Below are 57,671 nucleotides of genomic sequence, written 5' to 3' on the forward strand. Positions count from 1 at the left end.
GTGCCTTGCGATAGTCGGCTATGCTCATACGGTAGAGATTACAATCCTTGGCATATACCACCGACTGTCCGTCAGGAGAGACAGACGCCCAATCCAACTTCTTTGGTTCTTTTTCCTTGTCTGCCAGATGGGTAAGTTTCTTTGAAGGGAAATCGTATGAAAAATAGAATACCTTCTTTTCTGATTTCTTGTCCTTATCATTTTTTTCATCCTGAGATGACACTACTTCGAAAGTAAAAGTACGTCCGTCAGCTTCAGCCTTAAGGTTCTTTACAGGAAGCTGCCTTGCCTCAAACGGGTCTTTCACTATTTCTGTAAGTTGTGCAGCCAACTTATCACGGTCGAACAGCAGTTCTTTCTTCTTCTGGGAAGGAGTTACAACATACCAGAAAGTTCCTTCGGATGTTTTATATTCGTACCAGAATCCCTTGCCATTCTGAAACCAGTGAGGGTCCACCATGGTAGAAAACAACATATTCTTAAGCTTACTTTCCGTAAACTTCTCGGCCTGCAAATATTCCGGAAGTCTTTCCTGTGCCACAGATACTACAGACGAAAACATCATACTTCCCAATATTGCAGAAAACAAAATTCTCTTCATATTTCGATATTTAATTATAACAAGAATCTAAGTACATCGTTGAAATTAGCCCAAATAAGCAAAGCAAAAAGCAGGAACATACCAACCATTTGTGCATATTCCAGGAACTTGTCGCTAGGTTTGCGGCGAGCCACAATCTCATAGATTAGGAACAGCACATGTCCACCGTCGAGTGCAGGAATTGGCAGGATGTTCATAAATGCCAATATAATAGACAGGAATGCGGTCATTGACCAGAAACGTTGCCAGTCCCATACCTTAGGGAAAATACTTCCTATAGTACCGAAACCACCCACACTCTTGGCTCCTTCCTTAGTGAATACATATTTTAGGTCGTTCACATATCCTTTCAGTGTATTTACCCCAAGAGTAACTCCGGCAGGGAATGATTCAAAGAAACCAAATGAACGCACTGTAGGAGTATAGTTGATCATTCCACCTATAGCTGCCACTTTGAACTGCTCGTCTGTAGTCACATTTACGGTATCTCTTACTCCTGCACGTGAATATACCAAAGTGAATTCAGCTGTAGTCTTTTCCGCAACCTCGGCTCTAAGTTTCAAATCAGCAATCTGATTCTGAAAATCATTCCATGAGTTAAGAGTTTTTCCGTTGACTGCTATAAGTGAATCGCCTTTCTGTATTCCGGCATTCGCAAATCCACCTCCGGCAAGTACTGAATCAACTACATTAGGATGAAATACATCAACAAACATAGGATCCTGCTGCGCAACATCTATAAGACTCAATTCAGGCATGGCAATACTGACAGTCTCACCATTACGCAGAACCTTCACTTCCTTAGCCTCAACAACATCGCGTATCATATCCATACCGAAACGTTCAAGTTCTTTTCCATCGGCACTGAGAAGTATGTCACCATCACGGAATCCTATATTCTGTGCAGTTTCATTAAACTTCAATCCATAACTCATATCCTTGAGTGCGATATACTTGTCGCCCCATGTAAACAGAATCATTGAATAAATGAACAAAGCCAGAATAAAATTCATCATCACTCCTCCTATCATCACAAGCAGTCTTTGCCATGCAGGTTTTGAACGGAATTCCCATGGTTGTGCCGGTTGTTTCATCTGCTCGGTATCCATAGATTCGTCTATCATACCAGAGATTTTACAATATCCTCCAAGCGGCAACCATCCAACACCGTATTCTGTATCTGAATTCTTAGGCTTGAATTTGAATAAAGAGAACCACGGGTCAAAAAAGATATAGAACTTCTCTACCCTGATTTTGAATAAACGCGCAAAAAAGAAGTGTCCTCCTTCGTGTACTATAACCAAAATAGACAAACTTAGTACCAACTGAAGGGCACGGATAAAAAATGTCTCCATCTGTTTTTTCTTACTTTTTAGATAATTTAGATTAATAATCAAAAGCCTGAGTTTATGACATACTCGGCTGCTATACGACGGGCGATAGCATCTGTCTCTACATAATCATGATATGTAGGATTACTGATGAACGCCACCTTATTCATAGTCTTTTCTATTACATCACTCATACCCAGGAAAGATATCTGGTCCTTAAGGAAAGCTGCCACCACAACTTCGTTGGCGGCATTAAGTATGCAAGCCATATTTCCTCCACGATTCATTGCCTCGTAGGCAAAAGCCAGATTCCTGAAACGTTTTGTATCAGGAGCCTCGAATGTAAGAGTATTACACTTCATGAAATCCAAACGTTCACCGGAAAGACTTTCACGTTTAGGATAAGAGAAGGCATACTGTATGGGCAGACGCATATCAGGCACACCAAGCTGGGCCTTTACAGCGCCATCCTTGAATTCTACCATTGAATGAATGACAGACTGTGGATGAACCACAACCTCTATCTGTTCGGGCTTTACTCCGAAAAGCCATTTGGCCTCTATAACTTCAAATCCCTTGTTCATCATTGATGCGGAATCAATTGTGATTTTCGCTCCCATACTCCAGTTGGGATGTTTCAACGCTTGTTCCTTTGTCACTGTGGATAGCTGTTCCATACTGAAAGTACGGAAAGGACCTCCTGATGCAGTAAGAATCACCTTACTTATCGGATTATTCATTTCGAGACACTGGAATATTGCAGAATGCTCAGAATCAACAGGCAATATAGGTGTTCTGTACTGTTGTGCCAGTTCGGTAATAAGTTCACCAGCAACAACCAAAGTCTCTTTGTTTGCCAAAGCTATAGTCTTACCGGCCTTTATGGCATTGATTGTCGGTCTCAATCCGGCATATCCTACCATGGCTGTCAATACTATATTAACCGGTCCGGATTCTACAATTTCACACAATGCTTCCGCACCGGCATAAACCTTTATAGGTAAATCGGCCAGTGCATCTTTAAGTTGCTGATATTTGTCCTCATTAGCGATGACTACAGCTTCAGGCTGGAACTTTCTGGCTTGTTCTATAAGTTTGTCTACCCTATTATTTGCTGTAAGGGCATAAACTTCATAAAGGTCAGGATGTTCCTCTATCACTTGTAAAGCCTGGGTTCCTATAGAACCCGTAGACCCTAAAATAGCTATCTGTTTTTTCATAACCTTAGAATACTACATAATTTCCCGGATTTATTGGTACTCCCCTGCGCCAAAGTTCAAAGTGAAGATAAGGTTTATTGTGTTCACCATTTTTATTGCCTACCAAAGCAATTACATCTCCTCCCTTCACCTTGTCGCCAGGTTCTTTCATCAACGAACCGCAGTTTTTATATATACTTATAAAATTTTGCGAATGCTGGACTTGTATTACATAACCGTCATTCACAGTATATGTGGCCATAATAACCGTACCTTCCAATACAGCTACAACATTCTCATTGCCGGAAGTCATTATGTCAATTCCGTAATGTTTCTTTTCAGGATCAAAATTCACTTCCTTAACACCGTTCACAGGCTTAAAGAATATAAGCCCTGAAACAGCATTACTATTATCAATAGCACGCAGATTATATCTTTCCTTTTCTTCGTATTGCTGACGGAATTCTTCTTCTTCCTTTGTTCTCTCCATAAGCTGTTCCGCACGAAGGTTCGTCAAGGAATCAATAGACTGGACAGTATCCGCTTCTACCTTACCACTGAAAATATCCTGAATATTCATTATGTACCTGTTCTGCTTCTCCAATGCCATACGTAATGAGTCCGCACGGAGAGCATTCGAAACGACCATCTCGCGTACCTCAGAATTCATATATCCGGGCAAATAATTTCGCAATGGCGTAAAAGCTATTATGGAAGCTGCAATAATGAATATTATGGTACAAGCAAACAAAAGTACCGAAAGACCGTTGAGCTTGGACACATGAATTCCAACTACCTCTTCTAGTGTATTCTCGTTGATGACAGTAAGCTTATATTTAAACTTTATATTATGCCAAAATGCTTTACGACCTTTCTTCCTCATACTTCATCTGTATTTATTCCTTATTCCAACAATCCTTCAGGAATGTCTACTTTCACACGTTTCTTTTTATGATCAATATCCAGAATGAACTCTTCGTGTGCCGGAAGCAATATCTCTCCACCATCTTCCTTTTCAATAACAAACAGAACGTTCATTGTAGCATCGTCAACATCTGATATAACTCCAAGTGTGCCATGGTTCACATCATCAACAGCAAATCCTACAAAATAGTTCCAAGAAGTAACCTCGTCCTGCTCTTCTACATATTTCACAGGAAAAAAGACCTCTACATTAGTAAACATTCTTGCCTTTTCAGCCGTATCAATATCTTCGAACTTCACTAATGCAGCATTATCCGAACGGAAACGGTATTCTTCTATAAAGAACGGAACCAATATACCGTCCATAAGCAATATAAGGTAATCGCAATCCACACGATCGAAAATATCATCAGTAAAGGTAAACGAAACTTCACCTTTCACTCCGTGCGGTTTGTTTATTACTCCTATTTTATATACTTCCTCTTTTCTTATCATGTCCGTTAAATTCTTGTTATACGTGCACCAAGCGCTGTCAGACGTTGTTCGATATTCTGATATCCTCTGTCTATCTGTTCGATATTATGTATTCGGCTTGTACCTTCGGCACCCATGGCTGCAATAAGCAATGCTATACCGGCACGGATATCAGGCGATGTCATATTCCCTCCTCTCAGGCTGAAATTATGGTCATGACCTATAACAACTGCCCTGTGAGGATCGCAAAGTATAATCTGTGCCCCCATATCTATCAGTTTGTCAACAAAAAACAGTCTGCTTTCAAACATTTTCTGATGAATAAGTACACTACCCTTAGCCTGAGTAGCCACTACCAACATAACGCTAAGCAAGTCAGGAGTAAGCCCCGGCCACGGTGCATCGGCTATTGTCATTATAGAACCATCCATGAATGATTCTATTTCATAATGATCCTGTTGCGGAATAAATATGTCATCGTTTCTCTGCTCAAGCGTAATGCCCAGACGTCTAAAACTTTCAGGAATAATACCAAGATTATCATAAGATACGTTCTTTATGGTAATCTCACTTCCTGTCATTGCAGCCATCCCGATGAAGCTTCCTACTTCAATCATATCCGGCAACACCGTATGCGTACATCCTTTAAGTTCCTTCACACCTTCTATTGTAAGCAAATTCGATGCTATTCCTGATATCTTTGCTCCCATACGATTAAGCATCCTGCACAATTGCTGAAGATAAGGTTCGCATGCGGCATTATATATAGTCGTAACACCTTCGGCAAGAACAGCTGCCATTATAATATTTGCAGTACCTGTGACTGATGCTTCATCAAGCAACATATATGTTCCCTTGAGCTTTTCCGCAGTCAAAGTATATGCTCCACGCACCGAATCATGCTCAAATGAAGCCCCTAATTTTAATACTCCAATAAAATGAGTATCCAGACGACGACGTCCAATCTTATCGCCACCCGGTTTTGAAATCATAGCCTTACCAAAACGCGAAAGCAAAGGACCTATGAGCATTACAGAACCACGCAATTTGGAACATCTTTGCAGAAATTCATCACTCTCAAGATATGACAGATTCACATTATCAGCCTTGAATGAGTAAGTATCTGCACTCAATTTCGAGACCTTAACTCCCATATCACTAATAAGCTGGATGAGGTTGTTCACATCAAGAATATTAGGTATATTGTGTATGGTAACTTCCTCTGACGTAAGCAAAGTAGCACACAATATCTGCAACACCTCATTCTTTGCCCCCTGAGGTGTTATCTCTCCATGAAGTTTATGTCCGCCTTCAATTACAAATGAGCTCATACGTTTTAGCTTTTAGTTTTAAACCAACAATCACTTATCATTGTTGTTCTTACGTTTCTGTTGGTTATTGTTATTATTATTTGTTTGTCTACGGCGCTGTGTAAACACACGATGTTCAAACATTTTCACATCATCAACAGTTATTTTTATTTTTCCGTCTGAAAGTTCACATAAATCATCTATTATTCTCTGATTATCAACGCCGTCCTTGTTCCAGTTCTGATAATCCTTTTTCATCTGATTAGCTATGAGATTGATAAGCTGTCTTTTCTCCTCACCTTCCTCATATCCGGCCGCAACGTTAATCATATCCTGTACAAAGCGTCCGTAATGTTTATAACGCAATTTTGACTGAGGATAAGGGACCCTGTCAGGCTTCACATTCAGGCTTTCTTTCTTTACAATCTCTACAGGATAATCTATATCAAGTTTAAAATCTGACATTATAGCTAAATGATCCCAAAGTTTCTGGTTCAACTCAGCATTATCCTTAAACTGTGGGAACATCCCTTTCATTATTTTTATTATTGTATTTGCACAGATTTGTCTTTCTTCACGATCCTCTATCGTAAGAGCATGGTCTACCATATTCTGTACGCTTCGCCCATACTCAGGAAGCGGAAGTCGGCGTTGCTGGGTATTATATTCCATATATTCACAAATTAAATTGTCAAAGTAATTTTTTGGGAGTAGAAGCTACAAATTCTTTCAAATAGAACGGCTCAAAATAAGCCACATCCTTATAATCCTCTTTAGCTACAGCCTTTTCAGCTAATGGAAACATCCATTTGGCCAACGGATAAACCTCATCAATGAAATGTGCATTGGGATGAGTAATCTTTTCACGGCACTTTGCAGCACCGTTTCCAAAGAAATAAACCGGATGTTTGTCCAAAAATTCCTTATAAGAGTTTTCGTCTATAATATCTGCACCTATTTCACGGCAAGCCTTGAGCGAACGGTCATATATAGCAGCATAAACTTCCATACGGCGTGCGTCTATCATAGGACAAAGCAAAGCATCGTCCGGCAAATCATGTTCAAGAAGCACAGGCACACACATAATCTCCGGAGTAGGAATACCTATTAAAGGTATATTTCTTCCATAGCATATACCCTTTGCCATGGAAACACCGATACGCAACCCGGTATATGAACCCGGTCCACAACTCACGGCTACGGCATCAAGCGGGATTGCATGATTATCAACAAATGACAAAGCTTCGTCAACATACACACCAAGTACTGTGGCATGTGACGGTCCGTTAAAATCCTCTTTTGTAAAAATAGAAGCTCCGTCCTGACTTACTGATACGGAACAAACTTCTGTAGACGTTTCAATATGTAAAATGCACGACATAGTTTACTTTAAATACATTTATGTCCGCAAATATACACTTTTTATCCCACTCTCTTTCTATAAATTCCTCACTTTTCCTTACTTTTGCAAAAAAATAGAATTTGTTATGATACAATCAATGACCGGTTACGGAAAATCAACCGTTATTTACAACGATAAGAAGATTATCGTAGAAATAAAATCACTCAACAGCAAGGCACTTGACGTATCTGCCAGAATAGCCCCATTGTACAGAGAAAAAGAAATGGAAATCAGAAACATGATTTCCAAAAGTCTTGAACGCGGAAAAGTTGACTTCAGTCTGTGGATAGAAAAAGAAGTATCAGACGCAGCAACTCCAATCAACGCCGCATTGCTCCAGAATTACTACACACAAATAAAAAATATATCAGAAACATGCAACATACCATTACCTTCTGACTGGTTTGCAACACTGCTACGTATGCCAGATGTGCTGACCAAAGTTGACATACAGACACTGGAAGACGAGGAATGGGAAGTGGCAAAAGGTGCAGTGGAAGAAGCCATAAATGCCCTCGTAAACTTCCGTAAACAGGAAGGAGCTGCTCTTGAAAAGAAGTTCAACGAAAAGATTGATAATATCGAACGACTGCTTGCATCCATCGAACCGTTTGAGAAAGAAAGAGTTGCACGTATAAGAGAAAAAATCACCGATGCACTTGAGAAGACAATCAGTGTGGACTACGACAAGAACCGCCTGGAACAGGAACTGATATATTATATCGAAAAGCTCGACATAAACGAAGAAAAACAACGCCTTGCCAATCATCTGAAATATTTTCGCGAGACTATGGCAGGCGGACATGGTCAAGGTAAAAAGCTTGGATTCATAGCTCAGGAAATGGGACGTGAAATCAACACTACAGGCAGTAAGTCAAATCATGCCGAAATGCAAAATATTGTAGTGCAGATGAAAGACGAACTGGAACAAATCAAGGAACAGGTATTAAACGTAATGTAAAACAGTTTTTAGCTACTGTTTAAACAGTTTTTAAACGCTATTTAATCATGGGAAAACTTATAATATTTTCAGCCCCATCAGGTTCAGGCAAATCAACAATAATAAACTATCTGCTGAAACAGAACCTGAATCTGGCCTTTTCAATCTCGGCAACAAGCCGTCCGCCACGCGGAACGGAGCAGAACGGAGTGGAATATTTCTTCCTTACTCCGGATGAATTCAGACAGAAAATAGCAAACGGAGAGTTTCTTGAATACGAAGAAGTCTATACCGACCGTTTCTATGGAACACTGAAATCACAGGTGGAAAAACAACTATTAGAAGGCCAGAACGTAATATTTGATGTTGACGTAGTAGGTGGATGTAACATAAAGAAATTCTATGGCGAACGTGCCCTTTCCGTGTTTATCCAGCCACCATCAGTGGAAGAACTGCGTAAACGATTGAATGGACGCGGTACAGACTCCCCTGAAGTAATAGAAAGCCGTATAGCAAAAGCAGAATTCGAACTAAGCTATGCCGACAAGTTCGATGTAGTGATAGTGAATGATGTACTGGAAAAAGCACAGGCAGAGGCACTCGAAACTATCAGTAATTTCCTGAAAAAATAATATGGCAAAAAATCCACAAAAGATAATGCGACTGATGACGATTTTAACAATCGTCATCGGTTTTGCAGCTTTGGCTGTAGGAATTGTAGCAATAGCTAAAGAAGAATATATAATAGCCACAGCAATGATACTTGTTGCGGCATGGCAGGTGGTCAATTACAGATTATGGAAGAAAAAAAGTTGAGAACAGGTATTTTCGGTGGTTCTTTCAACCCTATCCACATAGGTCATCTGGCTTTGGCAAACTATCTGTGTGAAAACGGATACATAGACGAAATATGGTTTCTGGTATCTCCACAAAATCCGTTCAAACAAAACCAGTCATTGCTTGACGACCGTTTACGTTTGAAATTGGTACAAGCAGCAATAAAAGGATATCCACACTTTCATGCATCCGATTTTGAGTTCCATCTGCCTAAACCGTCGTACACTGCAAATACACTCAACAAATTGTCCGAAGCATACCCTGACAGAAATTTCTATTTAATAATAGGTGCCGACAACTGGGAAGCATTCGACCGTTGGAAGTCACCGGAAGAAATAATTGCACGACATAATATTCTGGTATATCCACGATTGGGTTATGATATAAATCCTGATTCTTTACCGCCAAATGTAAAAGCTGTTGACAGTCCTATAATCGAGGTAAGTTCAACCTTTATTCGTGAAAGCATATCGAGAGGAAAGGATGTTCGATATTTTTTACATCCTTCCGTATATGATATCATAGAAAAAGAGAAACTATACAAGCAATCAGCCTCAATCCAATAATAGAATCAATTGGATTGAGGCTGACGGTTGGTAAGTTCTATATTGTATAAGCCGGCATCAAGTTTTATCTCGTCCGATTCACCACTAAAAATTCTTCCATTTATAACGATCCTTTCATATTCGTATGGCATGGAAAACAAGGCCTTTGTTCCGTAAGGAACCTCAAGTCGGATTTTACATGACACATTATCCTTATGTAAAGAAAAGATTATTTCCCTATCATTACTTAAAGGAACAACTGTTTTGATAAAATTCAAAGATGCCGGATTAGGTTTTACCCTGAAAGTTTCAAATGCAGGTGTTACCGTTTCGATACCTGCAATATATTGACTCATAATAGTGAGTGGTCCTCCGCTCCACGCATGGTTATATGTTCCACCTCCAAAACCTTTAGATCCGATTCCCCAACCTTCCCATAAAGTAGTAAGCGGGCTATGTATCATCTCGGAATACCTGAATTTTATTCTATTTATAGCATCCTGATGATAGTTCATCATACAAAGTGCCTGTAAGACATACTTCTCCATATAAGGACTGGCATGATAATACTTTTCAAAGAAAGGCCTTATAACGGGATAAAGCTCTTTTGGCAATGTACCGGATACTACGGCCAAAGCCTGTGATCTGTCGTCAGGTACTCCTTTATAATTTGGAGATATATAGTAGCTTCCATTCCAATATTTTTCGTGGAACGCCTTTTTTAATGTCAAGGCTGCAGTTTCTGCCCACTCAGCCTCATTATAATCTCCAACAAGATTTGCCATCTTTGCATATCCCTGCAATGCTATCAAGTACCATTGGTTGAAAAGTAGTTCCATATCTTTATTATCACCCCAGTCTCCCCATGTCCAACCACCTTTACGCGGAATCACCAGACCATCTGACTTTGTCTTCCAGACATGAATATATTTTTTCACTTTAGGAAAAACATATTGTATGGTTGCACTGTCGCCCGTACCCATATAATATGTCCAAAATCCATAATAACTCACACTTGCCAACATCTGCATAGGCAGTTCAGAATCGTAATTTCCAGCCGGAACAGGTGCAAATATAGTACTATCAGCACGCTGCCAGTCCATAAGTTCCATAATACCCTTTCTGGTAAGGAGATGCGCTTTCTCATCAAGTGCATAAAAAGCCTCACCCAGTTCATTGACTACATCACCCCACCACTGGGCTCTTTCTCTGTCAGGACAGTCCATATACGTATCACGCATAGTGATATACAATGTACGTTGAGCCTTGTTCCACAACGTATTAAGAGCCTGGTCATCACATAAGAAACTTCCTGCAAATGATGTATCATAACCTGTTTCACGATATTTAAGTTCCTTGACTTCTACGTCAGACGGAATATTATAAATAACGTAGTGACCGTTCATCCAACCATAACATTCAAACTCTTGTTCACCTTTCTTTGTAATATACTCGGCATAAACATTTGGTTGAGATCCTCCCATATAATTATCTGTCTGTATATGTATTTTCTTTCCTTTTTCAGAAACTAATTTCATAAAAGGAGTTATCTGAGCATTATATGGAAGATAAGCATGATATATGGTATCATTTATTTTCTTGACCATAGAATAGTCTTTCAACCCATAATCCTTCCAGAAAGGAATAGGCCTGTCAACCAATTTATTCCAACCAGCCTTTTCAAGAGAAATTACACGTGCTGATTTCCAATCACTATCGTCATAGTCAGGAGAATAAAAACCTATTTCTTCATTAGAATCATATCCGATATTAGACTCAGCAAGTCTGAAATTTGGCTTTTCACCTTCAGGTACATAGAATGCACTATTCTCGCACACTTTCCATTTTCTGTCTTCAGAGACTTGTTTCCCGTTCACATTCAGACTGAAAGTAATACCAGGCGTTCCAGAATTTCTATGACTAAATCCGTTTTTACCAAAATACCACACCAAAACTGCTATAGTATTCTTTCCCTGTTTCATGGCAGGCAGAGATTTTATAACGTCACAATATGAATCATAAGGATTAGGACCTCTTTTAAGACCTCCTTCCCTGACTTGCAGTTCTCCATTAACCCATAACCAATATTTGGTGTCGGCTGCAATAGACAATGACAAATCCTTTATTTCGTTGTCTACAGTTACAGTATTTCTAAAGCAAAACCATGTGCCAGGCTGAAAATCCTTATCAGATTTCATTGTAATGACCTGAGCTTTTGCATTACATAAAATGCATAAACAACAAACTGCAATAACTAAAAACTTTTTCATTTTCTCTCTAGATTTTCAATTCTGAAAGGTAAAACCGGCATCATATCATTACTCCTCAAACTACCTATAACAGAATCATTAAAACAGTAATAAACTTTCATTGGAGACTTAAGTCCTCGCACAGGAATAATAAGTTGTTTATCCTTAATTTTACATTTTATATTTTCATGCGCTCCATTATCATCTACAACGCTTATTCCAATTATATTTTTTGAAACAGAAATCAGTTTCTCAAAATTTCCACCAAAATTTATAATTATATTCCTTCCTTTCAAACAAGCATCCTTAACGAACGGACTTTCATAAGGTTTTGTAAACTTGCCATATACTCTATCCAGCACCATGAATGCAAGACGTTCACCAATATCCTTTTTGTTCCTTGGATGAATATCTTTTACATCATCCACAAGGTCTGAGATATTTATCATACCTGAATTTTCCACTTTATCAAGCATCAGCTGCTGCTGTTCTCTTAATAAAGCCGGAGTATTGTTTTTTGATTTATACGTATGAGGAGCAATCTGAACATAATAGAATGGGAAATCCTGACTAAACCTCTTTCTCCATTCGTCAACCAACTTAGTCATAAGAAGAGAATAAGAAGTTGCATTCTCATGATTAGACTCTCCCTGATACCATATACATCCAGCCAACCGGTATGGAATAATCGGATTTATCATTTGATTAAAAAGAACTCCAGGCTTAATCGGCCACCATGGGTACTCTTTGTATTTGTTTCTTGATAATACCGTATCATTCATTACTACTTCCTCAGGCGTCCAGACTTCTGCAGGTGTACCACCCCATGCAGCAACAATGATTCCTACAGGTACATTTAATTCTTGAGTCAAACATCTGGCAAAGAAATATGCTGTAGCACTTGTTTTTCTCATAGATTCTGGAGACGATACTTCCCAACGGGTAGATACATTTACCTGTGGAGAAGAAGCTCCCTGCTTAGGTATATGCAGAATTCTGATGTTATTACAATCTGCATTTCTTACAGACTCCTCACCATTGTAAATACCACTATTGACAGACCACTCCATATTTGACTGTCCGCTGCACAACCAGACCTCACCAAGCATAACATTGTTAATATGCTTTACTTCATTTCTACCAAGGATTTGAATCTCGTATGGTCCACCAGCCTGAGAAGTCGGTAAAAAAAGCTCCCACTGTCCCTGATTATTTACAGTTGTCCTAATGGTATCACTCTTGTTCCATGATCCTACCACACACATTTTCTCCGATGGATTTCCCCAACCCCATATTTTAACATTAGAGTTTCTCTGTAATACCATACCATCTGTAAAGATGGCAGGCAAAACAATTTGTGCACTTGAGCTACAAACAGCAACTACAGATGTAACCAATGTCAAGATGCTTTTACGTATACTACACATATCACTTTATCATTTTCTGTATTTTGTCTATTGATGTTTCAGCTGTTGGATTAAAACTATCCCCGGACATATATTTTTTCAAACTATAAAGCAACTGACGCGCTTCAAGACGTTTATCCATATCACTCCAGAAATCTATACCAGAAACCAAAAGTTTACCATTCCCTACTTTCACTTCGAATACCAGTGATAAAGGACGGTTAGTAAACCAATCATCAATAACTCTAACTATAGGAGTCGCCTTTTCTGCTATCTTAGAATATTCTACTGCATTTGAATGACTCATTGCATCCCACCACTGATAGTCACTGTAAAAATCTGTAGGGAATTCACTAAGAGCAGGATGATCAGGATTACAAAGGATACCTAAAGTATGTGGTCCCTGTCCTGAAGTCCAGGCTGTATTCCAGAAAATACTTGAGAAACCTATCTTAATCTTTCCACCCATATCATCAGCCAAAGAACCTTTCTTTAATGAAAGTAAAACCTTTCCACCGCCATTGAGCTTTTTTACGACCTCATCTGTAACTTTATCACAGACAAGAATTTCATTTTCGGTCGATAAAGTTGGAGTTTCCGAAGGATAACACCACAAATTCCATGAATTCGAATAATCACCTGTCTTTACTTCGAATGTCAGCTGAGTGGGTTTATCTATATTCTTCAAACTAGTCTGAACTTTTCCCAATTTAAAGCAGTTTCCAACAGGGATTTCGTTATGTTTCAATTCTCCGCTACTTATAAGTTCTCCGTCTCTAGATTTTAACGTCCATGAAGTAGTTTTAACTGGTAATTTTTCAGCTCCAAAATGAGAGATTTCCAAATCAACAATAACATCCTCATTGTTAGCATAAATCAATTTAGGGAATCTGGCCAAAGGAACTGTACTATTACAGAATCGGCTGTACTCTTCAGGAGAAATATATCCTTTTTCTTCCCAAAATGCATCCAATACACCAACCAATGCTGTTCCCTGACCAGGAAAATCATAAAGACCCAATAACTGGAAACCGGCAAAGTTCTTAGTTCTCAAAGCAGCTTCAATATCAGCCTTATAACATAAAGCCTGTAATTTACCAGATGCAATAAGGAAGCTATCAGCCAAATGCGCCATACCATTTTCCTGTAGTGTTTCCTTGAATATCTCGAAATTGCGTGGTTTCATCACTCCATCATACTTCTTCATTTCCTTAAAGTTAGGATATACGCACCATTGTCCAATTTCATGGCTAACCATAGGTTGACTAAAACTGTTTACATAATCAGACCAGTCATAATCCGTACGTGGAGGTTCTGCATTAATTATACTTTTCATCTCCTGTCCCCATGCCTGTATTCTAGGATTGGTATCATTAAGGAAATCACTGACAGGGAGATTCGGCCATCCCGCACTCGAACAATACAATCTTCTATTGTCTGCCTCCTTCCACATTGTAACAAAATTGGTAAGATATTCATTGCTTCCCTCACCTGCCGGCTCATTGCCATACATAAGCATTACGAACGAAGGATGATTACCATATTCAGCTACAATATCTTTACTTTCCTGAATAATAAATTTATCCAATGGACGTCCATCCCCAATTGTTGTCGACTGATTTGCCCATGAGGAGCATTCTATCTCAAGATACATACCCACTTCATCAGCAGCTGTAAATGCAGCTTCAGGAGGACACCATGAATGGAAACGTATGTGGTTAAGTCCGTGGTTCTTACATGTTGTAAATATTTTTCTCCATGGTTCTACATCAGTTGGAGGATAACCGGTTTTAGGAAAAGCTGCACAATCCAAAGTACCTCTTAAAAAGACCTGTCTACCGTTTATCGTTAATTTTCCATCAACAGATTTAAAGTCACGGAAACCGAATTTCTCAGTCATTGTATGATTCTCATTTGTAAGTTTATCATTTAAGCACAAAGTCAAATCATAAAGGTTCGGTGAAAATTCATCCCATAATTTTATATCATCATTAATTTCCAATTCAGCTTCTATATTATTGAAACCAGGAGCAAGACGAACTGATTTCTTAGATATATTTCCCCCCATTTTAAGTTGTAACTCTGCGTCAGCCTCATTATCTCCTCTGTTCATCAAGACGGTCTTCACCAATACTGACTTATTCTGAATATTGGGATAAATTTCTGCATGGGCAATATTCAAGGCAGGTTTCATCTCTATAAACATGTCACCGATTACTCCGTTCCAATTACCTTGAGTATGGTCAGATATACTATGCGAATTTTCTCCCGGATCTATATCTTTAATTCTGTTGTCAATACGCAAGGTCAGAGTATGCTTACCTGGTGTAAGAACATCAGTCAAGTCATACTTATGAGGTGCTCCCAAAGCATTCCTCATACCTACCTCTTTGTCATCAATCCACAGACGTGTTTCCCAATGACATCTTTCCAAAAATAATGACAAGTCTTTATCTTTCCAATCAGCCGGTACTTCTATCGTCTTTCTGTACCATGCCACTCCTTTATAATATTTTACAGGCTGAAGCCAGAAAGGGACCTTTACATTACCCTCTTTCCTATATTTGGCATACTTGTCACTTTTGAAATACGTAGAATCAAATATTCCACCGGTCCAATCAGTATTAACGGTAACTTCGTTTCCCAAACCATTGGAAGTCATTGACCCAGGAAGAGATATTTCTCCGTTCCATTTGGTACTATCTGTTGTAAACAGCCAATCACCGGCCAAATTAATTTTATCATCCGAAATGCCTCCATGCTCTGTGCAAGAAAGAGTGGCCAAGCTTAATAATAAAAATATATTCTTTTTCATCTTTACAAAACGACTATTTAATAATAAAAATCACACTATTTACTCAAACACTATTGTCTTCTTTGAATTATCAGACATAATAACAGTAACCTCACGTTTGTTTTCTGAGACTTTAATACTTTTTACCTGTGAAAGTTCATTATCGGTGAATGTTTCTGTTCCGTTCTTCCACAACTGTAGAGTTACAAAAATACAACTGCCATCAATATCAGATTCAGCATAAATAAGCCCGCAACGTTCAGATACCGGATGAAGACCTGAAGGATATAAAACATCCATTTTATCCCATCCATATAAATTCACCATTGCCAGACTATGAGAGCCATTTGATAGAATCTGTATATCTTTACCTTTTATTTTTCTTGTATTCTGAACGAATTTATTTGTGGTTTCTGGTAAAGAATAATGTCCCAAACGTAGTTTAGTGGGAAAAGGAACGGTAACTTTGTCTACTCTTAACACACCGTTATGAAGTGGAATATCAGCAAGCTGATAAGTAACAGAATCATTGGTTTCAAGAACTGCATTTCTTCTATAAATTCCATCCTTAAAATCCATGAAAGTATATAGTCTTAAAACTTCCCATTTGTCTTCTCCATTAATAATACCATAATTCATGGATATCTCACCATTATCTCCATCTGCCATCCATGGGAATTCAGTGTGGTATGCCAACTTATTATAATTCTCAGAGCTTCTAAATTTTTGCCAGTCATCAGCAACCTTCTCATGACACCATGAGCGCATTTCACTACCGCCACAATCCGGATAATCTGTTATCATCAGATTTGTTCCAGGCTGAAATTTATTGTAAACATTACCTTTCTTAAAATCTTTTTCCCATGGTCCGTTATTCTCTGTAGATTTCCAAAATTCCGAATCCTTAGAAAACAAAAGTCCAAGAAATGCTTTTCCACACCAGTAGACACTTCCCCTGCAACTATATATCTGAACAGCAGGAGCAAATGTTTTATAAAATCCCATACATGGAATTCTGTCATTAAGAAAATCTTCAGATGTTAGAAACTGAAGAAGAGTTGAAGACGCAATACGTCTTATCCATCCCCAATTGATATCTTTATTAGGATTTAAAACAAGAAGCGGTAACGGTGCTATTGCAGCAAACCTATAACAAATGCTTCTTCCCCACATATTCATCTTACCTTCCTTACTAAACATATATGGATAGTTATCTACCAAATCATATTGATTAGTCAAATACTTATCAGCATACTTCGGATACAATTTCTTTCCGAAAAGTTCAGCCCAAAGAGGTCCGTATGTCTGAAAAGCCCACATACTATAATAATCGTATGCAGGTGAATCATTATACCAACCCTGACCGCGATATTTCTCCAAAGTCTTTTCTATATTCTCAATCAAATATTTTTCATTTACAGTATATCCCTGTTCCTTGAAGAAGCTCAATATAAAGATATTAAAGAAACGCCAATTGGAATCAATTGTCTTTCCATGCGCATATCCCAGCATGGTTTCCGCCAGCGCATCCTTGTTTTCCTGTGAAAGAGGATGCCATATAATTTCAGGAATGACGGCCAAAGAAATTGCCAATCCACCTAATTCAACAAGCGTCTGACTGGCTCCTTTTACATAAGGCTTAATATAAGTATCACTTGCCGGATCTGTAAGTCTTATTATCTGATGACGATAATAATCAGCAACACCTATTCCGTTTATTTTCAAGTCCGGATTTTCCTTTAATAAAGGAGCAGCCACAAAAAGAGTCCTGCATAATCCCTCCAGCTTCTCTGTTGCAACAGCCGATTCATTACGTGGATATGTTTTATCCAACTGCTTTGGAAATTTCATCGGATCGTCCAGATTATGAATGTAACTGAAAGCCCCCTCCAACAAATAATGTGCAGCATCCATCCAATGTTTTCTGGTCATTCCGGTATATGGACTCAGTTCAAAATCCGGCTGATTTATTTCAAATACACTATTTTTAGAATCTACAGGAAATGCACTTTGTATATTCACAAACATACATATTCCCAAAACAACAATGGCCTTTATTTTATTACTTATAAACATAGTATTATTTATATATACTTATTAAAAAATCAATATATGTCAAGTTCTATTTTATATTGAGGAATTATATTCAAATTCTCCAAACCACACAATACCTGATTATCATCAAACATGTTTTGTACTTTATAAGGCAAATCATTCCAGAAAGGAACATTTCGATACAAAGGTCTGATATAAAAATCCATATTATGTTTGGACAATGATTTTGAGAAACGCTTCAAACCTATAATCCATGGACTTCCATAATAGAAATGGTCCAAAACCATCTTACCATCAATAGAAGCCATAGCTACATCTCCCACATAGTCGAAATTTATAAAATATTCATTCACATATGAAAGCGGCTTAAGCTGTTTCAAATCTACACTAACATAATTATATCCCTTCTTATTCACCTCAACTTTAGGGTCTACAGCCTGTACTGAAGTTTCCTTCCAGTTCAACCCATCAGCTGACGGATAAATGATATATTTAAACTTATTATCCCCTAAGTTCAAAAGTACAAGTTTATTCTTATCAAACAAGACCTGTGAATCAGATATGATTAGCTTATTATTCAGTTTAACTGTATTTAAGGCTTCCTTTTTAGTCAGTGTAGTTACTTTTATTCTATGACCTTCATTATTTATAATTTCGAATGTACTACCTATTCCAGGTTTTGGGAAATAATATTTATCTTTATTCTTTATTGATTTATCGTCGAACAAGAATTGAGGAGATATACCTTCCGGTGCAAAAAAGAAATAATGACTTCCTCCCTCAACATCTATTTTTGTCAATAATTGTGCAGTCGCATATTTCAGCAATGCCCCATCCATATCGAAATTAAATGGGAAGATTGCACTTTCATCTTTCTTTAATGTAAACGTCCCTTTTGATGGAACTCTGACATTTTCATTTTTAAGGTCCAGATTAATGACCAGATTCTCCTGATCTATTCTAGCCGTATCATGATCCTGAAAATTAGTCATAAAAATGAATCCTGAATCATCTTTCATTCTAACAGCAAAACGAAGTTGTTCTCTGTTATCAGGTGTAATTTTATCATTACCTTCAGGAAGCACAGTTTCCATTGTAGCCAAACGACATCCAAAATCCTTTACAAAAGAGTGAATAGTGCGGAGATATTTATATGAATCTCTGGCAAGTCCAAATTCACCAACAGGTGCCTGAAAGTCATACGAAATTTTAGGAACACCCATAGGTTCATCACTCATAAACATGCTTCCATCGCATGATTTAGGAGTTGACCCGCCATGATACATATAGTAGCCTATCCCATTTGCACCACTTCCTAGAGTTCGTATCATCAAAGCCTCAGCAGCTTCCGCCTTTACTATCGGACGGCTGGAGTATATCATCTGAATACCTACTCCCATCTCAGCACAAAATGACGGATATTTTTCAGTATCGTATCTCACCGGAGAATAATCCGGATATTTCTGTATATCTTTAAATAAACAGAATGGTGACTTAAACGGCTTGGCCCAAAAAGGATATGTATATGCTGCAGTTACAGGAATAGCATCGTATCCCAGAACAGCCGCATTTCCCCATCCAGTCACAGTATACAACGGAGTTATTATACCAACCTCCTGAGCCATCTTTTTCAAAGTCAGCATGTGCCTTTCTCCCAACTCAGCCTTTGAGATTTTACTGTCTTGAACGCTCACACCGATTTTAGTTATAGACTTATCGTACGAAGAAGAGGTATAATCCTTCCTTTCTTCAGGATAACATATTGCCCATGGAGCTGCAGAGTGCTGATGCTCATTCTCTATCTGAGTACCTATGATCGGTCCACCATCCTTGAAATACAATCCTTCCAGCTGTCTAGATATTTCAGTATACAATCGCTTCACATATTTCAAATAATCAGGGTCATTTGACCGTACATCTATAGGACGGGCAAAAAGCCAGTCAGGAAGTCCCCCATTTCTTATTTCTCCATGGCAGAAGGGACCTATTCTAACCACAACTTTCATGTCATGCTTTTGACAAAGTTCTATAAACTTACGAAGATCTTTATTACCACTCCAATCGAAATGCCCTTCTTTTTCTTCATGAATATTCCAGAATACGTATGTAGGTATCACAGTTATCCCTCCGGATTTCATTGTAAGTATAGCTTCCTCCCACTGTTCATGCGGATAACGGCAGTAATGAAACTCTCCCATTATAGGAATAACAGGAATATCATCTACAGACATATAAAAACTGTTGAACTCAATTTTTTTATTGTCCTTTGAAATTCCTCCCAAATTCAAATGTCCATTATAAATCACCTTAGCTTTATCCGGAGATTTTACTTCATAATAATTTATATTTTCAGAATAGACACTGAATACGTTCAAAAGTATTGATAATAAACAAATATTTTTCTTTATTGTCATAGTATAAAATTTTAATGTGCTTTAAATATTATACTTCCATGATTTTCCAATAGATAAATCACCAGTCTCAATATATTCTCCATTATACCAAACCCTACATTTATTTCCTAGAAGAGATTTTATTTCAGCCTCAATGATTATTCCGTTTTTCCATTTCACATCAACTTCGAAACCACCTCTGGCTTTAAGCCCTCTGAACTCACCGTTCTTCCAGTCTGAAGGTAAAGCCGGAAGCAATTGAATGACGTATGCTCCATTATCATATACATGGCTCTGAATAAGCATTTCTGCTATACCTGCCGTTGTTCCAAAATTTGCATCAATCTGGAATGGTGGACATTGCGTAAAAAGATTTGTATTAAGACTCTTCTCGAACACTTTATCCAGGCTTTCCTTTGCCTTGTCGGCTTTGTGCAATCGCGCATATTGACTAACCAGCCAGGCAGAACTCCATCCTGTATGTCCTCCGCCATTAGATATTCTATATTCCATTGATTTATTCGCCGCTTCAGCCAACTCAGGTGTCTGTAATATATTTATCTGCGAACCTGGATGCACTGCAAAAAGGTGTGAAATATGGCGATGCCCCGGTTCTGCCTCAGGATATTCTTCAGCCCATTCCATAAGTCTGCCATCTGTTCCTATCTTACTTAAAGCCAAGTTGTCTTTAGCTTCTTCCACTTTATTTTTAAAATCATCATCTATACCCAGTGCATCGGTTACCATCTTATAATCATCAAACAGCTGCCATATAGTCTGCTGATCATGTGTAGGTCCCATACTGATTTGGCAATGGCTACCATCTGGGGCTATAAAAGTGTTTTCCGGTGAAACTGCAGGACCTGAAACAAGTTTTCCGGTTTTAGGATGTACAGACAACCAATCCATATAAAACTCCACAGCACCTCTCAATGTAGGATACATCCTTTTCAGGAATTCTTTATCACCTGTAAATCTGTAATGTTCACCTATATGCTGACATATCCATGCAGGAGCACCAGTATGCATACCCCATGAAGCACGCTCTCCTGGCGAAGTATATCCCCAGATATTTGTTATAGGATGTACAACCCATCCTTTCTTATTATACTGTACCTGTGCTGTCTTAGTTCCCGGTTCAACCAAAGACTCTATAAGGTCAAACAAAGGTAGGTGCATTTCCGAAAGGTTAGCAACTTCTGCAGCCCAGTAATTCATTTCCACATTTACATCTGTGTGATAATCACCATTCCATGGTGTTTGCAGTTTATTAGCCCAAATCCCTTGTAAATTTGCAGGCAAAGTACCCGGACGAGAAGAAGAAATCAGGAGATATCTACCATATTGGAACATCAACTCGTACAACCGTTCACTTATGATACCTTTTTTAGCGTTATCCACCATTACATCAGTCGCAATAGTATCAGGAATTTCGGTTATTGAAAAATTCACCCTGTCATAATACTTTGAATACTCCTTTTTATGTGCCGAATACAAATCATCAAAAGACTTAACTTCCGCATTTGCAATAGCTTCAGAAGTTATATTATTATAATCCCTACCCTTATATACAGGATATTCCAATTTATAATCTGTCGATGCAGCCATCAGGAGAATAACCTCATCTGCATCCTTGACACTTAAAGTAGAATCCGTACACACCACACTACCACCGTAGGCAACAGCCTTAAGTCTAACCATATATTCAAGCCCGTCACCTCCTTTACCGTCAGACATTGCACCGCTCATTATCAGTTGATTATCCTTGGTATATGTTTTATACCTTTCCGGACGGTTCATGTTACATGTAAAATTCATCTGCTTATCTTTATCAGCAGATAATTTTACTACCATAACCTGATCAGGATGACTTATAAATACCTGTCTTTTGAAATTTACTCCATTCTGATTATAAATAACTGTAGCTGTAGCATCAGCAAGATTCAATTCACGACGATAACCAGAATATGGTGATTTATTATCAAAGTCTATCCACAAGTCTCCCATAGTCTGGAAACATCCAAAAGGGACTGCCGAACCATTTCCAAATCCTGAGCCCAAGCCTTTACAAACCTGCGTCTTATTGGTAAGCTCTGTAGCCTCCTTGTACTTGCCCTCGAAAAGAAGAGATTTAATTTTCTCAAGATATTTAGGAGCTTCAGGATTATCACATTCCTGATGACTGCCCGACCACATAGTTTCCTCGTTAAGTTGGATTCGTTCATAATGTACATCACCAAAAACCAAAGCACCAAATGAGCCATTACCCAAAGGAAGAGCACTTAACCAGTGCTGATCATCCCGCCAGCCGTTTGGACTGTCCTTTGCAGTGGCATCTGCCGGTGTATCATACCATAGTGTCAAATCAGATTTGTTATCTTTCTCAACACTACACGACGCTGTTGCAAACAACAATATCAGTATGAGGAGGTTTCTCATAAGTATTAAACAGTTTAATATATGTATATAAATGATTAATAAATAAACATTAACTTATATAAACTACAATAAGACCAATAAAGATTTTACCCTATACGGGAAATCTTTATTGATCTTTCGTATTTTATAAGAAATCAAAGCATATCACACATAGCTAATAGCTGTGCTCCTGCCTGATGATTGATATCAAGACGGACAACTTCCGAAAGGAACTTACGAGCTTGTTCCTTATCACCAAGACCGAGATATCCAAGTCCCATTACAAGATTGCAGTGAATCAAGTTACGTACATTCAAATCGTCATCCCAAATCAGCAAGTCTGGAAGTGATACTGCAAAGTAATCAATCTTAACCTTGTCGAACAAATGCTGTTCTCCATGCCTAATCAATTTATTGAAACGGCTGCGTGCCTTATCTTCATTTCCGAGCTTACGCCATGCCAACCCCTGATAGAAAATCTTGTCAGGTTGCTGATCGTTATAGAAGAATGCAATTGCTGGTTCTGCCGAGCCTTTAGTTGCTCTTTCAAAATATTCTTTTGCAAGTTCAGCCTCACCTAGCCCCTCGTATGCACATCCCATCCAATAGTGAATATCATTCTCTTCAGCCATTGAAAGCTTACCTTCACCGAGATTATCAGGATATTTTTCTGTTTCTTTCAACAAACGTACAGCATCTGCATAACGACCTTCTTTCAAAGCTATCTTAGCTAATTCAACACGGCAGAATACATACTGACTTGTCACCTTACCTTCACCGCCTTCCCACGGATGGAACCTACGTGAATTGATCAAATCGTATGCTGTTTGATATTCTCCAAGCTGGTTATACAAAGTTATACGTTCAATACACAAGTCATCGCGCTGTTCTACGACCTCTGCATGTGCGTTGAGGAAGTCAAGACGCTGACGATGTGAATAACGGAGCTTCTTGTACAATTGATCAAGTTCCATAAGTATACGTGCATCCGATTCATCAAGTTTGTACGCCTTTTCAAGTGCAGCAAGAGCTTTCTGTGGGTTATTCTGCTTATTATAGTAAGCCAACGACAAGTTACGCAATACTGTAGGATATGTATCATCAATAGATGCAGACTTCTCCCAGCAAGCAATAGCTTCATCATATATACGTGCTGCATAATAAAAGTTACCTAGATAATATGGAGCCTTAGCACCTTCAGGATTTAGTTCCATAGCATCTTTAAGCATAAGAACTTCTTCCAGTTTGTTAGGGAAGCAATAGTCAGGACACATTGTCTCAGCTTTCTTATAAAGAGCTACAGCTTCATCTTTCTTGCCCATCTTAGATGCAAAATAACCCAAAGCAAAGTAAACTATTGGATAGGTTACTTCAGTATCTTCTGTTACGAATGACAACAACAGAGCAGCTTCGTCATACATACCTGCAGATGCATAGTCAATCGCATATTCAATATAACTATGAACAGCACCACGCATAAGTGTCTTCATCTCAACTTTAACAGCAGCAGCTTCTTCCGTTTTTCCCTGAAGTGTATTGATGAGGTAAGACTCAAAACGACATCCCATATTGAATTTATCCATTGATAATGATTCATTGATAAGTGCTTCTGCCTGTGCATACTCACCTGTCTTACGCAAAAATGAAGCCTTCAACTGACGCCCCTTATGGTTCAACCAGTTACGGTATAATGAACGGTTAATATGGTCGATACCGTTTGCATAATCCTCACGAATCATATCGATCTGTGCCAACCCCATATAGCCTGAATCCTGCCATGCAGCATTCCATGTAGCCTTGAAGAAAGCATCGTATGCTCCGTCTATATCGCCTTGCATCTTCTTGCTCCACCCTAAGTTGTAATATGGTTCGCCTTCGTATGGATTAGGATTGCGTTCTGTCTGAGTCTTGATTGCGCGGTCGAAATATTTCTGTGCTTCAGCAAAACGTGCGCGACGCATCAACAGCAAACCTACAGCATTGTTACAGCGGATATCGCTTTCATCACGGCTCAATGCTTCCATATAGTAGTCCATCGGAAGATAAGTAGCGTGACGATACTGTTCCAGGTGATGACCTGTCAGGAACAACTGTTCCATGCTGGCAATCTTCTTAGGGTCAAGAGCTGCCTTTGCCGGTTCCGGAATAGGTTTGATTTCTGGTTTTGCCGCCTGATAACTTACAAGTACCTTACCCTTTTCATCAAGGACTGTAAGTTTAAGTTCTTCAAGTTTCTGAGTATCGCAGTCAACTGTATTGATATATGAATTATCTGGTGCTACAGCTGTCAGCGCATCAAGATAAATCTTTCCATTTTCTGTATTTGTAAGCATTACGCGTACTTCCTTGTGAGCAGCTGTAGTATAAAGGATGACCTTCATCTTGCCACCTTCTTCAGGAATCATATTGATAAGAGCATCACGTGTAGCATTCTTAACCATACCTACTTTCTGATAAGGCATGAAGTACTGTACCCATGATTTTTCCTCGTATGGCTGCAACCATGTAAAGTCAGGCTGATTGTCACAGTACATGCCAGTCATAAGTTCGATGTATGGTCCGTCTTCGTCTGTCAGGTTGCGGTCCCATGCCTGTCCGAAGTCACCATGTCCCCATGTCCACTGCTTCTTACCGGCATTCACATGATGGTCTGCCACGTGAAGAAGTCCTGATTCAATATGTTCTTCATAACCACCTACGAAGTCAAACTTAGAGTTGATAGCCATGTATGAAGTTGGAACCGGAATATTTTTATAGCGTGAAATATCAACACCTGCAGAATAGTCTACTTTATAGTATTCACCTGTTGCTATAGGAAAGCTCGATACGGCACGTTTACCATGATCGAACACAGCATTTACATCAGGTGGGAATACTGAATAATAATCCTTGTTAACCACTACTGCCGGATTTGCCCACCACAGGAATGTCTGTGGGAACGGAGTACGGTTATACACCTTTGCCTTGATTTCAATATATGCTTTTCCAGGATAAAGAGTAAACCCTGCCATTCCTTTAGTACGGAACATACGTTCCACTTCACTACACCAGATAGTCTTACTTCCGTCCGGGAATTCTTCTATCATACAGTCAGTTGGAAGATATGTACTAGGACGGTGATGCTGTGGCCAGTTGAATTCAATACCTCCAGAAATCCATGGACCAGTCAAACCTACCAATGCAGGTTTGATAACCTGGTTATAATATACAAAATGACGTTTTTTTACCTTGTCATAAGCCATCTGAATACGTCCACCCAATTCCGGCAGAATCATCAGTTTGATGTATTCATTCTCTATAAAGAAAGCTCTCCAAGGACGGTCATGCTTTTCGTCTTCAATCTTTTCAACTACAGGGTATGGATACACCGAACCTGAACTACCCTGATAAACACGTTTTTCCAGAAAAATAGGATTTTTCTCTTCTTTGCCAATACCGTATGTAGGCAACATTACAGTTTCTTCCCAAGCTCTAACTTCAGAAGTATTTACCGTACTTTGAATAAGGTATTCTGTTATTTTTTCCATAAAGGTAAAGTATAATATTTTTTATTTATTCTTTAATTATTACACTGCAAAAATCGTAATTATTGCACTACTGCAAAATGGATTAAAAGTTCAAAAAGATGTAAATTTTCTCGTTTATTTAGTTTCAACTTTAATAACTTAAGGAAAGTTATTCTCAATACTCAAAGTAAACCAAGCATTGTATATACTAAAAACATGTATAATTTACACCTGATATAACTAATCTCTATATTATCTCACCAATTCCTTTTCAAGTTCCTCCAAAGATTTTCCTTTTGTTTCAGGTATACGACGAAGAACAAACACAAATCCCAAGAAACAAATTATTGCGTATAACATAAATGTACCACCAGTTCCAAGACCTGAATTCAGGAACGGGAATGTATAAGTAAGAAGGAATGATGCTATCCATAATGCAGCAGTACATACGGCCATAGCAACCCCACGTACTTTATTAGGAAATATTTCAGAAAGAAGAACCCAAGTAACAGGGCCCAATGACATGGCATAGAAACCTATGGCAAGGACTACAAATACAATCATTATAAATCCCTTAAACTCAAAGAAGTAACTTAATCCTAAAAGTGTATATATACCAGCCAATCCTATAGAACCAATCATCATAAGTGTCTTACGTCCCAAACGGTCAACAGTGTAAATTGCAACAAACGTAAATACCAGATTTGCAATACCTGTCACTACAATATTCATAAGAACATCTGATATTCCATAGCCAGCAGCTTGGAATATTTCCTGAGCGTAATTGAATATTACGTTCGTACCGCTCCACTGTTGGAACATTGCCACTACAATACCTATTACCAAAACATTACGCATCTTAGATGAAAACAGAAGAGACAATGCCCCTTTTTCTGAATGTGATGAAGTACCTGCTTTAGAATAACTTTCTATCTCTTCATCAGCATATTCCTGTCCGCCTATTGATGTCAGAACCTTGCGGGCATGGTCATAACGCTTGACACTTGCAAGCCAACGTGGACTCTCTGGGATGAACATTGACAACAGAAAGAACAAGCCGGAAGGAACACATACTGCCCAAAACATCCATCTCCACCCAGTCTGTCCGTTCCATGAATTAAGTATATCAGCAGGTGTAGCATCAGCGGCAACAGGATCGGCTATCAACATATTTACAATCTGTGCACCCAAAATACCGAGCACTATAGTGAGCTGATTGAGTGTTACCAATTTACCTCTAATATGTGTTGGTGCAACTTCTGCAATATACATGGGTGACAAATCGGCCGCTAGCCCTATAGCCATACCTCCTACCAAACGCGCCAATATAAATGTAGGAATAGATGTTGCTACTCCGGTAGCCCACGACGAAACAAAGAAAACAAAAGCCGAAAAGATTAACAGCTTCTTTCTTCCATATCTGTCGGCTAGGAATCCAGCCATAGTGGCCCCAAGAAGGCAACCTAACAATGCTATACTCATTGCCAAAGCCTGCATCCCTTCATTACCTACTATATCAAAGTATACTTCATAGAATGGTTTTGCACCACCAATCACTACCCAGTCGTAACCAAAGAGTAGACCTCCCATAGCCGAAACAAGGCATATAAAATAAATGAAAAGTTTATTGTAAGTTTTCATGGTATATATTTTTATTTGTTAATATTTTTTATCAATAAATTCCACTGGCAGACTGTTTTTTATTATTAGCTGTACCGAAAACATTCTTTATTTTTTCAATACCAGTCATCTGAGAAGGATTAAATTCTTCGCTGTTCATATAATCAAGTATAGAACACAACATCTGTTTTGCAACTGGACGTTTGTCAAGAGATTTTTCCAAATCAAAAGTAGCAAGCATAAGTTTTCCTTTTCCAATACTTCCTTCATACAAAGAAGCCAGACGACGGTTATTGACAAAATTGTCCACCATTTCCACTACCGGTTTTCCTCCCTGCAAACTGTCGACAACCAAAGTTGTAGAGTTGATATTTAAATCCCACCACTGCCAGTCGGTATGCATTTCGGTAGGGAAATCATCTAATGCCGGATGTTCCGGATCACACAATACCCCCATGGTACTTGCCTGATTAGGAAAATGTACAGGGCTCCAAAATACAGGAACAAACTTTCCTTCTATCCCGCTAAGAGTACGCCAGTCAGGATTGAACAACACTTTCTCACCATCCTGAAGTAATTTCATTGCTTCCGTATAATTTCTGGTATATTTCACACTTCCCCACTTCGGAGTTATTTCAGAAGGATATACCCATATATTCCAGTGGTTACGGTACTCTGTTCCTTGAAGCGAAACACATACTTCAAGCTGTGAAGCTTTCTCTATCTTATCAAGAGGAAATTCTATTCTGTCTATACCACCATTGTGACCAATTATAAGTTTTTCAACAGTAGTATCTCCCTGACCAATTACTTTACTACCTGATGTTACTTTCCATTCCAAAACACTGTTTTTCAAATCTTCAGCACTATAGTTACACAGTTCGATATCTGCCGAAAATATCTCATTATTAGTATATACTGCTTTAGGAAAGCGAAGCAACGGAACAACAGGAGAACAGAACTCACGGAATTCTTTACCGGTTATAACACCTTTACTTTCCCAAAATGCGTTAAGCAATCCTACCAAAGCTGTACCCTGTCCGGGAAAGTCATGTAGGTCAAGCAACTGGAAACCACTATTACCAGGAGTCTTCAAGGCACGTTCTATCTCTTCTTTATATAATATAGACGCAAGTTTACCTGAAGCCATCAGATAATCATGAGCCTTGTTTACAAGACCTTTTTTCTCCAAATCAGCTTTAACAGCCATGAAATTAAGCGGTATAAGTGTTCCTGTATATTTAGAAATTTCGTTTATATCAGGATATACAGAATATTGACCTACTTCATGAGTCACCAATGGTACACTCATACCTTCAATAGCACTTCTGAAATCTTTATCAAACGAAGGTATTTCTGTATTAAACACACCTTGACCGCGCACCCAACCTTTCTTAGTCCACTGAGTGACAAAGAAATCATCATTCTCTTCCGGCCAAACGCCATGGCCTTTTTCAAATGTAAATGATGTAGTAGTGTACAAATGCCTTGAATCGGTATTCTTCATTTCTTTTAACATACAACCCATGACATTGAAATCATACTGCAACTCATTACCCAAAGCCCAAAAACAGAAAGAAGGATGATTGCCATATTCCTTACTTATCCTTTTAGCCTCAGCACGAAGAAAATCTATAGTAGACTGGTCTTTTCCTAATGTTACACTCCATACTGGAAGCTCAATCTGAATATAGAACCCCATCTCGTCGGCAACATTAAATGCAGCCTCTGGAGGACACCATGAATGAAAACGTAAATGGTTCATTCCGTATTCACGTGCAGATGAATAAAGTTTTCTCCATGACTCCTCGTCTGTTGGAGGAGTTCCTGTAAGCGGAAATATACAACATTCCAAAGTACCTCTCAAGAACATCGGATTGCCATTCAACATTAGTTTGTTTCCCTCATTTACCAAATGACGCAGTCCGAATGTCTCTGTCTTTTCTGAATCAATCGTTTTACCTTTAATCCCAACTGTAGCTGTATATAAATACGGATTAAATTCATTCCATAACGGAGCATCCTGACCAAGACTATATTCAACTTCTACTTTGGAAATTCCAGATTCTACCGTGATATTTTTCTCTTCCGATACATATTTCTCTCCATCAGATTTCCCCTGTACATCCATCTTGAGTGAAAGATTCTCTGTATTGTCTAATGTATTGATTACTGTAACAACAGCTTTTACTTTAGAAGCCTTTGCGTCCGGATAAAGTTGCACATTATCTATCCTCACCTTATCTACCGCCTCAATATACATATCACCTAAGATACCATTCCATTTCACTTGAGTTGCATCAGTATAAGCATGCGCCAACTCATTAACGGATATATCGTAACGCTTTCTGTTATCAACTATAACTGTCAAAATATGCCTTTTACCACTTTTTAGATATGATGTAAGATTATACTCATGAGGTGTAGTAAGGCTCTCTTCGTGTCCTTCAACCTTCTGTCCGTCTATCCATACCTGTGTGTCCCACAAAACTCTTTCCAAATGTAAAATATAATCTTTTCCAACCCAGTCTGACGGAACTTGTATCTCTTTCGAATACCATACCGGACCAATATAACTGTATGCCCTGGTGAGATGCAGAAGCTGAGGTTTTGCCAATTCAGGAGTCAAGGTACTTTTTACACCAAGTTTAGCGGCATCCGTTGTCCCTGGAAGCATAATTTTGTTATCAAACAGTTTTCCTGACCAAGATTCACTGATACCAGTGTCAGTACTGTCAAGTCTGACAGTCCATTCGCCGGAAAGATTCAACTGTTCTACAGGATTATTGCACGATGCCAACTGTAAAAGAATTATAGAAGCTAAAAACGTATTTTTCATTGTATATTATTGTTTATTATTTTTCTAGATGCAAAATAACAGAAAAAGCTTATCATGCAAAATGTATTTAATATCTTATTTGATGTAAAATAACTCTAAACAAAAAGTTTTAATTACATTTGCATAAAACATAAAATATAATGCTACATGGAACGCAAAAAAGACGGTTTTGACGGGCAAATGGCAATTGTGGTTCCGCAAACAATCAAAGACATACTAAGCAGCAATGAACTCACTTCATTATTGTATATTACTGATATTGGTTTTTACCCCAAAGCTAATGGACATTATCGTATTCGTAAAGAAGGAGCTGAACAACACATACTCATATATTGCACAGAGGGTAAAGGTTGGATAAGCATTAAAGGAACAAAATTCGAATTAAAAAAAGGAGAATTTTTTATTATCGAAGCCGGTACTCCACATTCGTATGGTGCTTCAGAAAAAGAGCCATGGAGTATTTACTGGCTTCATTTCGCCGGAGAAAAAAGCCACCTGTTCAAATCTATATATAATATGGTGATAAGAATCGATGAAGCACCAGAAGCCAGATTCAAAGACCGTCTGCTCATGTTCGAGGAAATATATCGTAATCTGGAAATGGGATACAGCTCCGAAAACCTTGAATACGTCACTTTATGCTTATGGCATTTTATAGCGTCATTCAGGTTTATTTCTCAATATAGAGAGGTCAACAAATCAAAAAAAGGAGATATCATTCAGGATGCCATAAACTTTATGAGAAGTAATTTAGAGAAAAAACTGTCGCTTGAAGACATTGCAAACAATGTAAATTATTCAGCATCACATTTCGGACAGATTTTCCTGAAAAAAACGGGACACAGCCCGTTGAATTATTTCAACCAGCTGAAAATCCAGAAGGCATGCCAGTTGCTTGATTTCTCCAATATGAAAATAAAGGAAATCGCCAATGAACTTGGCTTTTACGATCAGTACCATTTCTCGAAAACTTTTTTCAAAATTACAGGAGAAACGCCTTCACAATATAAGAAAAGAAACAAGGGATAAAAATGAACCGTCATTCGATTTGAAATGACAGTTCATTTTAAATCGAATGACGGTTCATTTTTTTTAAACGTATCAAACCTTATTCAGACACAGTTTCGCCGTCGTTCTTAACCAAGAGAAGAACTTCATTATTACCGGCATCCATAAGCGACAAAGTTCCGTCTTCGTTCACTACGAATGAAGCTACTTTATTCATAGCTGTAAGAACCTTACGTTCTGTCTCCATACCCGGACCTGCCATCATAGTGCTTATCATCTGACCGAATTTAAGAGAAGAAGGATTGCCCTCTTCCTGAGAGAATGAACCGTTGATGATGTTGCATCCACCGTTTCCATGGACAGCGTTCTCTACCACATTGAATGAGATGAAAGGAGTCTTGTCAGCAACCTCCACAGCAGCACCTTCCACCTTTGTTATATTCCATTTGCCATTGATGTCATTTACCGATACAGCAGGAGCCTCTTTCTTTTCGAGCGACATCAAGACATTGCCGTCCTTGTCAGTAAGCTCTACTCCGGCAGACGAAGCCTGATATCCGGCAACCTCGTTCAATGCCTCAAGAACTTTCTGTTCTGTTTCCATATCAGGACACATCATACGTGTTGCACCTACTCCGGTAAATCCTATTTTGCCCGGATTGACAGAGTCAACCTCTACTCCACCCATTATTCTGTTACATCCGGCATTTCCGTATATACGTCCTTCTGCAAGATCAAAACCTATGTAAGGATTGCCTTCTACCTGTTCACCCTTTACAGATACAACATTCCACTCGCCCGAAATATCTACTGATTTGCCTGTTGTTCCACAAGATGACAAAACAACCGCAGCAAAGGCTGCTGCACTGATTAACATTTTCTTCATACCTTTTTCCTGTTTTTTATATTTCAAATACTATAACAAAAACAATAATCCATTGTTCACACAAAAGTAACAAACAATGTTATTGTTTTTTCTATTCTAATATAAAAATAATGATATTTGAACAATACTGCATGCAATTTTGAAAAAAGTCTTATCTTTGCATATTGAACGGTAACGTTTACCGGGAATTAAAATTTCACATTAATATATTAAATGAGTAAAGTATTGATTATCGGTGCAGGCGGTGTAGGTACCGTTGTTGCACACAAGGTGGCTCAGCATCCTGAAGTTTTCACAGAAGTGATGATTGCTAGCCGCACCCAGTCAAAATGTGACGCGATTGTAAAGGCAATCGGCAACCCAAACATCAAAACCGCTAAGGTAGATGCAGACAATGTGGCCGAACTGGTGGCTTTATTCAACAGTTTTAAACCCGAAATCGTTATTAACGTAGCTCTTCCTTATCAGGATTTGACTATCATGGAAGCTTGCTTGCAGGCAGGAGTGAACTATCTTGATACAGCCAACTATGAGCCAAAAGACGAAGCTCATTTCGAATACAGCTGGCAGTGGGGTTACAAGAAACGTTTCGAAGATGCAGGTCTGACTGCCATCCTCGGATGCGGATTCGACCCGGGAGTGAGCGGTGTATATACTGCATATGCAGCTAAACACCACTTCGACGAAATGCATTACCTCGACATCGTTGACTGTAATGCAGGAAATCACCACAAGGCATTTGCAACAAACTTCAACCCTGAAATAAATATCCGCGAAATCACTCAGAACGGACGTTACTGGGAAGACGGAAAATGGGTAACTACAAAACCTCTGGAATTCCACAAGGATCTGACTTATCCAAACATCGGTCCGCGCGATTCATACTTGCTTTACCACGAAGAGCTCGAATCGCTCGTAAAGAACTTCCCTACCATCAAGCGTGCACGCTTCTGGATGACATTCGGTCAGGAATACCTCACTCACCTGAGAGTGATACAGAACATCGGTATGGCAAGTATCGAGCCTATCAACTACAACGGAATGGAAATCGTTCCATTGCAGTTCCTGAAAGCCGTATTGCCTAACCCACAGGATCTTGGCGAAAACTACGAAGGTGAAACTTCTATCGGTTGCCGTATCCGCGGTGTGAAAGACGGAAAGGAACGTACATACTACGTTTACAACAACTGTTCTCACCAGGCTGCTTACAAGGAAACAGGTATGCAGGGAGTAAGCTACACTACAGGTGTTCCGGCAATGATCGGTGCCATGATGTTCCTGAAAGGATTATGGAAACGTCCGGGAGTATGGAATGTGGAAGAATTCGATCCGGATCCATTCATGGAAGCATTGAACATGTACGGATTGCCATGGCATGAAGTGTTCGACGGAGATTTGGAACTTTAATACAATAACATAAAAAGTCCGCTTCGGAATATGTATCCTCAGTATGACTTATTCCGGAGCGGACTTTAATTATCTTTATATATACCATGAATGTAGGAGACAAGGCACCCGACTTTTTGGGACTGAATGAAAAAGGCGAAGAAATACGCCTGAGCAATTACAAAGGAAAGAAAGTAGTACTTTACTTCTATCCAAAAGACATGACCAGCGGATGTACTGCACAGGCATGCAATCTGCGAGACAACTACGAGGCTCTGCTAAATGCAGGATACGAAATTATAGGTGCAAGCATACAGGATGCCAAATCGCACCAAAAATTCATTGAAAAGAACAGTCTGCCATTCACCATCATTGCCGATACGGAACAGAAACTGGTTCAGGAATTCGGTGTTTGGGGTGAAAAGAGTATGTACGGAAGAAAATATATGGGAACTTTCCGTACTACCTTCATCATCAACGAAGAAGGGGTGATAGAAAGAATCATTTCTCCTAAAGAGGTGAAGACAAAAGACCACGCAGCACAGATTTTAAAATAATAACAACATATAAACTCAATCATATATGGCAAAGAAAGACGAACTGGAATTTGAAGGTGGCATAGACAGCCCTTCAAAGCCTAATAACTCGGAAAAACTGAAGGCGCTGCAGGCTGCCATGGACAAGATAGAAAAGAACTTCGGAAAAGGTTCAATCATGAAAATGGGTGATGACCATGTGGAAGAAGTTGAAGTAATTCCTAGCGGTTCTATAGGACTTAATGCCGCACTTGGTGTAGGCGGTTATCCTAAAGGACGTATCATAGAAATCTACGGTCCTGAATCATCAGGTAAGACCACTCTGGCAATACACGCCATTGCAGAAGCACAGAAGGCTGGCGGTATAGCTGCTTTCATCGATGCTGAACATGCTTTCGACCGTTTCTATGCAGCAAAACTTGGTGTAGACATAGACAATCTGCTTATCTCGCAACCGGACAACGGTGAGCAGGCTCTCGAAATAGCAGACCAGCTGATACGTTCATCGGCTATCGACATCATCGTTATTGACTCTGTAGCGGCACTTACCCCTAAAGCTGAAATAGAAGGCGATATGGGCGATAACCGTGTGGGACTTCAGGCAAGACTTATGTCGCAGGCACTTAGAAAACTTACATCAACTATCAACAAGACAAATACTACTTGTATCTTTATCAACCAGTTGCGCGAAAAGATTGGTGTGATGTTCGGTAATCCTGAAACTACTACCGGTGGTAATGCCCTCAAGTTCTATGCCTCAGTAAGACTTGACATCCGCCGTGCCACTCAGCTGAAAGACGGTGAAGAAATAATCGGTAACCAGGTTAGAGTGAAAGTTGTGAAGAACAAAGTAGCCCCTCCTTTCCGCAAAGCAGAATTCGATATTATGTTCGGCGAAGGTATCTCTAAAAGTGGAGAGATAATAGACTTGGGAGCAGAACTCGGTATAATCAAGAAAAGTGGCTCATGGTACAGTTACAATGACACCAAGCTCGGACAAGGACGCGATGCGGCAAAGATCTGCATACAAGACAATCCTGAACTGGCAGAAGAACTGGAGGCACAGATATTTGCAGCTCTGAAAGACAAAGAATAAAAAGCTATAATCACACGAGAGGCCATTCACGAACCGAATATCTTTTACTTATCAATACAAAAAAAACGTAAAAGATATATCTACATAGACGTGAATGGCTTTTTTTTGTTTAATTTTACGCTGTGAGTATTTAATTTTAAACACATAAAACCATAAAAAAATAAGAATTATGAAAATATCGCACTGGATTTTATTTGCAATATTATGTTGTGTTTCACTTACAGCTGTGGGACAGAAAAAAATATCATACCGTTTTGCAACAAGAGCAGAAGCTCAAATGCTGATTACCGACATTGATAATTTCACAAACAAACTGAACAGTTTCGATATTGATTTACGACTTGGCAAACAAGACGGAAGAAAATCGGAATTACTCAGACTCGCAATGAATGAAACCCTAAACTGGAGTGAAGACGAAAAAAAGAAAATTACCGCTGCATTCAAATCACTTCAAACAAAGATAGACAAACAAAAGCTTAAAATAAAGTACCCACAGGAAGTAATACTAGTAAAGACTTCCATGAAAGAAGAAATGAATGTGGCAGCATATACCAGAAAAAATTGGATAGCACTTGGAGAAAAATATATAAATGAATCTACCAATGAGGAACTTGAATATCTTCTGGCACATGAAATATTTCATCTTTTAACAAGAAGTGACAAGGTTTTCAAAAAATCTGTTTACTCCGTAATTGGTTTTAATGTAGCCGACAGAGAGCTTTTCTTCCCTATTGATATTATAGAAAAAAGAATTTCCAATCCTGATATCGAACTGTATGATAGCTATGCCGAATTTACAATAAACGGAAAGAAACAGAAATGTTCGATGATTATTTATTCACAAATACCATTCTCGCCGGAAAAAACGCTGTCAGACTATCTAAGCGTAGGACTGATACCGTTGAACGATGATCTTATCCCTATACAGAATGATGGTAAGACAGTAATTTACGGTATAGAAGAGGCAGAAGATTTCTATGATATGATAGGCAGGAACACAAAGTATATAATAAATCCGGAAGAAATTCTGGCTGATAATTTTGCATATTTGCTTATACAGAAAAAAGATTTGCCAAACCCTGAAATACCACAAAAGATAGCATCCATACTGAAATAACGCTCAAAAACGATGAAAAGAATCGGGCTATTATCTGACACTCATGGATATTGGGACGACAGATATCTGAAATACTTTGACGAATGCGACGAAATATGGCACGCAGGCGACATCGGCTCGAAAGAGATTATTGACAGATTTATGGAGTTCAAACCTTTCAGAGGAGTATATGGAAACATTGACGGACAGGATTTACGTAAAATATTACCGGAAATAAACAGGTTCGAAATTGAAGGTACTGATGTACTTATAAAACACATTGGAGGATATCCAGGAAAATATAATCCACAAATAAAAAATATAATAAGCTCAGATACTCCAAATCTGTTTATAAGCGGACATTCACATATACTGAAAGTAAAATATGACAAAGATTTCGGATTATTACATATTAATCCTGGTGCTGCCGGAAATTATGGTTTTCATACAGTAAGAACACTTGTAAGATTTAATGTAGACAATTGTAAATTTTCAGATTTGGAAGTTATAGAGCTGAAAGATTAATTGAGAAAATATTTGTCTGTTAAAGAAATCTTTCCCAAATTTGCATTCGAATTATAAACACTTTTTATGAAAACGTATTTAGTCACAGGAGCGGCAGGCTTCATTGGTTCGAATTACATCAAATACATTCTGAAGAAACATGATGATATTAAGGTAGTAATATTAGATGCGTTGACTTATGCTGGTAATCTTGCAACCATAGCAAACGACATAGACAATGAACGTTGCTTCTTCGTCAAAGGAAATATATGCGACAGTGAACTGGTAGAACGTCTGTTTGCAGATTATAAATTCGATTGTATAGTCAATTTCGCTGCAGAAAGTCACGTTGACCGTAGCATAGAAGATCCACAACTGTTTCTACAAACAAATATTTTGGGAACGCAAAATTTGATGGATGCAGCAAGAAGGGCATGGGTAACAGGAAAAGATGAAACTGGTTATCCGACATGGAGAAAAGATGTGAGGTTCCATCAGGTTTCTACAGATGAAGTTTATGGTTCGCTTGGTGCCGAAGGTTATTTCACAGAAGTAACACCATTATGCCCACACAGTCCTTACAGTGCATCAAAAGCCAGTGCGGATATGATAGTAATGGCTTATCATGACACATATAAAATGCCTGTAACCATTACAAGATGTTCAAACAATTACGGTCCTTATCATTTCCCAGAGAAACTTATACCATTGATAATAAAGAATATTCTTGAAGGTAAAAGACTCCCTGTATATGGTGACGGATCGAATGTGAGAGACTGGCTTTATGTGGAAGACCATTGTAAAGCTATTGATCTGGTAGTAAACAAAGGCAGATGTGGCGAAGTCTACAATGTAGGCGGACATAACGAAAAAAAGAATATAGATATAGTAAAGCTGACAATAAGCACTATTCACGACATGATGTCGGAAAAACCTGAATTGAGAAAAATACTAAAGAAAAAGGAACTCAATGAAAATGGTGAAATATCTATAGACTGGATTAATGATTCGCTGATTTCTTACGTAAAAGACAGATTGGGACACGACCAACGTTATGCTATAGACCCGACAAAAATATCTGAAGAATTGGGTTGGATGCCGGAAACAAAATTCGAAGACGGCATAGTAAAAACCATAGAATGGTATCTGAACAATCAGGAATGGGTGAAAAACGTAACAAGCGGAGATTATCAGAACTATTACGAAAACATGTATAAAAACAAATAAATGTTTTCATGAAAACATAAAGCGGTGCAAGGTTCATATAAATTTTGCACCGCTGTTTTTATATCAGAACTGGAAATATATAAATGGTTGTATATCGCTGCTCTTTATCTGTATTACTATAAATATGACTATGATAATCAGGAGTGCCTGCATTATCAAAGGTATCCTGGTTACAGTATTTGAACATGTATTCTGCCACCTGTCCGGACACCAGTGCAGAACAAATCCCAAAGCCATAAGCAAGAACACCTTCCAATAGCCGGATACGAGCTGTCCGAACAATTCAGGATGGAAAGACGAGAATATCTGTTTTATCATTGTCACAGAGCCATCGAAAGTGGTATTCCGGAAAAATATCCAGCAGAAACATACAAAATGGAAGGTTATGATTACAGCAAAGAACTTCTTTATTCCACTGCTTTGATAATTTTTCTCTCTTCCCAATATACTGCGTATAAATTTATGTACCGCCAAAGCCACACCATGAAGACCACCCCAAACAACGAAATTCCATGATGCGCCATGCCATAATCCGCCAAGGAGCATTGTCAATATGAGATTTATATATGTACGTATTTTCCCTTTACGGTTACCTCCCAATGATATATACAGATAGTCCCTGAGCCATGTGGACAGTGATATATGCCATCTATGCCAGAATTCTGTAACGCTATCCGATTTGTAGGGCGAATTAAAGTTCATAGGGAAACGGAAACCAAGCAGCAATGCCAAACCTATTGCCATGTCACTATACCCGGAAAAATCGCAATAAATCTGCAATGCATAACCGTATATACCGAACAGGTTTTCAATACCGGAATACAAGCCCGGATTTTCGAATATACGTTCTACAAAATTTACGCTTATATAGTCGGATATTACAGCTTTCTTGAATAAACCGCTAACTATAAAAAATACTCCTTGACCAAACATCTCATTGCTCACGAAAAGCGGCTGACGTATCTGTGGAATAAAATCACGTGCACGGACAATCGGACCTGCCACCAGTTGTGGGAAGAAAGATACATAGAATATGTAATCAAGCAAATTACGTAGAGGTTTCAGGTCGCCACGATACACATCGATGGTGTAACTTAACGACTGAAAAGTAAAAAATGAAATTCCTACAGGCAAGAATATGTCCAAAGGTTCAAAATTTCCTCCGAATAACGGGGCAAACATTTCATAAAAGAAATTGGTGTATTTGAAATAGCACAAAAGCCCAAGATTGACACATAAGCTTATAATTACCAATAGTCTGCGCTTAGCCTTTTCTGCGGTATTCTCCATTATTCTGGCAAGAATAAAGTCGGTAACAGTCACAATACCCAGCAAAAAGAAATAAAAGCCGCTGCTCTTGTAATAGAAATAGTATGAAAAGGCTGAAACAAACAGTAGCCTGGCTGTGGTATGGTTACGAAGCAACACATATACTAAACTGAACGCCAAAAACAGAAAGACAAACAAGCCACTGCTGAATATCAACGGCTGCTGCGGATTGTATGTCAATACATCCAATATTTTATGGTAATCAAATCCGAAATTCTCAAAAATATCAATAAACTTTTGTAGCCACATAATCATTGTATGCTTTAATGAATGCTTCGTGTAATAATAATCCCTGAAGCGCGTATCCTTCGCGCGTGAAATGTATTTTGTCTCTTTGGTACATACCTGCTGCGGTCCAGTTCTTGCAAGCAAACTTTTCACCTCCAACCACGTCGTAAAGGTCCCAGACAGCAATTTTGTTTTCGGTCGCAAAATCTTTTTCTGTCCTGACCACTAACGGTGTACGTACATTTATAATCCTGTTTCTCCTTCCGACTTTTACATATGCACCTGGCGGTGTGGTTATTAGAAATCCTGCATTTATACAACCTTTCTTCAGCTCACTTATCAGATTCATCATCTGAACACGATGCTGATCTGACCTGTAATTCCTGCCATGCGCCTCATTAGTTCCGAATGACATTATTATCAGATCCGGATTTAATGACGTGATTTCATCTATTCTTTCCGGTTTGTTGAAAGATTCACAGGTAGCTCCGTTCACTCCCAATATATGATATACGATTCCAGACCTGCCTGTCTCGGATGCTATACCTGTGGTATGATAAGATACATTATAATCAAGTACTGCATCTGCTCCAAAATCCTCTTCCAGCAATTTTCTCATTTTATAAGGGAATATATGCCCCCTTACATGCGAATCGCCTATATGAACAATACGCACAGGACGTTCCATCGTTGACAATTTTTCCCAGAATACATCAAGCGTCCTTTCAGGATCAATTATCACATTCTCCATTGTATCTTTGAACGATGTAGGCATAGGACTTTCAACAGAAATAAATCTCATAAGATGTTCCATGGCCGAACTTGAATATACAGGACCGGAATTATAATCCCTCTTTGCCTTTTCAGGCACAACATCTTGTGCATACATTCCCGCAATTGTCTGCAGAAAGACCGACAACATGATAATGATGCATTTGTATCCAACTGTTTTACTGCATCTCGTATGATTTTCTTTTTTCATATTGCTCCTTTCCATACATTATTGCGTCAAAAAGTAACCCTGCAATGTGTTTTCCTCCACGGAAATTTATATGTGTATAATCATAATTGGCCATAGCCGGATTAGAATTTACCATCTTTGACATACTTCCTTCCCCACCCATTGCATTATAAAGGTTCCAGAAAGCAACATTTGTTTCTGCCGCTAGCATTTGCTGGCTTCTTATGAGTCCCTTAACAGCGGGCATGGTTCTGAGATTTCCGTTTTCATCCTTGGTTTCTCTGTCACCTATACCTACTATAAGAATGGAGGCATCTGGGAATGCTTTCTTGAAATGCTGAATAACAGACTTCATTCCTTCCTTATAATATCCGTAATCCAAACCTCCTTCGAAAGCTACATTCAGACCATACTGCAAAACAATCAGATCATATTTACGCAGTTTGTTGTACTTCTTCAGGAGAAATGAAGGTATTCCCAACAGCTGCTGTCCGCTACTTCCACGAGTACTGAAATTATCAAGTATTATACCGTTGTTACTGTCCATTGTTACAGCATAGAACAATGCATCCTGAGACGATTTCTCAATATTCCACTTCACTTTCTTTATATTACCATTCACGGTAAGACACTGCAATGTGCTATCTCCTTTTACACGGAATTTCTGTTCACTGCTGCCATTTATCTCTGCCGAAATATACAATGAATCGTCCGTTAGGTAAAATATAGATGAAGCTGTGCAACCGTCAAGACAAGAAGCATATTTTGAAGTGGCTTCCAAACTGGTATATGCTCCTTCTGTTGCATTAAAATAACTATTTGCAATACCCTGCCTGTTACGGATAAAACCAACTGAATCTGTTACATTGTGCGAAGCCCATCCTGAGAAACTATGTCTTACAGTCGGTCGGAAACCAGGGAATTTGGACGTTATACTTACGTAGCCTACCCCTTTTCCTCCAAATTCCGTCTGCAAAAGATTTCGTAAGTCTGCCGTAAGAATATCTCCCTCGATAAATGAATCGCCAAAATATGCAATCCTTACAGGAGACTGCCTGTTTTCAATATCCGACAACGCTTCGTAAAAGTGAGACATGCCATATTCTGTTGAATCTGAATAGTCTTCTATACACTCTATTCCTGCCTTGCAAGAGTCAACAAACGGTGGTTTTACAACCGGCTCTGCAAAAAGAGAATCAAGATTTAAAGTATCGGCAACATGTATGTCGCAACGTATATCTGACAATAAATCAACTTTTCTAAATGTTTTACCGCATAAATTTATTTCGGGTAAATAATGCAGAGACATCAACCCCAGCATCACGAACAAAGCTATTAGAAATGTATAGTGCAGTCTATTCTTCATGAAAATACAAAAACGTTATTTTGTAGAACAAAATATATACTATTAAAAACGCTGCAAATATACATCTTTATTTTATATCCATATACAAAAAAATGCCGGTACATACATTATAGCAGTACCGGCATATACCAAATATTTAAATTAATGAATAATACCAAGCTTTGATGATGCTACAAAGTCTATTATCATATCAATATACTCACTGCCCGGCACCTGCTCCTTTATTCTGATCAAGGCATCATTTTGTGATGTATTTGCCTTGTAAAGAATTCTGTAAGCCTGTGCAATGTGCTTGATCTGTGTTTCAGGAAAGCCTTCATGCTCCAACACATGAGTATTGATGCTATAGAATGCTATAGGTTCATGTGCGGCAACTATAAAAGGTGGTATGTCTTTTATGAAACGGCATCCGCCTTGTACTATAGAATAACTGCCCAAACGGGTATTACCCTGCATCAGAACATTGGAAGTAAGTATTGCATGATCATAGACCTTACAGTTACCGGAAATTTGAGAACCATTTCCGATGATACATCCGTTTCCTACCTCTACATCATGTGAAATACGGACTCCTTGCATGATGAAATTACCGTCACCCACTATGGTATCATGAGTTGAATAAGTTCCTCGTGTGATAACAGCATTTTCACGGATCACATTATTATCACCAATTCTCACAAAGGTTTCTTCACCTTTATAAGAAAAATCCTGCGGTACGGCAGCTATCACTGCTCCTTGATATACGGTATTTCCATTACCCATACGTGTCCCACTCATAAGACTGGCATATGGCATTATCACATTGTTGTCACCTATCTCGACATTCTTGTCGATATAGGCAAACGGATGCACTGTTACATTGTTGCCCAACTTTGCAGAAGGATCAACATAAGCTAAAGGACTAATCATGTGTTTATTGTTTTTAAGGTTAATTATTCACGTCCGCCACCAAGTGCGCTATACAGGTTTATAACAGCCTGAATACGCTGGAAATTATCAGAAACTTCTGTCAATTCCGCACTCAATAGGTTCTGCTGTGCTGTAAGAATCTCAAGATATGTAGCCTCAGCACTTTGGAACAAAGCTTTTGTATATGTCACGGCTTTTTCAAGCTGCTCTACTCTACCACGATCTTCTATCAGCTTCTTGTCAACTGTCTCATACAGACACAGAGCATTGCTGACTTCCTGACCTGCTTCAAGGATAGTCTGCTGATAGTTCATGCGGGCTATCTCCTCTTCAGCTTTAGAAACTTTCAGGTTTGCCACCAGTTTACCGTGATTGAATATAGGCTGTGTCAAAGAAGCCAAAGCCTGGAACATAAACTGTCCCGGATTGGAAACAGTTACTCCGGAGCCATTAGTCCATCCTGCAGTACCACCAATAGTAATGCTAGGATAGAAAGCCGAACGAGCCTGATTTGTTGTATAATATGCACTTGCAAGTGTCATTTCTGCAATCTTCACATCAGGACGGTTTTCCAACAGCTGCAATGGCACTCCGGCTGTCAATTCTTCAGGCATAACCTGATCGGCAAGTTTGCCTCGTTCTATTGCCTGCGGAGCTTTTGCAAGAAGTACAGCCAATGAATTTTCAGTTTCACGAACCTGACGTTTCAAGTCAAGCAATGAAGCCTCAACCTGATGACTGGCAGCACGCATCTGAGTGACAGCTGCCTCATTTACATATCCGGCCAACTTCATAGCCTCCATTGCGCGTACATTCTCTTTGTAGATTGCGGCCGTTTCTGTAGTGATTTCCACCTGACGGTCAAGCATCAACAATGTATAATATACGTTTGCAATGCCACAAATAATCTGAGAACGAACAGCCTGCTGGGCGTACTGACTCTGCAAATATACAGCCTGCTGTCCACGTTTAGCATTAAGTATCTTACCGAAAAGGTCTATTTCCCAGCTTGCAGCAACAGGCAACTGGTATGCCTTTGCCATATCACTGCCTCCAATGGTAGTCATTGTACCCTGAGGAGCAAGATTAATTGAAGGCAGATAAGACAAACGGGCAGAAGTAAGCATTACTTTAGCTTCCTTCACACGAAGCACAGCTGCCTGCATATCAACATTGTTTTGAAGTCCTTCTTCAATCAATGCCTGAAGTTTTGCATCCTTAAACACTTCCTTCCAAGGTAAGTTACCCATATTTGTAGTGTCTGATACCAATGTATCATTAGCCGCAACAGGATCTCTATAAATACCGGAAGCATCAATAGTGTCAGGACGGTCGTAAGCTTTATAAATGTGGCAACTGCTCAAAGCAGCAGCTGCACACATTGTCAATATGATTTGTTTCTTCATTATAGTCTTAATTATTTAGTATGAGAATATTGTTCAATTTCAGCTTCCACTTCGCTTTCATCCAAGCTATCCCATTCGATAGGCTTGAATTTCTCCTGAAGCCACTGGAATATTACGAACAATACCGGAACAATGAATATCTGGAATATCATACCTACCAACATACCACCAATGGCTGAAGCACCAAGTGTACGGTTACCATGTGCACCTACACCCACTGCAAGCATCAACGGGATAAGTCCGACAATCATTGCAAGTGATGTCATAAGGATAGGACGCAGACGGGCAGAAGCACCAAGCACAGCCGCCCATGCAATACCCATACCCTGCTTACGGCGGTCAAGGGCGAACTCAACGATAAGGATTGCATTCTTAGCCAACAATCCCATAAGCATGATAAGAGCAATCTGCATATAGATGTCGTTTGACATTGTACCAATTATCATCTTTAATGCAGGTATGCTACCCAAAGCACTGAATCCGTTTACGAACAAGAAGCTTCCCAACAAACCGGCAGGAACTGAAAGCAATACGGCCAACGGCAATATATAACTTTCGTATTGGGCACTCAACAGCAAATATACAAAGACGAAACACAAAACGAAGATAATGGCTGTTGTACCACCACTGGTTTCGGCTTCCTCACGGGCCATACCTCCAAGTTCGTAACCGAAACCTGTAGGAAGGTTTTCTTTTGCAACCTCGGCAATAGCCTGAAGTGCCTGACCTGAAGTATAACCTGATGCAGGTGCAACCATCACCTTAATAGAAGTATAAAGGTTGAAACGGCTGATGACGTCAGGTCCGTATATTTTCTTCAAAGAGACAAACTGAGTAATAGGAGCCATCTCATTTCCGTTACGTATTTTTATACGGTTCAATGATTCCATATTCTTCGTAGCTTCCGGAGATGCCTGTATCATTACACGATACATCTTACCGAAACTGTTGAAGTTTGATGCATACAAACCTCCGAAATATCCCTGCATAGTAACCAAAATATCCCTTGGACTTATACCTGCTTTCTTACATGCAGCAGCATCAATATCCATCATGTATTGTGGGAAACTTGGGTTAAATGTAGTCTGTGCAGAGTTGATTTCCGGACGTTGCTTCAATGCGTCCATATAGCTATGCACTACATCATTGAACTTGTTCAGATCACCACCAGTTCTATCAAGCATGTTCAACTCGATATCACTTGAAGCCGAATATCCAGGAATCATAGGCGGTGTAAAGAATAATACCTGTGCATCCTTAATGATTTTTTGTGCACGCATGAACAATGTTCCTACTACTACACTTGAATTTTGCATCAAGGAACGTTCTTCCCAGTCTTTAAGTTTGATAATCACAGAACCGTATGAAGGACCCTGTCCACCGATAAATCCGAAACCGGAAACAATAGTTCTTGAACTTACAGCAGGTTCTGCAGCAATCAGGCTATCAACCTTATCCATGATTTCCATCGCGCGTTCCTGTGATGTACCAGGAGGAAGTGTCACTGCACCCATAATAGTACCTGTATCTTCTGTAGGCACCATTCCTGTAGGAGTAGTGTTCATGAAGAATACCAATAATACTATAGAAACAGCTACAAGTCCCATAGAGAACCATTTCTTATGTATAAAGAATACAACACGCTTCTTATAACTGCTCAACAAAGAATCGTATGCAGCATTGAAGGATGTATGGAAACGGTCTATCATAGACATTTTCTTCTCGCCATGTTCAGCCTTATGAGGTTTCAAGAATAAAGCACACAACGCCGGTGACAGAGTCAACGCATTCAGTGCTGAGAAACCGATTGAAATAGCCATTGTCAAACCGAACTGACGATAGAAAGTACCGGCAGTACCACCCATGAAACTAACAGGGATGAACACTGACATCATGACAAGTGTAATAGACACGATAGCTCCACCAAGTTCACTCATGGCATCAATTGAAGCCTCTCTTGCCGACTTATATCCCTGGTCAAGTTTAGCGTGTACACCTTCAACCACCACTATGGCATCGTCCACCACTATGGCAATAGCCAACACCATGGCAGAAAGAGTAAGCAAATTGACACTAAATCCGATAAGTTTCAAAACGAAGAATGTTGCTATCAAAGCAACCGGAATTGCAATCGCCGGAATAAGTGTTGAACGCATATCCTGCAAGAACACGTAAACCACGATAAACACAAGTACGAATGCCTCAATCAAAGTCTTGATTACCTCATGAATTGAAGCGTAAAGGAAGTCGTTGGCATTTTGAGCAATATTGATTTTCAATCCTGTAGGGAGTGACTCCTGTGCCTTGGCAAGAACCTCTTCCAAGTCAGAAATAGTCTGTGTAGCGTTTGATCCGGCCATCTGGTAAACGATGACAGATACAGCCTTATGTCCGTTAACCCTATTATTAAATGTATAAGCCAGACGGCCAAGCTCTATCTCTGCGATATCCCCCAAACGTAATATTTCACCGTCAGGCAATGCCTTTACAACGATGTTCTCAAATTCCTCTGCTTTCTGCAAACGTCCTTTATACTTAATAGTATATTGGAATGTCTGGTTTCCGCGTTCACCGAACTGTCCCGGTGCAGCTTCTATGTTCTGTTCAGCAAGAACAGCAGAGATATCGGAAGGTACAAGTTTATATTGTGCCATGATATCAGGCTTCAACCAAATACGCATAGAGTAGTCCATACCCAACACATTGGCATCACCCACACCGTTTACACGCTTGATTTCAGGCACGATATTAATGTTGGCATAGTTTTCAATAAACTCTACATTATATTCGTCAGTCTCATCGTAAAGAGAGAAAACCATCAACATTGAGTTCTGGCGCTTCTGTGTTGTAACACCAATCTGTGTAACTTCAGCAGGCAGCAAACCTTGAGCCATTGACACACGGTTCTGTACATTGACAGCCGCCATATCAGGGTCAGTTCCCTGTTTGAAGTAAACACTGATATCAGCAGAACCGGTATTAGTGGCATTTGATTGAATATACATCATGTTTTCAACACCGTTTATCTGTTCTTCCAAAGGAGCGATAACAGAATTCAACACGGCAGAAGCACTGGCACCTGTATAAGTGGCCCTTACGGACACTGTAGGTGGTGCGATATCCGGATACTGAGTAATAGGCAAAGTTGCCAAACCTATAACACCCAAGATAACCATCAAGATAGAAATCACCGTTGACAGTACCGGACGATTAATAAATTTATCTAGTTTCATTCTTTTATTCTTTTTAAAATCTCATTAAATAAGATTGATATATCTGTTTCTGGCCAAGATATGCAATTAATTGAAGGCAGTCTGTATATTACCGTCACGCTGGTCTTGCAAATGTTTCTGATACTTTGCTTCCTTTTCAGCAGTTGTAATAGGTACGATCTTCTGTCCGTCAGTCAAGACCTGAACACCTTCAACCACAATCTGGTCACCAGCCTTCAAACCACCTGTCACGATATAGTTCTTTCCATCGCTAAGATTTGAGATCTGAATTTCAGTATGCTTCAAAGTGCTGTCCGGCTGCAATACATAAACAAATTTCTTATCTTGAATTTCCTGTGTTGCATACTGTGGTATCAAAATAATATCCTGCATTTCATAAGGGAATATGATATTTGCAGTTCCACCGCTTCGCAAAATATTTCTACTGTTAGGGAATATCGCACGCATACTTACAGAACCTGTAGTCTGGTCAATAACGCCACTTACAGCATCAATCTTTCCTGCAGCTTCATAAATTGAACCATCAGCCAATTGAAGTTTTACTTCAGGCATAGCAGCAAGCTGATCTTTCAGTGATTGTTCAGATTTTGTCATTTCCAGCAATTGCTTCTCAGTCATTGAGAAATACACGTACATGTCACCTATTTGTGAAACAGTAGTCAAAGGTTCTTGTACTGAAGGGCTTACCAGACTACCAACCCTGTATGGGAAAGTTCCGATAACGCCATCAGACGGACTTGTAACAGTACAGAATCCCAAGTTCTGTTTTGCTGCAGTATATGCAGCTTCAGCCTGTGAATAGTTGGCTTTTGCTGAAAGCAGATTATTCATAGCTGTCTGATACTCAAAATCACTGATGATTTTTTGTTCGTGAAGCATTTTCTTGTTTTCAAGAGTTGAAGTCACAGTTTCAAGGCTAGCCTTAGCAGCTTCCACACCGGCCTTGGCCTGATCGTATGCAGCCTTATACTGTGTAGGATCTATTTGAAATAATGCCTGTCCACGTTTGACTGTAGCACCCTCGTCAACACACAGTTTTACGATAAAACCTGAAACCTGTGGACGGATTTCAATATCCTGGAGACCCTTTATTGTTGCAGGATAAGTTTTTGTCTGATGACTTGAAGTATAAGCCGTTGTCATAACAGCAAATTCATTGTCACCCATCTTCATACCACCCTGACCACCGCCACAAGCAGTAAGAACTGAAACACCCAACATAGCTATGGCGATACGGCCATTGCTAAAATTCAATTTACTTTTCACGCTCATTTTCATATAAAATTATTATATATTTTTTTTCAAATACCTTAGTTCGCCAACTATTTTCCTAAAAACACACGTGCAAAGATATAAAATTCAGACCATCTAAAATTAACAATTAACTAAGAATAACCAATAAATCTGACGATATTAAAATTGTACTAGTGAATATGATTATTAGACAAAAAAAGAAGAGTTTATGAAGAAACAATTTCAGAAAAAGAAAAAACAATTTAGAGATTTTAATTACAAATGAAGCTTATATTAGATTTTTATTCATACATTTGTGCATCTTAATAAACAAATAACAACAAAATGTAATAACTTATGGTAAAGATAACAAAAGAAGCCGCCCTGCTTTATCACTCACAGGGCAAACCGGGAAAAATAGAGGTTATTCCCACCAAACCATACCAGACACAACGCGACTTGTCGCTGGCATACTCACCTGGAGTAGCGGAACCATGTCTGGAAATCCAGAAAAATCAGGAAACAGCATACGACTATACAGCCAAAGGTAACCTGGTAGCAGTTATCTCAAACGGAACAGCCGTATTGGGATTAGGCGATATAGGTGCCATGAGCGGAAAGCCAGTAATGGAAGGTAAAGGACTTCTTTTCAAGATATATGCAGGAATCGATGTATTCGACATTGAAGTAAACGAAAAGGATCCTGAAAAATTCATCGAGGCCGTTAAAGCAATAGCACCAACTTTCGGAGGTATCAACCTTGAAGATATCAAAGCTCCTGAATGTTTTGAAATCGAAAACAGACTTAAAGCAGAGCTTGACATTCCGGTAATGCACGACGACCAGCACGGAACAGCCATCATCTCAAGTGCAGGACTTCTGAATGCCCTCGAAGTTGCCGGAAAGAAAATAGAAGACGTCAAAATTGTAGTTAACGGTGCAGGCGCATCAGCTACATCATGTACAAAACTATATATAGCACTTGGAGCACGCAAGGAAAATATCCTTATGCTCGACAGTAAAGGAGTAATCACAAGCGACCGTCCTAACCTGACAGAAAGCAAAAAATTCTTTGCTACAGACCGTCGTGATGTACACACTTTGGAAGAAGCCATCAAGGGAGCAGACGTATTCCTCGGTCTTTCAAAAGGGAACGTCCTCACACAAGACATGGTACGAAGTATGGCACCAAGCCCTATAGTATTCGCACTTGCCAACCCTACTCCTGAAATTTCATATGAAGATGCCATGAGCGCCCGCCCTGACGTTTTGATGTCAACAGGACGCTCGGACTATCCTAACCAAATTAATAATGTAATCGGTTTCCCTTACATCTTCCGTGGAGCATTGGATACACGTGCCAAAGCCATAAACGAAGAAATGAAACTGGCTGCCGTACATGCCATAGCTGATCTGGCGAAGAAACCTGTTCCAGACGTTGTAAACGAAGCATATCACGTAAACAACCTTTCTTTCGGACCAGACTATTTCATCCCGAAACCAGTCGATCCACGACTCATCACAGAAGTATCAATGGCAGTAGCCAAAGCAGCAATGGCTTCAGGTGTCGCACGTAAAGAGATAACCGACTGGAATGAATACAAGAACCACCTTCTTGAACTCATGGGTCAGGAAAACAAACTTACACGCAAGCTTTATGAAACAGCACGCAGCTGTCCTCAGAAAGTTGTATTTGCCGAAGGTATCCATCCTAACATGCTTAGAGCCGCTGTAGAAGCCAAAGCAGAAGGTATCTGCAACCCTATCCTTTTAGGAAATACAGAAAGAATACAGAAACTCGCAAAAGAGCTTGACCTCAGTCTTGAAGGTATAGAAATCATCAACCTCCGCCACGACAGCGAAGCTGAAAGAAGAGAAAGATACGCACGCATACTTTGCGAAAAACGTGCACGCGAAGGAGCCAACTTTGCAGAAGCAAACGACAAGATGTTCGAACGCAACTACTTCGGTATGATGATGGTTGAGACAGGAGAAGCAGACGCTTTCATCACAGGTCTTTACACCAAATACAGCAATACAATCAAGGTTGCCAAGGAAGTAATAGGCATACAGGAAGGCTACAAACACTTCGGAACTATGCACATCCTTAACTCAAAGAAGGGTACATACTTCATTGCAGATACACTTATTAACCGTCATCCTGACACAGATACATTGATAGATATTGCACGTCTGTCTGCCAAGTCAGTACGTTTCTTCAACCATGAACCTGTTATGGCAATGCTTTCATATTCCAACTTCGGTTCCGACCAGGAAGGAAGTCCGGCAAAAGTACATGAAGCTGTATCTTATATGCACAAGAACTATCCTGAATTGGCTATTGACGGTGAAATGCAAGTAAAATTCGCTCTTAACAACGAATTGCGCGATGAAAAATATCCATTCACAAAACTACTTGGTAAGCAAGTCAATACACTAGTATTCCCTAACCTAAGCTCGGCAAACTCAACTTACCAACTCATACAGAACATGAGTGAAACTGAAGTTATAGGCCCTATACAAATGGGATTGAACAAACCTATCCACTTCACCGACATCGAAAGTTCAGTGCGAGATATAGTTAACATCACAGCTATAGCATGTATTGATGCCATAGTTGACAAAAAGAAAAAAGGATGTTAATCAAAATATGATGAGGCATTAATTTGACGAGTTGGCAAGGTTTCCGTTCCAAAGAACAAATCTTGCCAACTCGTTTTCTTATAAACACATTTCTAAAGAAATCTGCTATGCGAAAGCCACTTACAAATACCCAATGCATCCTGCTCACCCTATTCTGGGCAGCACTCTGTTTTGTAGTCATAACATCATCACCACGGATTGACGGCCCACTAATTGTAACCATAATCATATCAGGAGCCCTAGTTTTCATCCCTATAGGCAAGTCAATCAACAGTCGAAAGAAATAAGCATTTCAACACTTTTTACGCAATAAAAGTATAAAAAAGACATCTTTCTTATTTTTTTTAATCAAAATGTTGCATAAATCAATTCTTTGATATATTTTTGCATCATCTACAAGAGAGATAAAAAACAACAAATAGTAACAACCAATTAATTTTAAGGTAAAGATTATGAATGCAGCTAAAGTTTTAGAGGATCTTAAGAGAAGATTTCCTAATGAACCTGAATATCATCAGGCAGTAGAAGAAGTTTTAGGAACAATCGAAGAAGAATACAATAAACACCCTGAATTCGACAAAGTAAACCTCATCGAACGTCTTTGTATTCCAGATAGAGTATATCAATTCCGTGTAACATGGATGGATGATAAAGGCAACATCCAGACTAACATGGGTTATCGTGTTCAGCACAACAACGTTATCGGCCCTTACAAAGGCGGTATCCGTTTCCACTCTTCAGTAAATCTGTCAATCCTTAAGTTCCTTGCTTTCGAGCAGACATTCAAAAACTCACTTACTACACTTCCTATGGGTGGTGGTAAAGGTGGTTCAGACTTCTCTCCACGTGGAAAATCAAATGCCGAAGTAATGCGTTTCTGTCAGGCATTCATGTTGGAACTATGGCGTCACATCGGTCCTGAAACAGACGTACCTGCTGGTGATATAGGTGTAGGTGGTCGTGAAGTAGGCTACATGTTCGGTATGTACAAAAAACTGGCTCACGAATTCACAGGCGTACTTACAGGTAAAGGTCGCGAATTCGGTGGCTCACTTATCCGTCCAGAAGCTACCGGTTATGGAAACATCTACTTCTTACAGGAAATGTTGAAGACACGCAATATTGACATTGCAGGCAAAACATGCCTTGTATCAGGTTCAGGAAACGTAGCACAATATACAGTTGAAAAACTTATCCAGTTGGGCGCAAAAGTCGTTACAATGTCCGATTCAGACGGTTATATTTACGATCCAGACGGTATTGACCGCGAAAAACTCGATTACATCATGGAACTCAAGAACTTGTATCGTGGACGTATCCGCGAATACGCAGAGAAATATGGATGCAAATACGTTGCAGGTGCACGTCCATGGAACGAAAAGGCTGATATCGCTCTTCCATCAGCTACTCAGAACGAAATCAACGGCGATGATGCCAGAGCACTTATCGCAAACGGTGTATTCGCTGTATCAGAAGGTGCAAACATGCCTTCTACTCCAGAAGCAATCCGCGTATTCCAGGAAGCTAAGATTCTTTACGCTCCGGGTAAAGCAGCCAATGCAGGTGGTGTATCTGTATCAGGACTTGAAATGACTCAGAACTCTATCAAGTTGAGCTGGAGCGCAGAAGAAGTTGACGAAAAGCTCAAGAGCATCATGAAGAACATCCACGAAGCTTGCGTACAGTACGGTACTGAGTCAGACGGATATATCAACTATGTGAAGGGTGCTAACGTAGCCGGTTTCATGAAGGTTGCTAAAGCTATGATGGCTCAGGGAATAGTTTAATCCCCGACTCTACGCTAAAACAGTATAGTTTAAATAATAATGAGACTGTCATCATCATAAAATGTTGAGGCAGTCTCATTCTATTTTCCAGCACAAAGCTTATTTATCCGTTCTTCAAAACATCATCCTTATCAGGTGCCCATGGTTCTGGAGTAGACTCAGGATTAAATGGATTAAAATAATAGATATCCATATCATCAAGCAATTCAAGATAATATGGTAATTTTTGCATAAAAAGGCTAGTTTCTTTTACATCTACCGGAGTCCAACCAGCCTCAGCCACAGCTATAAGCCTTGGAAATGTCATAAAATCAAGTCTCTTCACGTCAGCTACACGTTCTGTCCATAAACTGAACTGAAGACCTAATATCTGTTTTTCATAGCCCTGAAAAAGATTTACCAAGTGTTCAGGAAAATTACAAATATCCTCTATCGGATTATATCCATTCCATCTACGTCCAATATTATGAGTTCTATACTGAACAAAATCGGCATATAAAGGACGACGTGGAGTCAAAATAACGCGATACCCTTTCTCCAATGCTTTAATTAACTGATACTTTCTGTCATGCCGCCACCACATCACTACAGATTTATCAGGAGATACTCCTGCATCAACAATCTCATCCCAACCTATCATTGTCTTACCCTTTGATGCAAGAATATCTGCTACACGACGTATAAAATAATGCTCTAATCCAACTTCATTACCAAGCTTATGATCTTTAATGAATTTCTGTATCTCAGGATCAGTATACCAACTTTGGTTACCAAAGTGCACTTCATCACCTCCAATATGAATATATGGAGAAGGAAATAACTCTATCAATTCGTCAAATACATTACTTATAAATTCAAAAGTTTCTTCTTTACACGGATGAAAAGTAAAATGTTTCCATTCTCCTTCACCACCACCTGATATTTCAGGATAAGAACGACACACTGCTGTAGCATGCCCTGGCATATCAAACTCCGGAAGGATCATTATTTGACGTTCAGAAGCGTATGAAACTATTTCTCGTATATCGTCCTGAGTATAAAATGCAGCTGGAGCTTCAGGATCATGCCAGTTACCCACAGCTCCTTCAGTAGTCAGTTTGGGATAACGTTTTATTTCTATACGCCATCCAGTAACATCAGTCAAATGCCAGTGGAATACATTCATTCTAAGAGAAGCCATAATATCCAAGTATTGTTTCACTTTCTCTTTTCCAAAAAAATGTCTGCTTTCATCCAACATAAATCCTCGCCAACCGTACCGTGGTGCATCATCTATCTTGCAAGAAGCAATAGTTCCTTTCCCCATACGCGCCAACTGAACTAATGCTTCTTTAGCATAAAACATTCCAGATTCATTGGAAGCTATAAGTTTTACAGTATCTGGAGTCACCACAAGTCTATAGCCTTCATCCGTTTTTTGTAATTGTTCATTCATCTCCAAACATATTACACCCGACGATACAGGTTTAGCGGAAATATCGCTCAATGTTTCTTTTAAACTTGAAATAATCTTTTTAGAATAGCTATCCTTACTACATATTTTAATATCCTTACCAACTACAAAAAAACCTTTTCCTTCTTTTATATGTGCTGGAGTAGGAAATAATGACACTTGTGATAAAACAGGTAATATAATCACCAATAAACAAGCAATTAAAGACAATTTTTTTTTCATACATTTATAGTTTTAGATTTATAAATAACTTAAACCAGTAATATCAAAAAGATTTAAGATTTGATCAACAAAAGAAATCAGGTATTTTACTATACTAAAGATTCATTTCTACTATTGATGTAAAAACAAAATCTTCAACTTGCGTTACAAAAATAAGCATTTTATGTATATATATTGATATACAAACACTAGTTTTTGTAAAAGAGTCAAGTCACTACATAAAAAAAGCAGGAAATGCTTTTCCTGCTTTTTATACCAAATAAAAATATAATTGATTATTGGTAATCATATTCTAATGTAATATCATCCAGCCACATCTTACTACTTGTACTCCCCTGGAAAAAGTCTCCATAATAGCTGGCAGATGCTACAATTACAATTCTAGTTGGAATTCTATCAGTAGATTTATAATCAATATCTATTTCAAAAGGAATCAATCCTTCACCTTGAGTACTCTGATCAAACTTCATCTCACCATAAGCAAAAACGTTAGCTGCATTTTTGTCAAATAATTGTCCTGTTTTGGTTTTAATAATACAAGACCATTTACTTCCATCATCATACGCTACTCCATCTCCATCTGTCAAAGCAATGTATACCGTACCAATATCATTTTGTCCATTTTGAATTTTGTCACCACCTTTATCTACTACCCCACAGTTATATTTTATATATCCCCTCAACTTTGTTGGTCTAGAAGTAAAAGGACGACCAAACCCCAATATACCATCAGTACCTTCCGTTTTAAGATATTTACCTGCAAAAACATTTCCTGCTGCAAATTTACCTATACTTCCTATTCCAACAAACTGAGAAGACAATAAAAGAGACTGATTACCTGATTGTTTTAAGCTTGAATCTACTGTAGTAACATTCTTTCCCATAGTAGAAGAACCTGTATTACCAGTATCCCACCACATATTCTGTCCTTCAGAGAACAAATATAACGGACTTGTTCCAGAAGTATATTCAAAGCTATTATTTTCCAGTTGAACTTCCGAACCGGTTGTAAACTTTACCTCATCACTATACTCTGAACCGGAATAAACACGGCATATATAATCAGTGTTAGGTTCCAGATGAATCACTTTTGCCACAAATTTTCCTCCATCATGGTTCAATTGTGAGTCATCAACCTTTATCCAGTCTGTATCGCCATCTTTTTTATATTCACAACCATTATTTTCTCCTTCACGTCCAAAGCCATCAATCCAAGCAACTTTTGTCCAGGCATCAACACTATTTATGCCAACTTTAACATCAGTAAGATTAACATATAAAGTCCATTCTTCATCCAAAAAGTCACTATATACAACCCTAACTTTTGAAGTACTAAAAGCCCCCTTTTTTTCCCATTCAAGCATAGGTATACCATTAGTACCGTTTTGGGTAGCTCCTTCAGGTCCTAACTTTAAATTAGTTACTTCTATATTATTCAATCCATTATCTTTAGGAATATTAACTGAAGCCTCACGTGTTTCAGGATAAAATCTGGCACTACCTATCTGGCCTGCCACAGTAAAGACACGCTCAATATTCTGATTTGCTTCTATAGTCCACACATAATCCTGATACAAAGACAATGTTACAGAAAAAGGATTTGTAAGGTCAATAATCGAGTCCGGTGCAATATTAGCAGAGCCACCTTCAGTAAATTCAATAGTATTGACCTTGACTTTCTTTAAATTAACCGTTTCTCCAAGTTCTAAAGTAACCTTGCGCTCGTCATTCGAGATAATAGCATCACCTACTTGACCTTCCACCGTCATTCCAGTGATGAAAAGCTTCACTGTAGGATATGGCAAATCATTCTTTATACAAGCAGGCATCAGACAAAGAAATACACATAGTACAAGCCTGACAGCAATATTTATCATCATATTGTTATTCATCAGATACACACAGTTATACCAATATTAATGTTAAACAAATTAATTTTAAAGTTAGCTCCACTGTTTGTTCGTTTTCCAACCTCTCCGGAACTTTTTTTCTGTTTTTCCCAGTTATACGTAAAACCGGCAACCCCAAAAGACATTTCAGCACCGACATTAGGCATAATCATAATAGCAATTCCAGGATTAATCCCAATTTTCAACTGGTTAATCGAAGTATCCGTATATTTTAATGTTTCTCCACTTCCCTGCGAAAATCGTGTAGAACCCATACTGTATCCTAAAGTTGTCTCATTAAACAAAGCGAATAAACCTTTCGGGTCAAGTCCTATATAAGAACGATGAAAAAAATTAAAAGAATATGCATCATCCGTATATTTTATATCCTTAAGAGCTATATCAAAGTCCTCGACATTCAAAGCGAAAT

At 38.9% G+C, this 57,671-nt stretch carries 42 protein-coding genes (2 of these 42 cut by a window edge); 14 read left to right on the top strand and 28 right to left on the bottom strand.

The features are described 5' to 3' along the window. The 8 genes in view from Q0486_RS10660 to tsaB are tightly spaced (at most 38 nt apart) and all read right to left on the bottom strand, a layout consistent with a single transcriptional unit that may run on beyond the window. Positions 1-601, bottom strand: the 5' end (the start) of a protein-coding gene (locus tag Q0486_RS10660; protein WP_299232895.1) for a DPP IV N-terminal domain-containing protein. The gene continues 1,820 nt to the left of window position 1, outside the view; 601 of the gene's 2,421 nt are visible here — the first part of the coding sequence; its start codon is at positions 599-601; its stop codon lies off the left edge, out of view. Positions 602-615: 14 nt separating this feature from the next. Continuing rightward, positions 616-1,956 carry an RIP metalloprotease RseP gene (gene rseP / locus Q0486_RS10665; protein WP_299232898.1) on the bottom strand — a complete coding sequence of 447 codons (1,341 nt, stop codon included), beginning with the start codon at positions 1,954-1,956 and terminating at the stop codon, positions 616-618. Between the two features lie 38 nt (positions 1,957-1,994). Continuing rightward, positions 1,995-3,152: a 1-deoxy-D-xylulose-5-phosphate reductoisomerase gene (locus Q0486_RS10670; protein WP_299232901.1), complete on the bottom strand. Its 1,158-nt coding sequence runs from the start codon at positions 3,150-3,152 to the stop codon at positions 1,995-1,997. Between the two features lie 4 nt (positions 3,153-3,156). After that, positions 3,157-4,014: a M23 family metallopeptidase gene (locus Q0486_RS10675; protein ID WP_299232904.1), complete on the bottom strand. Its 858-nt coding sequence runs from the start codon at positions 4,012-4,014 to the stop codon at positions 3,157-3,159. Positions 4,015-4,034: 20 nt separating this feature from the next. Further along, on the bottom strand, positions 4,035-4,550 hold the full coding sequence (gene rimM, locus Q0486_RS10680) for a ribosome maturation factor RimM (protein WP_299232907.1): 516 nt from the start codon (positions 4,548-4,550) through the stop codon (positions 4,035-4,037). A gap of 5 nt (positions 4,551-4,555) precedes the next feature. Further along, positions 4,556-5,860 (bottom strand): UDP-N-acetylglucosamine 1-carboxyvinyltransferase, encoded by a 1,305-nt coding sequence (murA, locus tag Q0486_RS10685; protein ID WP_299232910.1) that lies wholly within the window; start codon positions 5,858-5,860, stop codon positions 4,556-4,558. Positions 5,861-5,890: 30 nt separating this feature from the next. After that, complete coding sequence (locus tag Q0486_RS10690; protein WP_299232913.1) at positions 5,891-6,511, bottom strand: DUF4290 domain-containing protein; 621 nt, start codon at positions 6,509-6,511, stop codon at positions 5,891-5,893. A 19-nt stretch (positions 6,512-6,530) separates the two neighbouring features. Further along, positions 6,531-7,220 carry a tRNA (adenosine(37)-N6)-threonylcarbamoyltransferase complex dimerization subunit type 1 TsaB gene (tsaB, locus tag Q0486_RS10695; protein WP_299232915.1) on the bottom strand — a complete coding sequence of 230 codons (690 nt, stop codon included), beginning with the start codon at positions 7,218-7,220 and terminating at the stop codon, positions 6,531-6,533. 106 nt (positions 7,221-7,326) lie between these two features. On the opposite strand from tsaB, the gene Q0486_RS10700 reads away from it, so the two are divergent. Genes Q0486_RS10700 through nadD form a run of 4 tightly spaced genes read left to right on the top strand, consistent with a single transcriptional unit; the run spans position 7,327 to position 9,584 of the window. Next, positions 7,327-8,202 (top strand): YicC/YloC family endoribonuclease, encoded by an 876-nt coding sequence (locus Q0486_RS10700; protein WP_299232918.1) that lies wholly within the window; start codon positions 7,327-7,329, stop codon positions 8,200-8,202. Positions 8,203-8,249: 47 nt separating this feature from the next. Further along, positions 8,250-8,813 (top strand): guanylate kinase, encoded by a 564-nt coding sequence (gene gmk / locus Q0486_RS10705; RefSeq protein ID WP_299232921.1) that lies wholly within the window; start codon positions 8,250-8,252, stop codon positions 8,811-8,813. A gap of 1 nt (position 8,814) precedes the next feature. Continuing rightward, positions 8,815-8,997 carry a hypothetical protein gene (locus tag Q0486_RS10710; protein WP_299232924.1) on the top strand — a complete coding sequence of 61 codons (183 nt, stop codon included), beginning with the start codon at positions 8,815-8,817 and terminating at the stop codon, positions 8,995-8,997. Further along, positions 8,979-9,584: a nicotinate (nicotinamide) nucleotide adenylyltransferase gene (gene nadD / locus Q0486_RS10715; protein WP_299232927.1), complete on the top strand. Its 606-nt coding sequence runs from the start codon at positions 8,979-8,981 to the stop codon at positions 9,582-9,584. The genes Q0486_RS10710 and nadD overlap by 19 nt, the downstream gene beginning before the upstream one ends. A gap of 5 nt (positions 9,585-9,589) precedes the next feature. Here nadD and Q0486_RS10720 read toward each other — a convergent pair whose 3' ends face one another. The 9 genes from Q0486_RS10720 to Q0486_RS10760 all read right to left on the bottom strand — a co-directional run bounded on the left by Q0486_RS10720 (position 9,590) and on the right by Q0486_RS10760 (position 30,843). After that, entirely contained in the window at positions 9,590-11,833 is a 2,244-nt protein-coding gene (locus Q0486_RS10720) for a GH116 family glycosyl hydrolase (RefSeq protein ID WP_299232930.1), read from the bottom strand. Then, complete coding sequence (locus Q0486_RS10725) at positions 11,830-13,239, bottom strand: sialate O-acetylesterase (protein ID WP_299232932.1); 1,410 nt, start codon at positions 13,237-13,239, stop codon at positions 11,830-11,832. The genes Q0486_RS10720 and Q0486_RS10725 overlap by 4 nt, the downstream gene beginning before the upstream one ends. A 1-nt stretch (position 13,240) precedes the next feature. Then, a complete protein-coding gene (locus tag Q0486_RS10730) occupies positions 13,241-16,033 on the bottom strand; it encodes a sugar-binding domain-containing protein (protein WP_299232935.1) in 2,793 nt (930 codons plus the stop codon). 39 nt (positions 16,034-16,072) lie between these two features. Next, on the bottom strand, positions 16,073-18,040 hold the full coding sequence (locus Q0486_RS10735) for a DUF2264 domain-containing protein (protein ID WP_299233070.1): 1,968 nt from the start codon (positions 18,038-18,040) through the stop codon (positions 16,073-16,075). A 77-nt stretch (positions 18,041-18,117) separates the two neighbouring features. Then, positions 18,118-20,481, bottom strand: a complete 2,364-nt coding sequence (locus Q0486_RS10740; RefSeq protein ID WP_299232938.1) for a beta-galactosidase — start codon at positions 20,479-20,481, stop codon at positions 18,118-18,120. Positions 20,482-20,502: 21 nt separating this feature from the next. Continuing rightward, a complete protein-coding gene (locus tag Q0486_RS10745; protein WP_299232940.1) occupies positions 20,503-22,899 on the bottom strand; it encodes a glycoside hydrolase N-terminal domain-containing protein in 2,397 nt (798 codons plus the stop codon). A gap of 134 nt (positions 22,900-23,033) precedes the next feature. Further along, a complete protein-coding gene (locus Q0486_RS10750; protein WP_299232942.1) occupies positions 23,034-26,405 on the bottom strand; it encodes a DUF5107 domain-containing protein in 3,372 nt (1,123 codons plus the stop codon). Positions 26,406-26,636: 231 nt separating this feature from the next. Continuing rightward, entirely contained in the window at positions 26,637-28,025 is a 1,389-nt protein-coding gene (locus Q0486_RS10755) for a sugar porter family MFS transporter (RefSeq protein ID WP_299232944.1), read from the bottom strand. A 31-nt stretch (positions 28,026-28,056) separates the two neighbouring features. Continuing rightward, on the bottom strand, positions 28,057-30,843 hold the full coding sequence (locus Q0486_RS10760; protein ID WP_299232946.1) for a sugar-binding domain-containing protein: 2,787 nt from the start codon (positions 30,841-30,843) through the stop codon (positions 28,057-28,059). A gap of 147 nt (positions 30,844-30,990) precedes the next feature. Between Q0486_RS10760 and Q0486_RS10765 the strand changes: the two genes are divergently transcribed. Continuing rightward, positions 30,991-31,872, top strand: coding sequence for an AraC family transcriptional regulator (locus Q0486_RS10765; protein ID WP_299232948.1), 882 nt, complete (start codon positions 30,991-30,993; stop codon positions 31,870-31,872). A 79-nt stretch (positions 31,873-31,951) separates the two neighbouring features. Here Q0486_RS10765 and Q0486_RS10770 read toward each other — a convergent pair whose 3' ends face one another. Next, complete coding sequence (locus tag Q0486_RS10770; protein ID WP_299232950.1) at positions 31,952-32,737, bottom strand: META domain-containing protein; 786 nt, start codon at positions 32,735-32,737, stop codon at positions 31,952-31,954. Positions 32,738-32,950: 213 nt separating this feature from the next. Here Q0486_RS10770 and Q0486_RS10775 point away from each other — a divergent pair, with 213 nt between their 5' ends. The 6 genes from Q0486_RS10775 to rfbB all read left to right on the top strand — a co-directional run bounded on the left by Q0486_RS10775 (position 32,951) and on the right by rfbB (position 38,582). Further along, positions 32,951-34,144 carry a saccharopine dehydrogenase family protein gene (locus tag Q0486_RS10775; protein WP_299232952.1) on the top strand — a complete coding sequence of 398 codons (1,194 nt, stop codon included), beginning with the start codon at positions 32,951-32,953 and terminating at the stop codon, positions 34,142-34,144. An 86-nt stretch (positions 34,145-34,230) separates the two neighbouring features. Then, entirely contained in the window at positions 34,231-34,680 is a 450-nt protein-coding gene (gene bcp / locus Q0486_RS10780) for a thioredoxin-dependent thiol peroxidase (protein ID WP_299232954.1), read from the top strand. Positions 34,681-34,705: 25 nt separating this feature from the next. Beyond that, on the top strand, positions 34,706-35,755 hold the full coding sequence (gene recA / locus Q0486_RS10785; RefSeq protein WP_299232956.1) for a recombinase RecA: 1,050 nt from the start codon (positions 34,706-34,708) through the stop codon (positions 35,753-35,755). Between the two features lie 169 nt (positions 35,756-35,924). After that, the gene (locus tag Q0486_RS10790; protein WP_299232958.1) at positions 35,925-36,872 is read left to right on the top strand and encodes a hypothetical protein; all 948 of its coding nucleotides are present in this window, start codon (positions 35,925-35,927) and stop codon (positions 36,870-36,872) included. 12 nt (positions 36,873-36,884) lie between these two features. Next, positions 36,885-37,376 (top strand): metallophosphoesterase family protein, encoded by a 492-nt coding sequence (locus Q0486_RS10795; protein ID WP_299232960.1) that lies wholly within the window; start codon positions 36,885-36,887, stop codon positions 37,374-37,376. 66 nt (positions 37,377-37,442) lie between these two features. After that, the gene (rfbB, locus tag Q0486_RS10800) at positions 37,443-38,582 is read left to right on the top strand and encodes a dTDP-glucose 4,6-dehydratase (RefSeq protein WP_299232962.1); all 1,140 of its coding nucleotides are present in this window, start codon (positions 37,443-37,445) and stop codon (positions 38,580-38,582) included. A 63-nt stretch (positions 38,583-38,645) separates the two neighbouring features. Here the strand turns inward: rfbB and Q0486_RS10805 are convergent, their stop codons facing one another. The 7 genes from Q0486_RS10805 to Q0486_RS10835 form a co-directional block, all read right to left on the bottom strand. Beyond that, the gene (locus tag Q0486_RS10805; protein ID WP_299232964.1) at positions 38,646-40,160 is read right to left on the bottom strand and encodes an MBOAT family protein; all 1,515 of its coding nucleotides are present in this window, start codon (positions 40,158-40,160) and stop codon (positions 38,646-38,648) included. Then, positions 40,138-41,121, bottom strand: a complete 984-nt coding sequence (locus Q0486_RS10810; protein ID WP_299232967.1) for a GDSL-type esterase/lipase family protein — start codon at positions 41,119-41,121, stop codon at positions 40,138-40,140. Before Q0486_RS10810 ends, Q0486_RS10805 begins: the two co-directional genes overlap by 23 nt. After that, positions 41,090-42,466 (bottom strand): SGNH/GDSL hydrolase family protein, encoded by a 1,377-nt coding sequence (locus Q0486_RS10815; RefSeq protein WP_299232969.1) that lies wholly within the window; start codon positions 42,464-42,466, stop codon positions 41,090-41,092. Before Q0486_RS10815 ends, Q0486_RS10810 begins: the two co-directional genes overlap by 32 nt. Before the next feature lie 141 nt (positions 42,467-42,607). Continuing rightward, positions 42,608-43,375 (bottom strand): acyl-ACP--UDP-N-acetylglucosamine O-acyltransferase, encoded by a 768-nt coding sequence (lpxA, locus tag Q0486_RS10820; protein ID WP_299232972.1) that lies wholly within the window; start codon positions 43,373-43,375, stop codon positions 42,608-42,610. A 23-nt stretch (positions 43,376-43,398) separates the two neighbouring features. After that, on the bottom strand, positions 43,399-44,781 hold the full coding sequence (locus Q0486_RS10825; RefSeq protein WP_299232975.1) for a TolC family protein: 1,383 nt from the start codon (positions 44,779-44,781) through the stop codon (positions 43,399-43,401). A gap of 11 nt (positions 44,782-44,792) precedes the next feature. Beyond that, a complete protein-coding gene (locus Q0486_RS10830; RefSeq protein ID WP_299232978.1) occupies positions 44,793-48,014 on the bottom strand; it encodes an efflux RND transporter permease subunit in 3,222 nt (1,073 codons plus the stop codon). Between the two features lie 66 nt (positions 48,015-48,080). Next, positions 48,081-49,292, bottom strand: coding sequence for an efflux RND transporter periplasmic adaptor subunit (locus Q0486_RS10835; RefSeq protein WP_299232980.1), 1,212 nt, complete (start codon positions 49,290-49,292; stop codon positions 48,081-48,083). A 312-nt stretch (positions 49,293-49,604) separates the two neighbouring features. On the opposite strand from Q0486_RS10835, the gene Q0486_RS10840 reads away from it, so the two are divergent. The 3 genes from Q0486_RS10840 (at position 49,605) to Q0486_RS10850 (ending at position 53,677) form a co-directional block, all read left to right on the top strand. After that, complete coding sequence (locus Q0486_RS10840) at positions 49,605-51,890, top strand: NADP-dependent malic enzyme (RefSeq protein WP_299232982.1); 2,286 nt, start codon at positions 49,605-49,607, stop codon at positions 51,888-51,890. Between the two features lie 107 nt (positions 51,891-51,997). Further along, entirely contained in the window at positions 51,998-52,177 is a 180-nt protein-coding gene (locus Q0486_RS10845; RefSeq protein ID WP_299232984.1) for a hypothetical protein, read from the top strand. A 165-nt stretch (positions 52,178-52,342) separates the two neighbouring features. Next, positions 52,343-53,677, top strand: coding sequence for an NADP-specific glutamate dehydrogenase (locus Q0486_RS10850; RefSeq protein WP_299232985.1), 1,335 nt, complete (start codon positions 52,343-52,345; stop codon positions 53,675-53,677). A 103-nt stretch (positions 53,678-53,780) separates the two neighbouring features. On the opposite strand, the gene Q0486_RS10855 is transcribed toward Q0486_RS10850, so the two are convergent. The 3 genes from Q0486_RS10855 to Q0486_RS10865 all read right to left on the bottom strand — a co-directional run. After that, entirely contained in the window at positions 53,781-55,352 is a 1,572-nt protein-coding gene (locus tag Q0486_RS10855; RefSeq protein WP_299232987.1) for a beta-N-acetylhexosaminidase, read from the bottom strand. Between the two features lie 275 nt (positions 55,353-55,627). Continuing rightward, a complete protein-coding gene (locus tag Q0486_RS10860; RefSeq protein ID WP_299232990.1) occupies positions 55,628-57,232 on the bottom strand; it encodes a PCMD domain-containing protein in 1,605 nt (534 codons plus the stop codon). An 11-nt stretch (positions 57,233-57,243) separates the two neighbouring features. Then, positions 57,244-57,671 carry the 3' portion of a hypothetical protein gene (locus tag Q0486_RS10865; RefSeq protein WP_299232993.1) on the bottom strand. The gene runs 457 nt beyond the window's last position, so 428 of the gene's 885 nt are visible here — the last part of the coding sequence; the start codon falls outside the window, past its right edge — the gene reads right to left on this strand; it ends in the stop codon at positions 57,244-57,246.

Origin of the sequence: uncultured Bacteroides sp., from assembly GCF_937912035.1 — a bacterium.
Lineage (GTDB): Bacteria > Bacteroidota > Bacteroidia > Bacteroidales > Bacteroidaceae > Phocaeicola.

What these genes read in the sequence shown, in the direction of transcription:
- tsaB (WP_299232915.1), bottom strand. Translation starts at nt 7,220, where the DNA reads ATGTCGTGCATTTTACATATTGAAACGTCTACAGAAGTTTGTTCCGTA.
- Q0486_RS10815 (WP_299232969.1), bottom strand. Translation starts at nt 42,466, where the DNA reads ATGAAGAATAGACTGCACTATACATTTCTAATAGCTTTGTTCGTGATG.
- Q0486_RS10805 (WP_299232964.1), bottom strand. Translation starts at nt 40,160, where the DNA reads ATGTGGCTACAAAAGTTTATTGATATTTTTGAGAATTTCGGATTTGAT.
- Q0486_RS10775 (WP_299232952.1), top strand. Translation starts at nt 32,951, where the DNA reads ATGAGTAAAGTATTGATTATCGGTGCAGGCGGTGTAGGTACCGTTGTT.
- Q0486_RS10845 (WP_299232984.1), top strand. Translation starts at nt 51,998, where the DNA reads ATGCGAAAGCCACTTACAAATACCCAATGCATCCTGCTCACCCTATTC.
- Q0486_RS10670 (WP_299232901.1), bottom strand. Translation starts at nt 3,152, where the DNA reads ATGAAAAAACAGATAGCTATTTTAGGGTCTACGGGTTCTATAGGAACC.
- Q0486_RS10755 (WP_299232944.1), bottom strand. Translation starts at nt 28,025, where the DNA reads ATGAAAACTTACAATAAACTTTTCATTTATTTTATATGCCTTGTTTCG.
- Q0486_RS10830 (WP_299232978.1), bottom strand. Translation starts at nt 48,014, where the DNA reads ATGAAACTAGATAAATTTATTAATCGTCCGGTACTGTCAACGGTGATT.
- Q0486_RS10700 (WP_299232918.1), top strand. Translation starts at nt 7,327, where the DNA reads ATGATACAATCAATGACCGGTTACGGAAAATCAACCGTTATTTACAAC.
- Q0486_RS10750 (WP_299232942.1), bottom strand. Translation starts at nt 26,405, where the DNA reads ATGGAAAAAATAACAGAATACCTTATTCAAAGTACGGTAAATACTTCT.
- Q0486_RS10855 (WP_299232987.1), bottom strand. Translation starts at nt 55,352, where the DNA reads ATGAAAAAAAAATTGTCTTTAATTGCTTGTTTATTGGTGATTATATTA.
- lpxA (WP_299232972.1), bottom strand. Translation starts at nt 43,375, where the DNA reads ATGATTAGTCCTTTAGCTTATGTTGATCCTTCTGCAAAGTTGGGCAAC.
- Q0486_RS10745 (WP_299232940.1), bottom strand. Translation starts at nt 22,899, where the DNA reads ATGAGAAACCTCCTCATACTGATATTGTTGTTTGCAACAGCGTCGTGT.
- Q0486_RS10765 (WP_299232948.1), top strand. Translation starts at nt 30,991, where the DNA reads ATGGAACGCAAAAAAGACGGTTTTGACGGGCAAATGGCAATTGTGGTT.
- Q0486_RS10790 (WP_299232958.1), top strand. Translation starts at nt 35,925, where the DNA reads ATGAAAATATCGCACTGGATTTTATTTGCAATATTATGTTGTGTTTCA.
- Q0486_RS10825 (WP_299232975.1), bottom strand. Translation starts at nt 44,781, where the DNA reads ATGAAGAAACAAATCATATTGACAATGTGTGCAGCTGCTGCTTTGAGC.
- Q0486_RS10770 (WP_299232950.1), bottom strand. Translation starts at nt 32,737, where the DNA reads ATGAAGAAAATGTTAATCAGTGCAGCAGCCTTTGCTGCGGTTGTTTTG.
- Q0486_RS10860 (WP_299232990.1), bottom strand. Translation starts at nt 57,232, where the DNA reads ATGATGATAAATATTGCTGTCAGGCTTGTACTATGTGTATTTCTTTGT.
- Q0486_RS10840 (WP_299232982.1), top strand. Translation starts at nt 49,605, where the DNA reads ATGGTAAAGATAACAAAAGAAGCCGCCCTGCTTTATCACTCACAGGGC.
- Q0486_RS10725 (WP_299232932.1), bottom strand. Translation starts at nt 13,239, where the DNA reads ATGTGTAGTATACGTAAAAGCATCTTGACATTGGTTACATCTGTAGTT.
- Q0486_RS10730 (WP_299232935.1), bottom strand. Translation starts at nt 16,033, where the DNA reads ATGAAAAAGAATATATTTTTATTATTAAGCTTGGCCACTCTTTCTTGC.
- Q0486_RS10850 (WP_299232985.1), top strand. Translation starts at nt 52,343, where the DNA reads ATGAATGCAGCTAAAGTTTTAGAGGATCTTAAGAGAAGATTTCCTAAT.
- Q0486_RS10795 (WP_299232960.1), top strand. Translation starts at nt 36,885, where the DNA reads ATGAAAAGAATCGGGCTATTATCTGACACTCATGGATATTGGGACGAC.
- nadD (WP_299232927.1), top strand. Translation starts at nt 8,979, where the DNA reads ATGGAAGAAAAAAAGTTGAGAACAGGTATTTTCGGTGGTTCTTTCAAC.
- Q0486_RS10760 (WP_299232946.1), bottom strand. Translation starts at nt 30,843, where the DNA reads ATGAAAAATACGTTTTTAGCTTCTATAATTCTTTTACAGTTGGCATCG.
- Q0486_RS10675 (WP_299232904.1), bottom strand. Translation starts at nt 4,014, where the DNA reads ATGAGGAAGAAAGGTCGTAAAGCATTTTGGCATAATATAAAGTTTAAA.
- rfbB (WP_299232962.1), top strand. Translation starts at nt 37,443, where the DNA reads ATGAAAACGTATTTAGTCACAGGAGCGGCAGGCTTCATTGGTTCGAAT.
- recA (WP_299232956.1), top strand. Translation starts at nt 34,706, where the DNA reads ATGGCAAAGAAAGACGAACTGGAATTTGAAGGTGGCATAGACAGCCCT.
- murA (WP_299232910.1), bottom strand. Translation starts at nt 5,860, where the DNA reads ATGAGCTCATTTGTAATTGAAGGCGGACATAAACTTCATGGAGAGATA.
- Q0486_RS10835 (WP_299232980.1), bottom strand. Translation starts at nt 49,292, where the DNA reads ATGAAAATGAGCGTGAAAAGTAAATTGAATTTTAGCAATGGCCGTATC.
- gmk (WP_299232921.1), top strand. Translation starts at nt 8,250, where the DNA reads ATGGGAAAACTTATAATATTTTCAGCCCCATCAGGTTCAGGCAAATCA.
- Q0486_RS10690 (WP_299232913.1), bottom strand. Translation starts at nt 6,511, where the DNA reads ATGGAATATAATACCCAGCAACGCCGACTTCCGCTTCCTGAGTATGGG.
- bcp (WP_299232954.1), top strand. Translation starts at nt 34,231, where the DNA reads ATGAATGTAGGAGACAAGGCACCCGACTTTTTGGGACTGAATGAAAAA.
- Q0486_RS10735 (WP_299233070.1), bottom strand. Translation starts at nt 18,040, where the DNA reads ATGTTTGTGAATATACAAAGTGCATTTCCTGTAGATTCTAAAAATAGT.
- Q0486_RS10810 (WP_299232967.1), bottom strand. Translation starts at nt 41,121, where the DNA reads ATGAAAAAAGAAAATCATACGAGATGCAGTAAAACAGTTGGATACAAA.
- Q0486_RS10740 (WP_299232938.1), bottom strand. Translation starts at nt 20,481, where the DNA reads ATGACAATAAAGAAAAATATTTGTTTATTATCAATACTTTTGAACGTA.
- rimM (WP_299232907.1), bottom strand. Translation starts at nt 4,550, where the DNA reads ATGATAAGAAAAGAGGAAGTATATAAAATAGGAGTAATAAACAAACCG.
- Q0486_RS10720 (WP_299232930.1), bottom strand. Translation starts at nt 11,833, where the DNA reads ATGAAAAAGTTTTTAGTTATTGCAGTTTGTTGTTTATGCATTTTATGT.
- rseP (WP_299232898.1), bottom strand. Translation starts at nt 1,956, where the DNA reads ATGGAGACATTTTTTATCCGTGCCCTTCAGTTGGTACTAAGTTTGTCT.
- Q0486_RS10710 (WP_299232924.1), top strand. Translation starts at nt 8,815, where the DNA reads ATGGCAAAAAATCCACAAAAGATAATGCGACTGATGACGATTTTAACA.